Annotated in this window: 58 protein-coding genes and 2 riboswitches (1 of these 60 only partly in view); of the genes, 22 read left to right on the top strand and 36 right to left on the bottom strand. The window is 70.7% G+C overall.

The window, feature by feature from the left end:
• The 4 genes from AC4D2O_RS09130 to AC4D2O_RS09115 form a co-directional block, all read left to right on the top strand.
• A protein-coding gene (locus tag AC4D2O_RS09130) for an ABC transporter ATP-binding protein (RefSeq protein ID WP_490906590.1) crosses the window boundary here: on the top strand, positions 1-232 show its end. The gene continues 1,154 nt to the left of window position 1, outside the view; 232 of the gene's 1,386 nt are visible here — the last part of the coding sequence; its start codon lies beyond the left edge, outside the window; the stop codon is at positions 230-232.
• Positions 233-323: 91 nt separating this feature from the next.
• Positions 324-1,994: a helicase HerA-like domain-containing protein gene (locus AC4D2O_RS09125; RefSeq protein WP_490906589.1), complete on the top strand. Its 1,671-nt coding sequence runs from the start codon at positions 324-326 to the stop codon at positions 1,992-1,994.
• Positions 1,985-2,419, top strand: a complete 435-nt coding sequence (locus tag AC4D2O_RS09120; protein ID WP_490906587.1) for a hypothetical protein — start codon at positions 1,985-1,987, stop codon at positions 2,417-2,419. Before AC4D2O_RS09125 ends, AC4D2O_RS09120 begins: the two co-directional genes overlap by 10 nt.
• Before the next feature lie 26 nt (positions 2,420-2,445).
• Entirely contained in the window at positions 2,446-3,429 is a 984-nt protein-coding gene (locus AC4D2O_RS09115) for a hypothetical protein (protein WP_490906586.1), read from the top strand.
• 28 nt (positions 3,430-3,457) lie between these two features.
• Here the strand turns inward: AC4D2O_RS09115 and AC4D2O_RS09110 are convergent, their stop codons facing one another.
• The 11 genes from AC4D2O_RS09110 to AC4D2O_RS09060 form a co-directional block, all read right to left on the bottom strand.
• The gene (locus AC4D2O_RS09110; RefSeq protein WP_490906585.1) at positions 3,458-4,549 is read right to left on the bottom strand and encodes an SDR family oxidoreductase; all 1,092 of its coding nucleotides are present in this window, start codon (positions 4,547-4,549) and stop codon (positions 3,458-3,460) included.
• 67 nt (positions 4,550-4,616) lie between these two features.
• Complete coding sequence (locus AC4D2O_RS09105; protein ID WP_490906584.1) at positions 4,617-6,599, bottom strand: NHL domain-containing thioredoxin family protein; 1,983 nt, start codon at positions 6,597-6,599, stop codon at positions 4,617-4,619.
• Positions 6,596-8,749 (bottom strand): bifunctional copper resistance protein CopD/cytochrome c oxidase assembly protein, encoded by a 2,154-nt coding sequence (locus AC4D2O_RS09100; protein ID WP_490906583.1) that lies wholly within the window; start codon positions 8,747-8,749, stop codon positions 6,596-6,598. The genes AC4D2O_RS09105 and AC4D2O_RS09100 overlap by 4 nt, the downstream gene beginning before the upstream one ends.
• A 119-nt stretch (positions 8,750-8,868) precedes the next feature.
• Complete coding sequence (locus AC4D2O_RS09095; protein ID WP_104051767.1) at positions 8,869-9,147, bottom strand: HU family DNA-binding protein; 279 nt, start codon at positions 9,145-9,147, stop codon at positions 8,869-8,871.
• Between the two features lie 247 nt (positions 9,148-9,394).
• Positions 9,395-9,700, bottom strand: a complete 306-nt coding sequence (gene rpsN, locus AC4D2O_RS09090; protein WP_026545363.1) for a 30S ribosomal protein S14 — start codon at positions 9,698-9,700, stop codon at positions 9,395-9,397.
• Between the two features lie 3 nt (positions 9,701-9,703).
• The gene (gene rpmG, locus AC4D2O_RS09085; protein WP_019481734.1) at positions 9,704-9,871 is read right to left on the bottom strand and encodes a 50S ribosomal protein L33; all 168 of its coding nucleotides are present in this window, start codon (positions 9,869-9,871) and stop codon (positions 9,704-9,706) included.
• Positions 9,871-10,107: a 50S ribosomal protein L28 gene (rpmB, locus tag AC4D2O_RS09080; RefSeq protein ID WP_490906582.1), complete on the bottom strand. Its 237-nt coding sequence runs from the start codon at positions 10,105-10,107 to the stop codon at positions 9,871-9,873. The genes rpmG and rpmB overlap by 1 nt, the downstream gene beginning before the upstream one ends.
• Positions 10,108-10,411: 304 nt before the next feature.
• Complete coding sequence (locus AC4D2O_RS09075; RefSeq protein ID WP_490906581.1) at positions 10,412-11,554, bottom strand: glucose-1-phosphate adenylyltransferase family protein; 1,143 nt, start codon at positions 11,552-11,554, stop codon at positions 10,412-10,414.
• Positions 11,555-11,656: 102 nt separating this feature from the next.
• Positions 11,657-12,169 (bottom strand): MarR family winged helix-turn-helix transcriptional regulator, encoded by a 513-nt coding sequence (locus AC4D2O_RS09070; protein ID WP_490906580.1) that lies wholly within the window; start codon positions 12,167-12,169, stop codon positions 11,657-11,659.
• A 173-nt stretch (positions 12,170-12,342) separates the two neighbouring features.
• Positions 12,343-12,960: a M23 family metallopeptidase gene (locus tag AC4D2O_RS09065; protein ID WP_490906579.1), complete on the bottom strand. Its 618-nt coding sequence runs from the start codon at positions 12,958-12,960 to the stop codon at positions 12,343-12,345.
• Positions 12,961-13,002: 42 nt separating this feature from the next.
• A complete protein-coding gene (locus AC4D2O_RS09060) occupies positions 13,003-13,785 on the bottom strand; it encodes an SGNH/GDSL hydrolase family protein (protein ID WP_490906578.1) in 783 nt (260 codons plus the stop codon).
• Between the two features lie 83 nt (positions 13,786-13,868).
• Here AC4D2O_RS09060 and AC4D2O_RS09055 point away from each other — a divergent pair, with 83 nt between their 5' ends.
• Positions 13,869-14,873: a diacylglycerol/lipid kinase family protein gene (locus AC4D2O_RS09055; RefSeq protein WP_490906576.1), complete on the top strand. Its 1,005-nt coding sequence runs from the start codon at positions 13,869-13,871 to the stop codon at positions 14,871-14,873.
• Between the two features lie 46 nt (positions 14,874-14,919).
• Here AC4D2O_RS09055 and AC4D2O_RS09050 read toward each other — a convergent pair whose 3' ends face one another.
• The 7 genes from AC4D2O_RS09050 to AC4D2O_RS09020 all read right to left on the bottom strand — a co-directional run bounded on the left by AC4D2O_RS09050 (position 14,920) and on the right by AC4D2O_RS09020 (position 22,987).
• Positions 14,920-16,119: a M23 family metallopeptidase gene (locus tag AC4D2O_RS09050; protein ID WP_490906574.1), complete on the bottom strand. Its 1,200-nt coding sequence runs from the start codon at positions 16,117-16,119 to the stop codon at positions 14,920-14,922.
• A 3-nt stretch (positions 16,120-16,122) separates the two neighbouring features.
• Positions 16,123-16,348: riboswitch (cyclic di-AMP (ydaO/yuaA leader) on the bottom strand.
• A gap of 163 nt (positions 16,349-16,511) precedes the next feature.
• The gene (locus tag AC4D2O_RS09045; RefSeq protein ID WP_490906573.1) at positions 16,512-17,564 is read right to left on the bottom strand and encodes a siderophore-interacting protein; all 1,053 of its coding nucleotides are present in this window, start codon (positions 17,562-17,564) and stop codon (positions 16,512-16,514) included.
• Positions 17,561-18,517, bottom strand: coding sequence for an ABC transporter ATP-binding protein (locus AC4D2O_RS09040; RefSeq protein WP_490907486.1), 957 nt, complete (start codon positions 18,515-18,517; stop codon positions 17,561-17,563). Before AC4D2O_RS09040 ends, AC4D2O_RS09045 begins: the two co-directional genes overlap by 4 nt.
• A gap of 20 nt (positions 18,518-18,537) precedes the next feature.
• Positions 18,538-19,509, bottom strand: coding sequence for a FecCD family ABC transporter permease (locus AC4D2O_RS09035; protein WP_490907485.1), 972 nt, complete (start codon positions 19,507-19,509; stop codon positions 18,538-18,540).
• Between the two features lie 98 nt (positions 19,510-19,607).
• Complete coding sequence (locus AC4D2O_RS09030) at positions 19,608-20,669, bottom strand: FecCD family ABC transporter permease (protein WP_490906571.1); 1,062 nt, start codon at positions 20,667-20,669, stop codon at positions 19,608-19,610.
• Between the two features lie 133 nt (positions 20,670-20,802).
• On the bottom strand, positions 20,803-21,813 hold the full coding sequence (locus AC4D2O_RS09025) for a glutathione S-transferase family protein (protein ID WP_490906569.1): 1,011 nt from the start codon (positions 21,811-21,813) through the stop codon (positions 20,803-20,805).
• A gap of 82 nt (positions 21,814-21,895) precedes the next feature.
• Positions 21,896-22,987 (bottom strand): YihY/virulence factor BrkB family protein, encoded by a 1,092-nt coding sequence (locus tag AC4D2O_RS09020; protein WP_490906566.1) that lies wholly within the window; start codon positions 22,985-22,987, stop codon positions 21,896-21,898.
• 139 nt (positions 22,988-23,126) lie between these two features.
• On the opposite strand from AC4D2O_RS09020, the gene AC4D2O_RS09015 reads away from it, so the two are divergent.
• Positions 23,127-24,209, top strand: a complete 1,083-nt coding sequence (locus tag AC4D2O_RS09015; RefSeq protein ID WP_490906564.1) for an NAD-dependent epimerase/dehydratase family protein — start codon at positions 23,127-23,129, stop codon at positions 24,207-24,209.
• A 34-nt stretch (positions 24,210-24,243) separates the two neighbouring features.
• Here the strand turns inward: AC4D2O_RS09015 and AC4D2O_RS09010 are convergent, their stop codons facing one another.
• The 3 genes from AC4D2O_RS09010 to AC4D2O_RS09000 all read right to left on the bottom strand — a co-directional run bounded on the left by AC4D2O_RS09010 (position 24,244) and on the right by AC4D2O_RS09000 (position 28,408).
• Entirely contained in the window at positions 24,244-26,313 is a 2,070-nt protein-coding gene (locus AC4D2O_RS09010; RefSeq protein ID WP_490906562.1) for a sensor histidine kinase, read from the bottom strand.
• A gap of 188 nt (positions 26,314-26,501) precedes the next feature.
• Complete coding sequence (locus AC4D2O_RS09005; protein WP_490906561.1) at positions 26,502-27,545, bottom strand: NAD(P)-dependent alcohol dehydrogenase; 1,044 nt, start codon at positions 27,543-27,545, stop codon at positions 26,502-26,504.
• Between the two features lie 98 nt (positions 27,546-27,643).
• On the bottom strand, positions 27,644-28,408 hold the full coding sequence (locus tag AC4D2O_RS09000; protein ID WP_490906560.1) for a DUF7793 family protein: 765 nt from the start codon (positions 28,406-28,408) through the stop codon (positions 27,644-27,646).
• Positions 28,409-28,557: 149 nt separating this feature from the next.
• Here AC4D2O_RS09000 and AC4D2O_RS08995 point away from each other — a divergent pair, with 149 nt between their 5' ends.
• From AC4D2O_RS08995 to AC4D2O_RS08985, 3 genes are all read left to right on the top strand, one after another.
• A complete protein-coding gene (locus AC4D2O_RS08995; RefSeq protein WP_490906558.1) occupies positions 28,558-29,928 on the top strand; it encodes a dihydrolipoyl dehydrogenase family protein in 1,371 nt (456 codons plus the stop codon).
• Between the two features lie 156 nt (positions 29,929-30,084).
• Complete coding sequence (locus AC4D2O_RS08990; RefSeq protein ID WP_490906556.1) at positions 30,085-30,441, top strand: hypothetical protein; 357 nt, start codon at positions 30,085-30,087, stop codon at positions 30,439-30,441.
• A 99-nt stretch (positions 30,442-30,540) separates the two neighbouring features.
• Positions 30,541-30,804: a DUF6480 family protein gene (locus AC4D2O_RS08985; RefSeq protein WP_490906555.1), complete on the top strand. Its 264-nt coding sequence runs from the start codon at positions 30,541-30,543 to the stop codon at positions 30,802-30,804.
• An 86-nt stretch (positions 30,805-30,890) separates the two neighbouring features.
• Here the strand turns inward: AC4D2O_RS08985 and AC4D2O_RS08980 are convergent, their stop codons facing one another.
• The 4 genes from AC4D2O_RS08980 to AC4D2O_RS08965 form a co-directional block, all read right to left on the bottom strand.
• The gene (locus tag AC4D2O_RS08980) at positions 30,891-31,217 is read right to left on the bottom strand and encodes a PRC-barrel domain-containing protein (protein WP_490906554.1); all 327 of its coding nucleotides are present in this window, start codon (positions 31,215-31,217) and stop codon (positions 30,891-30,893) included.
• 77 nt (positions 31,218-31,294) lie between these two features.
• A complete protein-coding gene (locus AC4D2O_RS08975; RefSeq protein WP_490906553.1) occupies positions 31,295-32,344 on the bottom strand; it encodes an iron-siderophore ABC transporter substrate-binding protein in 1,050 nt (349 codons plus the stop codon).
• Between the two features lie 128 nt (positions 32,345-32,472).
• Complete coding sequence (locus AC4D2O_RS08970; RefSeq protein ID WP_490906551.1) at positions 32,473-32,898, bottom strand: ChaB family protein; 426 nt, start codon at positions 32,896-32,898, stop codon at positions 32,473-32,475.
• A 128-nt stretch (positions 32,899-33,026) separates the two neighbouring features.
• A complete protein-coding gene (locus AC4D2O_RS08965) occupies positions 33,027-34,010 on the bottom strand; it encodes an ATP-grasp domain-containing protein (RefSeq protein WP_490906549.1) in 984 nt (327 codons plus the stop codon).
• Between the two features lie 187 nt (positions 34,011-34,197).
• On the opposite strand from AC4D2O_RS08965, the gene AC4D2O_RS08960 reads away from it, so the two are divergent.
• The 4 genes from AC4D2O_RS08960 to AC4D2O_RS08945 all read left to right on the top strand — a co-directional run bounded on the left by AC4D2O_RS08960 (position 34,198) and on the right by AC4D2O_RS08945 (position 37,336).
• Positions 34,198-34,758: a dihydrofolate reductase family protein gene (locus tag AC4D2O_RS08960; RefSeq protein WP_490906548.1), complete on the top strand. Its 561-nt coding sequence runs from the start codon at positions 34,198-34,200 to the stop codon at positions 34,756-34,758.
• Between the two features lie 110 nt (positions 34,759-34,868).
• A complete protein-coding gene (locus tag AC4D2O_RS08955; protein ID WP_490906547.1) occupies positions 34,869-35,087 on the top strand; it encodes a hypothetical protein in 219 nt (72 codons plus the stop codon).
• Positions 35,088-35,235: 148 nt separating this feature from the next.
• On the top strand, positions 35,236-36,873 hold the full coding sequence (locus tag AC4D2O_RS08950) for an ABC-F family ATP-binding cassette domain-containing protein (protein ID WP_490906546.1): 1,638 nt from the start codon (positions 35,236-35,238) through the stop codon (positions 36,871-36,873).
• A gap of 70 nt (positions 36,874-36,943) precedes the next feature.
• A riboswitch (guanidine-III (ykkC-III) riboswitch) is annotated at positions 36,944-37,012 on the top strand.
• 9 nt (positions 37,013-37,021) lie between these two features.
• Positions 37,022-37,336, top strand: coding sequence for a DMT family transporter (locus AC4D2O_RS08945; protein ID WP_490906544.1), 315 nt, complete (start codon positions 37,022-37,024; stop codon positions 37,334-37,336).
• Between the two features lie 51 nt (positions 37,337-37,387).
• Here AC4D2O_RS08945 and AC4D2O_RS08940 read toward each other — a convergent pair whose 3' ends face one another.
• Complete coding sequence (locus tag AC4D2O_RS08940; RefSeq protein WP_490906543.1) at positions 37,388-38,224, bottom strand: hypothetical protein; 837 nt, start codon at positions 38,222-38,224, stop codon at positions 37,388-37,390.
• Positions 38,225-38,389: 165 nt separating this feature from the next.
• Here AC4D2O_RS08940 and AC4D2O_RS08935 point away from each other — a divergent pair, with 165 nt between their 5' ends.
• Positions 38,390-38,887, top strand: a complete 498-nt coding sequence (locus AC4D2O_RS08935) for a hypothetical protein (protein WP_490906541.1) — start codon at positions 38,390-38,392, stop codon at positions 38,885-38,887.
• 2 nt (positions 38,888-38,889) lie between these two features.
• Here AC4D2O_RS08935 and AC4D2O_RS08930 read toward each other — a convergent pair whose 3' ends face one another.
• Positions 38,890-40,086: a TerC family protein gene (locus AC4D2O_RS08930; RefSeq protein WP_490906539.1), complete on the bottom strand. Its 1,197-nt coding sequence runs from the start codon at positions 40,084-40,086 to the stop codon at positions 38,890-38,892.
• Between the two features lie 137 nt (positions 40,087-40,223).
• On the opposite strand from AC4D2O_RS08930, the gene AC4D2O_RS08925 reads away from it, so the two are divergent.
• Together AC4D2O_RS08925 and AC4D2O_RS08920 are read left to right on the top strand one after the other, a co-directional pair.
• Positions 40,224-41,369: an alcohol dehydrogenase catalytic domain-containing protein gene (locus AC4D2O_RS08925; RefSeq protein ID WP_490907484.1), complete on the top strand. Its 1,146-nt coding sequence runs from the start codon at positions 40,224-40,226 to the stop codon at positions 41,367-41,369.
• A 53-nt stretch (positions 41,370-41,422) separates the two neighbouring features.
• Positions 41,423-42,286, top strand: a complete 864-nt coding sequence (locus AC4D2O_RS08920) for an aldo/keto reductase (RefSeq protein WP_490906538.1) — start codon at positions 41,423-41,425, stop codon at positions 42,284-42,286.
• 83 nt (positions 42,287-42,369) lie between these two features.
• Here AC4D2O_RS08920 and AC4D2O_RS08915 read toward each other — a convergent pair whose 3' ends face one another.
• Genes AC4D2O_RS08915 through AC4D2O_RS08905 form a run of 3 tightly spaced genes read right to left on the bottom strand, consistent with a single transcriptional unit; the run spans position 42,370 to position 44,841 of the window.
• Entirely contained in the window at positions 42,370-43,023 is a 654-nt protein-coding gene (locus tag AC4D2O_RS08915; protein WP_490906537.1) for a cyclase family protein, read from the bottom strand.
• A complete protein-coding gene (locus tag AC4D2O_RS08910; protein ID WP_490906536.1) occupies positions 43,010-44,422 on the bottom strand; it encodes a purine-cytosine permease family protein in 1,413 nt (470 codons plus the stop codon). Before AC4D2O_RS08910 ends, AC4D2O_RS08915 begins: the two co-directional genes overlap by 14 nt.
• Positions 44,419-44,841: a nuclear transport factor 2 family protein gene (locus tag AC4D2O_RS08905; protein WP_490906534.1), complete on the bottom strand. Its 423-nt coding sequence runs from the start codon at positions 44,839-44,841 to the stop codon at positions 44,419-44,421. The genes AC4D2O_RS08910 and AC4D2O_RS08905 overlap by 4 nt, the downstream gene beginning before the upstream one ends.
• Before the next feature lie 194 nt (positions 44,842-45,035).
• Between AC4D2O_RS08905 and AC4D2O_RS08900 the strand changes: the two genes are divergently transcribed.
• The gene (locus AC4D2O_RS08900) at positions 45,036-45,734 is read left to right on the top strand and encodes an SDR family oxidoreductase (protein WP_490906532.1); all 699 of its coding nucleotides are present in this window, start codon (positions 45,036-45,038) and stop codon (positions 45,732-45,734) included.
• A gap of 126 nt (positions 45,735-45,860) precedes the next feature.
• Here the strand turns inward: AC4D2O_RS08900 and AC4D2O_RS08895 are convergent, their stop codons facing one another.
• Both AC4D2O_RS08895 and AC4D2O_RS08890 read right to left on the bottom strand, forming a co-directional pair.
• Positions 45,861-46,607, bottom strand: coding sequence for a YqjF family protein (locus tag AC4D2O_RS08895; protein WP_490906530.1), 747 nt, complete (start codon positions 46,605-46,607; stop codon positions 45,861-45,863).
• Between the two features lie 49 nt (positions 46,608-46,656).
• Positions 46,657-47,724, bottom strand: a complete 1,068-nt coding sequence (locus AC4D2O_RS08890) for a spore photoproduct lyase family protein (RefSeq protein WP_490906529.1) — start codon at positions 47,722-47,724, stop codon at positions 46,657-46,659.
• A 123-nt stretch (positions 47,725-47,847) separates the two neighbouring features.
• Here AC4D2O_RS08890 and AC4D2O_RS08885 point away from each other — a divergent pair, with 123 nt between their 5' ends.
• The 5 genes from AC4D2O_RS08885 (at position 47,848) to AC4D2O_RS08865 (ending at position 50,394) form a co-directional block, all read left to right on the top strand.
• Complete coding sequence (locus AC4D2O_RS08885) at positions 47,848-48,264, top strand: DUF1801 domain-containing protein (protein ID WP_490906528.1); 417 nt, start codon at positions 47,848-47,850, stop codon at positions 48,262-48,264.
• Between the two features lie 4 nt (positions 48,265-48,268).
• Positions 48,269-48,967 carry a hypothetical protein gene (locus AC4D2O_RS08880; protein ID WP_490906527.1) on the top strand — a complete coding sequence of 233 codons (699 nt, stop codon included), beginning with the start codon at positions 48,269-48,271 and terminating at the stop codon, positions 48,965-48,967.
• A 197-nt stretch (positions 48,968-49,164) separates the two neighbouring features.
• On the top strand, positions 49,165-49,668 hold the full coding sequence (locus AC4D2O_RS08875; RefSeq protein ID WP_490906526.1) for a MarR family winged helix-turn-helix transcriptional regulator: 504 nt from the start codon (positions 49,165-49,167) through the stop codon (positions 49,666-49,668).
• Complete coding sequence (locus AC4D2O_RS08870; RefSeq protein WP_490906525.1) at positions 49,665-49,877, top strand: hypothetical protein; 213 nt, start codon at positions 49,665-49,667, stop codon at positions 49,875-49,877. Before AC4D2O_RS08875 ends, AC4D2O_RS08870 begins: the two co-directional genes overlap by 4 nt.
• Before the next feature lie 187 nt (positions 49,878-50,064).
• Positions 50,065-50,394, top strand: coding sequence for a hypothetical protein (locus AC4D2O_RS08865; RefSeq protein WP_490906524.1), 330 nt, complete (start codon positions 50,065-50,067; stop codon positions 50,392-50,394).
• Positions 50,395-50,471: 77 nt separating this feature from the next.
• Here the strand turns inward: AC4D2O_RS08865 and AC4D2O_RS08860 are convergent, their stop codons facing one another.
• From AC4D2O_RS08860 to AC4D2O_RS08845, 4 genes are all read right to left on the bottom strand, one after another.
• On the bottom strand, positions 50,472-51,104 hold the full coding sequence (locus AC4D2O_RS08860; protein WP_334211094.1) for a uracil-DNA glycosylase family protein: 633 nt from the start codon (positions 51,102-51,104) through the stop codon (positions 50,472-50,474).
• 108 nt (positions 51,105-51,212) lie between these two features.
• Positions 51,213-52,442 (bottom strand): D-mannonate dehydratase ManD, encoded by a 1,230-nt coding sequence (gene manD / locus AC4D2O_RS08855; RefSeq protein WP_490906523.1) that lies wholly within the window; start codon positions 52,440-52,442, stop codon positions 51,213-51,215.
• Positions 52,439-53,377 (bottom strand): TolB family protein, encoded by a 939-nt coding sequence (locus AC4D2O_RS08850; RefSeq protein ID WP_490906522.1) that lies wholly within the window; start codon positions 53,375-53,377, stop codon positions 52,439-52,441. The genes manD and AC4D2O_RS08850 overlap by 4 nt, the downstream gene beginning before the upstream one ends.
• A gap of 91 nt (positions 53,378-53,468) precedes the next feature.
• Positions 53,469-54,027 (bottom strand): aldo/keto reductase (locus AC4D2O_RS08845; RefSeq protein WP_490906520.1); only part of this gene is annotated, 559 nt, incomplete at its 5' end.

The following is a 54,027-nucleotide window of genomic DNA, read 5'->3' as shown; positions in this document are numbered from 1 at the left end:
GACGCGTGATGCCGAGGCGGGTGCCGCGCTGACGCTCGAGGCCGCCGAGGACCGCGCGGAGGAGATCGCGACCGCTCAGCAGGCGGACCGTGACGGGAGCGCCTTCGGCAACGGGGCCTCCGGCAACGGCACGTCAGGCAACGTAACGTCGGCCGCGGGGAACGCCACGGTGGATGCCGGCGCCCGTTCGGGCGGCTCGTCAGCAGCCGGGGGCAAGCACGCGGCAGGCTGACCGGCCCCGGGCGGTCAGCCGTCCCGGAGGGCACCTACACGGCAGGACCGGCACCCGCGAGGGCACCGGTCCTGCTGTGTAGTGTGGCCCTATGGTCGAACACGACGGCGCCGCCCAGGTCGCCGACATCACCGCCGGGTACGTCTTCGAAGGACCGACCCTGCACCTCGGGGCGGCGCTGGTGGGCGGCACGGTGCACGCCGACGCGCAGGTGCGCCTGCCGCTCGCCATGATGAACCGGCACGGCCTGATCGCGGGCGCCACGGGCACCGGCAAGACCGTGACCCTCCAGGTCCTGGCGGAGCAGCTCTCCGCACAGGGCGTCCCCGTGTACCTGTCCGACATCAAGGGCGACCTCACCGGGCTCGCCGCGCCGGGAACGGCGTCGGACCGGCTGACGAAGCGCACGGCGAGCGTGGGACAGGACTGGACCCCCACCGGCTTCCCCGTCGAGTTCCTCACCCTCGGCACCGGGGACGGCGTCCCCGTCCGCGCCACCATCTCCTCCTTCGGCCCCCTGCTCCTCAGCCGTGTCCTCGACCTCAACGAGACGCAGGAATCCAGCCTGCAACTCGTCTTCCACTACGCGGACCGGAACGGCCTAGAGCTGTACGACCTCGCCGACCTCCGCGCCGTCATCGTCTTCCTCACCTCCGACGAGGGCAGGGACGCCCTGAGCTCCCTCGGCGGCCTGTCGCGCGCCACGGCCGGCGTCATCCTGCGCGGCCTCGTGACGCTGGAAGCACAGGGCATGGACGCGTTCTTCGGTGAACCGGAGTTCGACACCGCCGACCTCCTCCGGACCGCACCGGACGGCCGCGGGATCATCACAGCGCTGGAACTCGTCAGCGTGCACCAGAAACCGCGGCTGTTCTCCACGTTCCTGATGTGGCTGCTGGCCGACCTCTTCGCCGAACTGCCCGAGGTCGGTGACACGGACAAGCCGCGCCTGGTGTTCTTCCTCGACGAGGCGCACCTGCTCTTCACCGGTTCCTCGAAGGCCTTCCGCGAGTCCATCCAGGCCACGGTGCGGCTGATCCGGTCCAAGGGTGTGGGTATCTTCTTCGTCACGCAGACACCGAAGGATGTGCCCGCGGAGGTCCTCGGGCAGCTCGCCAACCGCATCCAGCACGCGCTGCGGGCCTTCACCCCCGACGACGCCAAGGCCCTCCGCGCCACGGTGTCCACCTTCCCCATGAGCGACTACGACCTCGAGGAGGTCCTGACCTCGGCCGGGATCGGCGAGGCCGTGGTCACCGTGATGAACGAGCGCGGTGCGCCCACGCCGGTCGCGTGGACGCGGCTCCGCTCCCCCGAATCAGTTCTGGGCCGCGGACCCGAGGGGACGGTGTCCGCCGCCGTCGCCGCATCCCCCCTCCTCCCCCGGTACAGCCGGGCCGTCGACAGGCATTCCGCGTACGAGAAGCTGACCGGACCCTCCCACGGCGTCCCGGCCGGCGCACCGGTTCCGCGTCCCGACCCGCCGGCGCACCATACCGGGCCCACCGGGCCCACCGGGCCGTCGCGCGAGGCGCGCGACGAGGAGGCACACCGCATCGAGGAGGAGATCCTCGGCCCGCCCCTGCGCCGGATACCCGAGCACGCGGAGCGCCGCCCGTCCCGGGACGAGCGGACGACGGCGGGCCGCGGCCCTGACCGGGACGAGCTGGCGGATCTGGCCCTGAAGGCGGCCGGGGTCATCGGCAAGGAACTGGCACGCGGCCTGTTCGCCACGAAACGCCGCAAGCGCCCGTGGTCCTGAGCCTGCGGGCACCGGGGGCGGTGTCCGAGGAGACACGTGCTGCGGTGGTGATCGAGTTCGTGTCGGCGGGCCTGACGGCGCTGGGACTCGGACTGCTGATCGCAGCACTCGTCATCCGGCTGATCTACGGCTCGTGGACCCGTACGCAGGCCATCACCTTCGACCACGAGGGACACCCGTACCTCCGCTGGCACGATCACCGGTACCGGATCGTGGAGGCGCTGTGGTCCGGCGGTATCCGGCGACGGCGGCAGGGTGCCGCCCCGTCACCGCTGCCGCCCGGTGAGGACGTCACCATCTTCTACCAGGCGAGGAACCCCGCGCAGTGGACCCTCGAGGAGCCGTACCGGGGCACCCGTGTGGTCGCCGGCGTCGGGCTCGTGTGCGCCGTACTCGGGGCATTCCTGGGATTCCTGCCCGGCTGAACCGGACCAGCCGGTACCGTTGAGGGGTGCAAACCACTCCTGTCGTGAAGGTGCTCGCGGGCTGGCTGCTGGCACTCATGCTGGTCGGCACGGGCTTCCTCGCGACCGTCTCCCTCCTCAACGGGCAGCTGTACGGCCCCGAGCACCAGGTCCGCCTGTACCTCGACGCGCTGCGCGACGGCGACGGCGGCAGGGCGCTGGGCCTGCTCAACGCCTCGGTGCCGGAGGGCTCCAACCCGGTCCTGCTGGACGGCGAGATCCTCGAGCGGGCGAGCGCGTCCCTCGAGGACGTGACGGTGGGTGATGCACGCGAGGCGGGCGCGGACCGCGTGGAGGTCCCCGTCACCTATACGCTCGACGGAGCGCAGACGACCACCGCCTTCCCCCTCCAGCGCATCGGCACCGAATGGGGTCTGTTCACCGTGTGGCGGTTCGAGCAGAGCGTCCTGCCGACGGTCGAGGTGTCCGCCGTGAACAGCGTCCGGGCCACGGTGAACGGCGTGGACGTCGGGCTCCCCGACGGGAAGGCATCCCTCGCGTCCTTCTACCCCGCAGCCGTCACGGCGCAGTACGAGGGCAGGTACTTCTCGGCGCCGGAGCTCCACGCGACGGTCACCGGCCGGGACGCTCCGCCGCCCCTGGCGCTCGCGACCGAGGCCAAGCCCGAACTGACCCGGGCGGTCGACGACCAGCTGCGTGCCTTCCTGGACGACTGCGCCCGCCAGACCGTCTTCCAGCCCACGAACTGCCCGTTCAACTACATCACCAATGAGCGGCTGGCCGGGGACATCACCTGGTCCATCGAGGACTACCCCCAGGTGTCCATCACGGCCAGCGACGGCGGGTGGCTCCTGGCGCCTTTGCGCGGGTCCGCCCGCATCGAGACCCAGCTCCGGGACTTCTTCTCGGGCGACGTCCGGGACGTGGTCGAGTCCGTGCCCTTCGAGTTCGGCGCCGACCTCGCGGTGACCGGGGACGCCATCACCGTCACGCCCGTGGTCCGCTACTAGGCGCTGCCGCTACCCGGCACGGCCGGCATCACGGGATGAGGCGTTCGGCGCGGTAGCGGTCGAACAGCGCGGTGAACGCGTCCGGGGTCCGCCGGTACCCGGTGAACCCCGCCACCCGGCTCTTGCCCATGTCGGTGACCACCTCGATGTCCCGCCCGAGGTCGCCGTCGGTGTGCCACCAGGAAGCCATCCGATCCAGCCGGGGCTCCGCGAGGCCGTGGCGCTCGGCGATCCCCGCCCACTGGGCGTCGCGGCCGGCCATGGCCTGCTCGAGCGGGCGCGGCGCGCCGCTGTACCCCTCCCACTCCACGCCGAAGTAGGCGGCGAGCTGCGGCCATAGCCAACGCCACCGGAAGACGTCGCCGTTGACGATGTTGAACGCCTGGTCGGCGGCCGAGGGAGCCGTCGAGGCCCACAGCATGTGCTCGGCGAGGAGCCCGGCGTCGGTCATGTCGGTGAGCCCGTTCCACTGCGTCTCCGACCCGGGGAACACGAACGGTTCGCCCGCCTCGCGGCAGAGGGTGGCCTGCGTGGCGAGCGTCAACCCCATGTTCATGGCGTTACCGACCGCATGGCCGATCACGGTGTGCGCCCGGTGGACCGACCACGTGAAGCCCTGCTCCGCCGCCGCGGCGAACAGCTCGTCCTCCTGCGCATAGTAGAAGTTCCGGACCGGCAGGCGCGGCTCCTCCTCGTGGAACGGTGTATCGGCCATCTGCCCGGCAGCATAGGCCTCGAAGGGCCCGAGGTAGTGCTTCAGCCCGGTCATGAGGGCCACATGCGCCACGTCCTTGCCGCGGAGGGCGAGCAGCAGGTCCCGCAGCATGCCCGCGTTGACCTCGATGTTCGCCGCCTCGGTGTCCTGCCGCGACCAGGCGGTGAAGAACACGTGCGTGGGCCGCTCCGGGGCGAGGGCGGCCGCCACGGCGTCGGCGGAGGTGAGGTCCGCGGACAGCCAGCGGACGCCGTCCTGCCCGGCACCGGGCCTGCGGGAGAGCGCCAGGACCGCCCAGCCCTCCGCGGTGAGCCGCTCCACGAGCGCTGATCCGGCGATACCCGTGGCTCCCACCACGAGAGCCGTGCGCCGTGTCGGTGCTGCGGGTCCGCTGTCGGTGGTCATGGTGGACTCCTCGTCGTGGTGCTGGGTGTGCGGTCTGCGTCGGTGGGTCGGCGGTGGCGCGGCGGGGTCAGTCCAGGCCGCGCAGGTCCAGCGTCAGGGCGGTGTCGCCGTCGGCCGTGACCGACACCGGGATACCCCAGTCCTGCTGGTACAGATGGCAGGCGGCGTGGTCGGGGATCTCCCCGCCCGGCTCGCCGTCGCAGGACGCCGCCCGCGCGGTGATGTGCAGGACGCCGTCGCCCGCATCCGGGGACAGCACGAGTTCCCGCGTCAGTCCCGTGGACGTACCTCCGCCGGATACCAGCAGGGACTCCGGGGAGGCGCTGATCTTCAGCTGCGTGGGGTCGCCCCAGCGGTCGTCGAGCTTCTGTCCCGTGGGCGCGGAGAAGCGCACGGTCAGGGCCACGGGCCCGGCGGACATCGGCGTCTTGGGCCGCTGCGTCCGGGACGCTCCCTCGTCGACGGCGAGCGCCTCCTTGGGCAGCGGCACGCGGACGAGCTGGTGCCGGTTCGCCTCGACGACGATCAGCAGCGGGTCCCCGCCGTCGGCGACGGGGGTCATGTCGACCAGCACGTCGGACGGCTCGGACAGGCCGCGCAGCAGCGTGGAGACCTGGCGCGTGGCCGGGTCGTAGCGGCGCACGGCTCCGTTGTAGGTGTCGGCGATGGCGATGGAGCCGTCGGGCAGGGCGGTGACGCCGAGCGGGTGCTGCAGGCGCGCCTGGTCGGCCTCGCCGTCCCGGAAGCCGAAGTCGAACAGGCCGGTCCCGATGGCCGTCTGCACCTGCACGCGCCTGCGCCCGTCGACCTCGGGGAAGGACAGGATCCGCACCGAGGACGTCTCGGAGTCGGCGATCCAGATGGTTCCGTTGGCGTCCTCCGCGAGACCCGAGGACTGGGCGAACCAGGCGGCGGAGGCGTCGCCGTCGAGCAGTCCCTCGAGGCCGGTACCGGCGAGGACCTCGACGGCGTTGGTGCGGGGGTCGTAGGTGAAGATCTGGTGCGTGCCGGCCATGGCGACGACCACGCGGTCCAGGACCGTCGAGTAGAGCACGTCCCAGGGGGAGGACAGCGAGATGTTCAGGGCGTCGGTGCCCAGCTGCGTCTCCGTGAGGCGCGGTGTCTCGCTCTCCGCGCCGACCTCGTGCGCGTTCTCCTGTCGGCCCGTCTTGGTGTGGTTGCCGGCGTCGAGCAGGCGCTGCGTACCGTTCCCGGCGAGCGTGCGCACCTCGCCCGTGGCGAGGTCCACCCCGCGGAGGCGGTGGTTCACGGAGTCGGCGACGACGACGTCGTATCCGACCTCCGCCGCGAGCCCTGCCGGGAGGAGGGCGACGCCCTGGGGCTCGTTGAACTGGGCCTCGCCGGCTGCGCCGTCGCGGAAGCCCTTGGTGCCGGAGCCGATGGTGCGGCGCACGGTGACGAGGTCCGCCTCGAGCTCCACGAGCCGGTGGTGGCCCGTGTCGCCGGCCAGGAAGGTGCCGGTGGCGGGCAGGGCGAGGAGCTTGCCCGGGAACTTCAGCTCCCCGGCCGTGCTCTCGGCCGGCACGTAGGGCCCGTCCCCGCGGTGCAGCGTGCCCTTGGCCTCGTGCTCGGCCACGAGCTCCTCCACGAGGGAGGTGAGCCCTGCGGCGTGGCCCTCACCGGAGAGGTGCGCCACGATGTAGCCCTCGGGGTCGATGACCACGAGCGTCGGCCAGGCGCGCGCCGTGTAGGCCTGCCAGGTGGTCAGTTCCGGGTCGTCCAGCACCGGGTGGTGGATGTCGTAGCGCTCGACGGCGGCGGCGAGCGCCACCGGGTCGGCCTCGTGCTCGAACTTCGGGGAGTGCACGCCCACCGTGACGAGGACGTCCGAGTACTGCTCCTCGAGGGGGCGCAGCTCGTCGAGGACGTGGAGGCAGTTGATGCAGCAGAAGGTCCAGAAGTCGAGGATGACGATCTTCCCGCGCAGGTCCTCGAGCTGCAGTTGCTTCCCGCCGGTGTTCAGCCAGTTGCGGCCGGTCAGCGCTGAACCGCGCACGCGGTAGCCGGTGCGCACGGTGGTCTCGGTCATTCGGTCTCCCCTGCAGAGTCTCCTGGTGTGGTGGCCCGCGCGGGGGGCTGCTGCCCTGGCCTGCGGGTTCCGGCGTCGCGCTTGGCGAGGTCGGCGAACATGCTGTTGTAAGCCGCCAGGTCGGCGTCGTTATTCCTGTCCGCCGCGCGGTCGGTGCGCTTCGTCTCCCGGGCATCCGATCGGGACCACATGATCGCGACGCCGATCGCGAGCAGCAGCGTCGGGATCTCGCCGACGCCCCACGTCACGGCACCGCCCACCTGCTGGTCGGCGAGCGCCGAGACACCCCATTCGCGGCCCATGTTGCCGAACCAGGACGCCTCGAGCAGGGAGGTGGAACCCATGAGGGTCACACCGAAGAAGGCGTGGAAGGCCATGGTGGCGAACAGGAGCACGATCCGCAGCGGGTAGGGGGCACGGAACGGGACCGGATCGGAGCCGATCATCGAGAGCACGAAGATGTACCCGGTGATGAGGAAGTGCGTGATCATGAGCTCGTGGCCCACGTGCTCGCGGAGCGCGAACCCGAACAGCGGCGAGTAGTAGAAGACGATGATCGAGGCCACGAAGTTGCCGGCCGCGAAGAGCGGGTGCGTGATGATCCGTGACGGCCAGGAGTGCACGATCACGAGGATCCATTCGCGGATGCCGCGCGTGCCGTCGCGTCGCGCGTCGAGGGCCCTGAGTGCCAGCGTGACGGGCGCTCCGAGGACGAGGAACAGCGGCACCACCATGGTCAGCGCCATGTGGTCGATCATGTGGGCGCTGAACAGCACCATGCCGTAGATGGCGGGGGCGCCGGACGTGAAATAGGTGAGCAGCAGCAGACCCACGATCCAGCTGACGAGCTTCAGCGGGGACCAGGAGTCACCGCGGCGGTGGAGCTTCACCGTGCCGAGGATGTAGGCGACACCGAGGGTCAGGGCGACGGTGATCCACAGCCAGTCGGGCCGCCACTCGCTGAGCCAGCGCATCGGGGTGGGCTCGGGCGGGAGGTCGTACCCCGTCAGGACGCGGGCTGGCCCTGCCGCGGTGGGCAGTTCCTCGGCGCGGGGAGGCGCGGTGCGGCCGAGGGCCCCTGCCACGCCGGAGACCGCGGCCATGATCACGAGTTCCACCGTGATGAGCTGCCACAGCACCCGTCGCGCGGACAGCTTCGACGCGGCCGTCCCGGCGGAGGCTTCCAGCTGCGGGATGATCCACTGCCGGTGCATCCAGCCGATCCCGCCCAGCAGCAGCGTGGCGATGGTCTTGAAGGTGACCAGCAGACCCCACTGCGAGCTGAGCTGCGAGAGGTCCGTGATGCGGAGGCTCGCGTTCACCACGCCCGAGGCCACCACGAGCAGGAACGCGAACCCGGCCAGGGCCGAGAAGCGCTTGAGGACGGGCAGCGTCTGCTCGCCCAGCTTGCCGCCGACGACGGCGAGGGAGATGATCCCGCCCACCCACAGGCACACCCCGACGAGGTGGAGGGCGATCGAGTTGACGGCCGCGTTGTGGTCGTCGCCGCTGGCGGAGTGGCCGATCAGCGCCATGGGCAGCAGGTTCAGGAGCGCCAGCACCAGGGCCAGCGCCAGCCCGATCTGGGACCGCACCCCGAACAGGACCGTGGCGAGGACGGCGGACACGATGGATGTCACGAGCCAGGCGCGCCCCGTGGAGAAGTCGGTGAGGAACGCCGCGAGGCCCTGCGTGTAGGTGGGGTCGGAGCTGAGCGGGAGGCCCGCCGCGTCCGAGTAGGTGAAGACCATGACGCCCAGCGCGCCGAGCGTCCAGGCGACAGCGGAGGCGGAGGCGAGGAGCAGCACGCGGGAGAAGGCCGGATGCTCGCCGGCATCCTCCCGGGGCTTCCGCCCCTTCGAGCCGACCTGCCGCGGCAGCATGACGACGGCGAAGACGAGGGCACCGATGGTGGCGGCGGCCGCGGTGTTGTTGAGGACCTTGGCCATGGGAAGGCCCCACCGCGTCAGGGCACCGGGGTCGCCGAGCTGGCGGGCAGCCGCCGCGCCGGAGAAGAACAGGGCGACCACGAGTGCGGCGAGGACCGCGACGCCGGCGAGGACCAGCCAGAAGGTCCCGATGGCGCGCTCCGGGGAGGTGCTGGCGAGCGTCTCGCGCGGGTGCTTGGCAGTAGTGGACACATACACCATTCTCTACCCGCAGTAGAAATAGGGCGAATTCCCCGCGGCCCCCACGCTTCGGGCGGATCCGTGCAGGAACGACGGAGGGCCGCTGCCATGATGGCAGCGGCCCTCCGGTGGAACGCGGACTACTTGGCGGAAGCCTTCAGCTTCGAGCCGGCGGTCAGCTTGACGCTGTGGCCGGCCGCGATCTGGATGGTCTCGCCGGTCTGGGGGTTGCGGCCCGTGCGCGCTGCGCGGCTGGTGCGCTCGACGGCGAGCCATCCGGGGATGGTGATCTTCTCGTCCTTGGCGATGGACTCGGCGAAGACGTCGAACAGCGCGTCGAGGACGCTGTTGACTGCAGCCTGGCTGGTGTCAGCCTTCGCTGCTACCTCGGAGACAAGTTCACTACGGTTCTTAGCCAATTTAGGTCCTCCTGGACGTACTCTTCGGAACGAGCTTTTCGCGGTATTCGAAAAGCCTCTGTTCGAAAACCTATCAGCTTGCACGCGGTGTTCCGCGTGTTTACGCGGCTTTTCGGCTCGATCGGGGCCGGATTGACCCAGTTCCGGCCTCTTTCGCGGGCTTCGGGCGGGAAACGGCAGAAGCCGGCAACCCGCGGGTTGCCGGCTTCTGAGGTGCCGTGCGGAGGGCGTCACGCCCCGGTGGCTGTTACCAGCTCGACTTGGTCACGCCGGGCAGCTCGCCCCGGTGCGCCATGTCACGGAAGCGGACACGCGAGATGCCGAACTTCTGGAGCGTGCCGCGGGGGCGGCCGTCGATCTGGTCGCGGTTACGCAGGCGTACCGGCGAGGCGTTCCGGGGAAGCTTCTGCAGGCCGAGGCGTGCTGCTTCGCGGGCTTCGTCGGTGGCGTTCTCGTCGACGAGGGTCTTCTTGAGCTCGAGGCGCTTGGCCGCGTAGCGCTCGACGATGACCTTGCGCTGCTCGTTGCGAGCAATCTTTGACTTCTTGGCCATGGTTTAGCGCTCCTCTCGGAATTCGACGTGCTTGCGGATCTTGGGGTCGTACTTCATCAGGACCATGCGGTCCGGATCGTTACGACGGTTCTTCCGCGTCACGTAGGTGTAGCCCGTCCCTGCGGTGGACTTCAGCTTGATGATCGGACGTACGTCCTTGTCCTTTGCCATTAGAGCTTCACTCCCCTCGCGAGGATCGCCGCGACGACAGCGTCGATACCGCGGACGTCGATCGTCTTGATGCCGCGGGCCGAGACCTGCAGCGTCACGTTGCGGCGCAGGGAAGGCACGTAGTAGCGCTTCTTCTGAATGTTGGGGTCGAACCGGCGCTTGTTGCGGCGGTGCGAGTGCGAAATGCTGTGTCCAAAGCCGGGCTCGGCTCCGGTCACTTGGCAGTGGGCTGCCATAACTCTCCTCCAGATTAGATGAACGTGACGGAATCACTTGTTGAGCGTCCCGCCACCAGTAATGACACCGCTATTACTGCAGCTTTCCGGAGGTTGGCCTGGCAGGGTGAGAACCTGCCGAAGCGCCTCGCCGCGGGGAAGACGGTGAAGATCGGGCGTCGCGCAGCCTCGCGGCGCACAGCCCGACATTTCAGGTAGTCGCGGGTAGCCGGGCGGACTCCGTCCCGCCCATGGACGGATCGGCGTCAGCCACAGCCAAACGCCCTACCATACTACCGACAGGGTTCGGCTTGACCAAAACGGGTCAGTCGCCCATCCGCCCATCCCGGTCGACGACGACGGGCTCGTCCGGTCCTGCCCCCGCGCAGTCCCCGGACACGACCGCGCCGGAGTCGACGATCGCGTACCGGACGCGGCCGCCCGCGGTGATCCGCACGCGGTTGAGCAGCACCGAGTCCTCCACGACGGCGCCGGCCTCCACCGTGGCACCCGAGCCGATGACGCTCCTGCGGACGGTACCGTGCACCGTGGCTCCGGGGGCGATCAGCGCGTCGGCGACCACGGCGCCCTCGCCGATGCGCGCCGGGACCAGCTGCGGGGGCTCGGTGAGGATCGGCCACTGCGGGTCCGCAAGGTCCAGCCCCCGGCCGTCGACGAGGTCGAGGTGGGCGCGGAGGTAGTTGACCGGCGTCCCGAGGTCCCGCCAGTACCCTTCGAGCCGGTGCTCCACCACGGCGCCGCGTCGCACCAGGTGGGGAACCAGGTGGTGTCCGTAGTCCCCGAGCCCGTCCTCGGTGTCCTGCAGGCCGTCGAGCGTGTCGAGCAGGGCGGCCGCGGTGTAGAGGAAGATCTCGGCTGCCACGATGCTCGTGGGAGGGCTCTCGGGCTTGTAGGCGAAGTCGGTGACCCGGCCGGCGTCGTCGACGGTGGCCACGCCGTGGTTGGAGGCGTCGCCGTCGAAGTCGACAGTGACCATGGTGAGGTCCGCGCCGGTGCGGAGGTGCGTGTCGACGACGTCGCGGTAGTCGAGGCGGTAGAGGTGGTCGGAGCTGAGCACCAGGACGAGGTCCGGCGCGAAGTCCCGGATGAAGGCGGCCTGGCGGAGCAGGCCGTCCGCGTTGCCGTCGGCGAAGCCCTCACCTTCCCTGCCGCTGAAGGGCGGCAGGACCAGCAGGCCGCCGCGCGTGCGGTCGAGGTCCCAGGGCCGGCCGTTGCGGAGGTGGTCGTTGATGGTCTTCGGCTGGTACTGCTCCATGATCCAGACGTCGGAGATGCCGCTGTGCTGCAGGTTCGACAGTGCGATGTCGATGAGCCGGAAGCTGCCGCCGAGGGGCATGGCCGGCTTGGCGCGATGGTCGGTGAGGGCGCCGAGGCGGCCGCCCGCCCCGCCGGCGAGGACGATCGCGAGGACGCGGGGTTGGTGCCGGAACTGTCCGTGCGGGGCCATCTGACGTCCTCTCCCCGGTCCACGCCGGGTGCTGTCGGGTCCTCGGGACGGGGTGCGCGGCCGAGGGGAATCGGGGGAATCGGCTCGACGCCGATACCGGGCCTAAGGCGACCGGGGCGAGGCGCTCGCCCCGACCTCCTCGCCGTCGGCCAGGATCCAGTGGGCGCTGTCCATGCCGCGGAGGATCTTGCGGCCGACCCGCTCGAGGTCGGCGACGTCCTGCCCGTCGAGGGCGTCGAAGACCGTGGCGCGGACCTGTGCGACGTGCGCGACCGCGAGTTCGGTCAGCATCTCGAGTCCGGCGGGCGTCAGGGAGGCCGTCGTCACCCGGCCGTCGGAGTGGGACGGGAGGCGGGACACCCAGCCGCGCCCTTCCAGCTTCTTCACCACGTGGCTGAGACGCGAGAGCGACGCCGTCGAGCGTGCAGCCAGTTCGCTCATGGGCAGGCACCTGCCCTCGGACTCGGAGAGCATCGCGAGGACCGTGTAGTCGAACAGGGTGATGCGTGCCTCGCGGAACAGGTGCGCGTCGAGGCTCGCGGGGACCAGGGACGTCAGCGCATACAGTGCCAGCCAGGCGCGCCGCTCGTCGGATGTGAGCCATTGCGCCGCCATCCGCTCATTCTGGCACACCGGTTCCGGGGCGCCGAAGGGCTGCGCGCGGAGCGGCGCAGCCTTGCGGGCCGCCACCGGGGGTGCTTGTCGGAGACCGTCCGGTGTCGGGGCGGACCGGTCCCCTCCCCGGGCGCCGGGTCCGGCGCGTGGCCCGTCCTCCCGGCCGGCGGTCCTCACGCCCGGACGATCTGCGACTCGCGTGGCACCTCGGTGCCCGTGGCGGTCCGGAAGGCGAGGGGCAGGCCACGGGCGGCTCCCCAGTCGATGCTGTCGGTGACCTGCAGGTGCACGTGCGGCTGGGTGCTGTTGCCGGAGTTCCCGCACTCGGCCAGCAGTCCCCCGGCGAGGATCCGGTCCCCCACCCGGACCCGGAGCGATCCCCGGCGCAGATGGGCGACCAGCACGAAAGGCCCGCCCCGCTCGAGGGCGACGACGACGTGGTTGCCGGCTATCGCCGCCGGCCCGTCGTGGATCCGGCGGGACTGGCCCGCCGTGTAGGCCAGCAGCGCAGGCTGTGACCTCCGCGCTGCATGGTCCTCCTCGCCGTCGTGGGCGATCACGACGGTGCCGGCGGCCGGCGCCAGGACCGGGGCGCCGAAACCGACGAACGCCTCGGGCGGTTCGGTGGCCAGCAGGGTGCGCCACCCGCGCGCGGCCACCCTGCCGTGCCCGTCGACGGGGACGAGGTCGATGGCGTAGGTGGTGCCCATCAGGTGGGTGCCGTGGCTCGGTACGCGGCGGGCAGGGCTGTTGCGGGCTCGGAAGGACCCACGGAGGGGATACTGCAGCACGACCGGCTCACGAGAGGGCGGCAGCACGTCGGGCCGGAGGCCTCAGGCCGGAACGGTCGCCCGGTCGGGCTGGACCGGCGTCGGGTACTTGGCTGTCAGTTCGTCGCCCGAGGAGACGCCGCGAAGGCGTCGTCCCACCCACGGCTTCAGGTACTCCCGTGCCCACTGCGCGTCCGCCTTGAGCTGCTCGGCCCGCCGGAGGACCGGGCGCGCCTCCAGCTCCGGCAGGTCGATCCGGTGGGAGGCCTTCAGCGCCTCGAGGACGCGCGCGGCCATCAGCGTGTGTCCGGCGGCGGACATGTGCATGCGGTCGACGTCCCAGTAGCCCCAGTCCTGGAACTCGCGCAGCCGCCAGTAGTCGACGATCGTCGCGTCGCGCTTGTCCGCGATCTCGCGGACCCACTCGTTGTAGACGGCCGTACGCCCGCGGGTCTTCCCGAACACGGCGGAACCAGCCGCGTCGAAGCCCGTGAACAGCACGACGGCGGTGCCGGCGTCGCGGAGCCGCCCGACGCCGTCGTCGTAGTGCGCCATGAGGGCGTCGATGTCGATGCGGGGCCGCAGGATGTCGTTGGCGCCCGCGTAGAGGGTCACGAGCGTCGGCTGCAGCGCCAGGGCGGCGTCGATCTGCTCGTCGAGGATCTGGCGCATCTTCTTCCCGCGGATCGCGAGATTCGCGTAGCCCCAGGAGGGGTCGGCGAGGATGAGCTGCTCGGCGACGCGGTCGGCCCAGCCGCGCACGCCGTTGGGGGACGCCGGATCCCAGTCGCCCACCCCTTCGGTAAAGGAGTCGCCGAGGGCCACATAGCGCTGGGGAAAGTTCACGTCCCAAAGATTACCCTCGGCGCCGGGGACGGCCGGGATAAGCTCGACGGAGCCATCCGTTGACACCCCGCACGAAGGACACCATGCCCACCGACGTTTCACCCGCGCCGACCACCGACACCGTCGCGGATGCCGGATCGGGCGGCCGTCGAGCCGCGCTGATCGTCAACCCGATCAAGGCCACCACCGCCGACGTCGAGGGCGCCGTCCGGCGCATCTCCGCCGAGGACGGCTGGGAGGAACCGCTCGTGATCGAGACGACCGCCGATGATCCGGGGCACGGCCAGGCCCGGGAGGCGCTCGAGGCCGGGGTGGACCTCGTCATCGCGGCCGGCGGGGACGGCACCGTCCGGTGCGTCGCCGAGGAACTCGCCGGCACCGGGACCATGATGGCCCTCGTGCCGCTGGGTACCGGGAACCTGCTCGCCCGGAACCTCGACATCGCCGTCGACGATCCGGATGCCGCCGTCGAGTCCGCTTTCCGCGGGACGGAGCGGACCATCGACGTCGTGCACGTCACCGTCGACCGCGCCCAGGACGCCCACGTGTTCCTGGTCATGGCGGGGATCGGCTACGACGCCGCCATCATGTCCGACACGCGGGATGATCTGAAGGACAAGGTCGGCTGGCTCGCCTATGTGGACGCCGGGATCAGGAACCTGCCCGGCAGGCCCTCGCGCACCACCATCTCCGTGAACGGGGGCAAGCCCTTCGAGCGCCGCCTGCGCAGCGTCATGGGCGGCAACTGCGGGAAGATCATGGGCGGCCTGGAGATCTTCCCCGGCGCCAGGATCGACGACGGCCTCATGGACCTCATGACCGTGGCACCCAAGGGCAGGCTCGGGTGGCTGGCCGTCGTGGGCAAGCTGGTCGCGCGCGGCAAGGGCAGGAGCAAGGACCCGTCGCTGGAGTACTTCCAGTGCCGCACCGCCGAGATCACGCTGCGTGAGCCGCTCGAGGTGCAACTCGACGGCGACGCCCTCGGCAAGGCGACGCACATGGCCTTCGAGGTCAGGCCGGACTCGCTCCGCCTGCGGATGCCGCTCGGTTACAAGGATCCCGCCGTCGTGAGCGAACCGCTGCCCTGACGGGGCCTCCGGCAGCTGCGGCCCACGCGCCGCCGGCTGCCCCCGGTCACAGCCAGGGCTGCGGGTCGACCTTCTCGTCGTGGACCAGAACCTCGAAGTGGAGGTGGCACCCCGTGGAGTTGCCGGTGCTGCCGACGGCGCCGAGGGGGTCACCGCGCTTCACAGTGGTGCCGGCGGGCGCCTCGAGGGCGCTCATGTGGTTGTAGGTGGTCTTCAGCCCGTCGCCGTGGTCGATCACGATGCGCTGTCCTCCGCCGTAGGCGTGCCAGCCCGAGTCGACGACCGTCCCGGCGTCCACGGCCTTCACCGGGGTGCCGCAGGCGCTGGCGTAGTCGACGCCCGTGTGGAGCTCCGTCCCGAAACCGCCCATGGGGTTGACCCTGTACCCGAAGGTCGAGGCGACCGTCGGGGACTCCACCGGGGCGCTGAAGGCCTTGCGTTCCTTCGCTGCCGGTGCGAGGGAGGCCGAGAGCGCCCGCGCACTCGCGATGCTCGGGGCGATGCCTTCGGCGGCGGGCCCCGCAGCCTCGAGGCCGAAGGTCACCGTGGCTCCCACGGGCGCGGTGACGGCCTGCGATACGCCGGATGCGGGGGCAGCGTCCGCACCGTCGGCAGGAGCCGAGGTGGCCGACGGCGCGACGGCGCCCATCAGCAGGCCGGCCGAGGCCAGGACGATGCCGGCGGTGGCGGCGCTGTCCCGGAGGCGGGTGAGCGACGCAGGGACAGTGCCGCCCCGGGATGCCGTCCGGCGGGTCGCCGGGGGACGCGCGTCCATCCGTCGCTGAACCGGCGACGGCGTGCGTCCGCTGCTGCGGACGCTGCGGCGCGACGGCAGGGACACGGTGGCATTGTCGGCCTCGGCGGCGTCGTCGACGGCGTCGATGGCGTCGACGGCGTCATCGACAGGGATGTCGCGCGCGGCCCGCTCCCGGGCCCGGAGTTCGCGGCGGGTCAGCGGTGCGGAAGTGCTGGGACGCGGCGCATCCCCGGAAGGAGTCGGGACTGCGGCGGGCGCGGACGCATCGGGTCCCGGCTCCACGGGCGCGACGCCTCGGGTCGGCGCGAGAATGGACGGTGCAGCCGGCGAGGAGGCCGCGAAGAAGGGGCTGTGCACCGGGTGGGGCTGCGCACGCAGCGAGCGGCGGTTCGGCGGAGGGGTGTGCGCGGGAAGCTGCGGCGTCGCGTGGTGCTGGTCCGGGCGGGCGCCGGACGCGCGACGGCGCCCGGACATGAGCGTCTGGGTCAACTGCATACCTCTCTCACACGCCCGCGAAGTTAGCTGTCGGATTCGAGCAAGAGTTGACTCGGCCCCCTCGGCGCGGTCCTCGGTGCGGCAGAAGCGCAGGAAGGACCGTGCTGTCGACTATGCGTGAGGGCTTCACCCCGAGGCGGCTCGTGCCGCCGGAATGTGGGTCCTCCACCCCTGTCACAGGTTGTCCAGGCGGTCCGCTGACAGGGTTAGGCGTGCGGACCTGAATTCCACGATGGAGCTTTGACTGCTCAAACATTAGGCGAGGAAAGGCGGAGTTACAATTCCGTTATCCAACCTGTGGACAATTCATGCCATACTTCATCCCGCCATCAGGAATCCTGAGGAAATGTGCGGCAGAACCTGAGTTTCGGCCGCGGAAAGCACTGTCAGGACAGCTCGGCCCGCCCCTTGCGCCAATACCCCATGAAGGCAACCTGTTTCCGGTCCACCCCGACGTCACGCACGAGGTAGCGGCGCAGGCCCCGGACCACGGCGGCCTCGCCCGCGATCCAGGCGTAGAAGGGCTGGGTCCCTGGAGGCCGTTCCGGGTTGACGGTCGATTGCACGATTGCCGCCTCGAGCAGCTGCGGTGTCTCCCAGAGGATGGTCCTGTCGATGTCCACGTCCTCCGGCTCGCTGCCGCCGCTGGCGGTGACCTCTCCGGAGAGGGAGACCCACCCCGGCAGCCGCACCGCGTTCCGGACGGCGGTCTCGAGCAGCTCCCCGTGGGTGCGCCGGCCGCGGGCGAGCCAGGTGATGGAGACCGAGGAGCGCGTGTCGATGTTCTGGAAGTCCGCGCCGTCCGGCACCTCGAGGAACGCATGGCCGCTGATGTCCTCGGGGAGCGACTCGAGGATGGCGCTGATCGCGGGCACTGCGGTCTCGTCGCCGGCGAGGAGCACGTGCTGGGCGAGGCCCGGGCTCCACTCGATGCCCCCGTAGGCACCCGCTGTCGCGCACTGTGCGGCGGCGGAGTTGGGTCCGATGACGCACACCCGGTCCCCGGGCCTTGCCGCTGCAGCCCATTCGGAGGCGGGACCGCCGCGGCCGTCCTCGTCGAGGTGCATCACGAAGTCCACGTCGATCTCCGGCTGCGGGCCCGTGCAGCGCGAGGCGCGCACGGTGTAGGTGCGCATGGAGCCGCGCTCCTCCGCGTCCATGCCGAGCCACAGCTGGTACCAGCTGGACGCAGCCCCGCCGCGCATCATCCCCGCGATGTCCGGGCACGCGCGTCCCGCGGACGGGATGACGATCTTGATCCGGAGGTCGAGGGAGTCCCCGGCGACGCCGAACGACTCCAGGCAGGCGCCGCCGAAGGTGATGCGGCGGAAGTTCGCGGTGAGGTCCTGCACGGCCGTGACGACGACGTCGAACGCCAGCACCATGGGCTCGGTGTCCGCCGCGGTGCGCCGGGCAGTCCTCTGTGTCACATCGGTCATGATGCCTCCATGCGTGCCGGAACGATGTCCTGCGGATTGGATCGGTAGCCGCGTCCCGGCTCACGGCCGGAAGCGGGGTTTCTGGTGGGAACGGCTGCGGGGGCGCCGGCCGGCTCGGCTGCGGGGGCGCCGGCCGGCTCGGCTGCGGGGGCGCCGTGGTGCCTGCCGACGGGCACCACCATCGGCGTACCGGACACGGGGTCCTCGATGATCCGGCAGTCGAGGTGGAACACACCCCGCACCGTCTCCTCGGTGACGACAGCGGACGGCGCGCCCTCGGCGACTATCCGGCCCTCCCGCATGGCGATCAGGTGGTCCGCGTAGCGCGCAGCCAGGTTGAGGTCGTGCAGCACCATGACCACGGTGGTCCCGGAGCGCCGGTTGAGGTCGGTGATGAGGTCCAGCACCTCGATCTGGTGGGTGACGTCGAGGAAGGTGGTGGGCTCGTCGAGCAGGAGGATCCCCGTCTGCTGGGCGAGCGCCATCGCGATCCAGACGCGCTGGCGCTGCCCGCCGCTCAGCTCGTCCACGGTGCGGTCCGCGAGGGACAGCGTGTCCGTGGCCTCGAGCGCGCCCGCCACGGCGGCGTCGTCCTCCGGGGTCCACTGGCGGAACCAGCCCTGGTGCGGGTAGCGCCCGCGGCCTACGAGATCGGCGACGGTGATGCCGTCCGGGGCCACCGGGGTCTGCGGCAGGAGACCGAGCAGGCGGGCAACGGCCTTCGTGGACTGCGTGGCGATGTCCGCGCCGTTGAGCAGCACGGTGCCCTCGACGGGCTTGAGCAGGCGTGCGAGCCCCCGCAGCAGCGTCGACTTGCCGCACGCGTTGGCGCCGACGATCACCGTGACCTTCCCGGCGGGCAGCGAGACGGAGAGCCCGTCGACGACGGTCCGCTCGCCGTAGGCGAGCGTGATCCCGGCGGCGGACAGCGTGGCCGCCGCTCCCGGATCCATCGGTGGGCGTGGAGCCATGGTCAGCCTCCCTGGCCGGAACGGTTGGCGGTGGCGAGCAGCCACAGCAGGAACGGCGCACCGAGGGCGCCCGTGACGATGCCGACCGGCAGTGACGTCCCGGGCACGAGGTTCGCGGCGACGAAGTCCGCGCCCAGCACGATGACCGCGCCGACGAGGGCCGCCATGGCCAGCGACGGCCGGTTGCCGAGCAGGCGGCGGGCGATCGGCCCGGACAGGAACGCGACGGAGGCGACAGGGCCGGCGGCGGCGGTCGCGACGGCAGCGAGGGCCACGGCGGTGGCCATCAGCCCCAGACGGGACGCCTCGACGCGGATCCCGAGTCCCGCGGCGGCGTCGTCGCCCAGTTCCAGGCCGCGGAGGTTGCGCGCGAGGATCGCGGCTGCCGGCAGCAGCACCACGAGCGCGCCGACCAGCACGGTGGCACGGTCCCAGGTGCTCGAGTTGAGCGAGCCGCCGAGCCACAGCACGGCCTCGCTCGCCGTGCGCAGGTCCGTGCGGGTGATGAGGAAGCTCACGACAGCGTGCAGCACCGCGGCGAACCCGATGCCCACGAGGATGAGCCGGTAACCGGCCACTCCCCCGCGCCGCGAGACGAGGTAGATCGCGGCCGCGACCATCAGCGCGCCGAGCAGTGCCGAGACGGACACGGCGGCTCCCGCGGCACCGAACAGCACGATCGCCGTCACCGCGGCCGCGCTCGCGCCGTAGCTGATGCCGATGATGTCGGGGCTCGCCAACGGGTTGCGCAGCATCGTCTGGAAGACCGACCCTGCGATGCCGAAGGCCACACCGATCAGGAGCCCGATCACGGCCCGCGGCAGCTTGTTCTCCAGGACGATGAAGCTCGCCCCCGGGATGTCCGCACCGCCGAGGATCCGGAAGAAGTCGGGGATGGTCACGGTGTAGGAGCCGAGGAGGACGTCCACGGCGAAGAGCACCACGACGACGACGGCCACCGTGGCCAGCCGCAGCCCCGTGCTCCTTTGGCGACGGGCACGGGCGGCGACGAGGTGCGCGGTGGGATGCAGCGGGCGTGCGGTTCCGACGGCAGCGTGCTCGAGCGACGCGCTCACAGCTGGGCCATCCGCCGACGCCGCACGAGCCAGATGAAGAAGGGCGCTCCCACGACGGCGGTCATGATGCCCACCTGCACCTCACCGGGCGGCAGGACGACGCGGCCGAGGACGTCCGCGCCGAGCAGCAGCACCGGCCCGAGGAGCGCGGAGAAGGGCAGGATCCAGCGGTAGTCGGCACCTACGACGAGCCGGACCGCGTGCGGGATGACGAGGCCCACGAACGCGATCGGTCCGGCCGCGGCCGTGGCGGCACCGCACAGGACCACGACCCCGAGGGCCGTGACGCCGCGTGCCAGGTTCACGTTCTGCCCGAGTCCGCGGGCCACGTCGTCGCCGAGTGCCAGGCTGTTGAGGACCTTGCCCGTGGCGAGCGTCAGGACGAGGCCACCGAGGAGGAAGGGTGCGACGGCGCCGATCACGTCCCAGCCGCGCCCGGACAGCGTGCCGACCTGCCAGAAGCGGAACGCGTCGAGCGTCTCCTGGCTCGAGACGAGGACGGCGTTGGTGAGGCTCCCGAGGCCCGCGGCGAGGGCCGCGCCCGCCAGGGCGAGCTTGACCGGCGTCGCACCCTCCCGTCCGAGGCTCGCGACGGCATAGACCAGCAGCGCCGCCGCGCCGGCTCCGGCGAACGCGCACCAGATGTACCCGGAGGCGCTGCTGAGGCCGAGGACATAGATGCCCAGGACGACGGCGAGGGACGCGCCCGCGTTGATGCCGAGGATGCCCGGGTCCGCCAGCGGGTTGCGGGCCACGCCCTGCAGCGCGGCGCCGGCGGTCGCGAGTGCGGCGCCGACGAGCAGTCCGACGACGGTGCGCGGCATGCGGGAGAGCACCACGGCGTGATCGCCGTTGGAGGGGTCGAACGCCGTGACGGCGTCCAGCATGGTGCCCACACCCACCGAGCGTGCCCCGATGGTGAGCGAGGCGAGGCAGGCCGCGACCAGCACCAGCGCCGTGAGGACGAGCTTCGCGAGGGTCCTGGAGGTCGACGCCCGGCGACGGGCGGGGCCGTCACCGGCAGGACCAGGGCGCAGGGAGGTGGCCTGGACTGCCATGGTGCCTCCCTCAGACGGTCAATCGGTCTGAGGTAAGGCTAGCCTATGCTCCGAGCAATTAAGAAACGAGTTCGTTGCCTAATCCGGCGAGGGGGACGGTCGGCCGGGAGGGCTCGCCGGCCTGTCCGGCGCCCTAGACGGCAACCGGCGGGGTGCCGTTCCCGAAGGGCCGACCGCCCAGCGCCTCCCTGCCGTGCGCCGTCGTCCACCCCGCGAGGTCCGGACCCTTGGGCACGATGCCCGTGGGATTGATGTCCTCGTGGACGATGTAGTAGTGCTGCTTGATCTGCTCGAAGTCGATCGTGTCGCCGAAACCGGGCGTCTGGAACAGGTCGCGGGCATATGCCCACAACGCCGGCATCTCCGTCAGCTTGTTCCTGTTGCACTTGAAATGGCCGTGGTAGACCGGATCGAACCGGACCAGCGTGGTGAAGAGGCGCACATCGGCCTCGGTGATGGTGTCCCCCACCAGGAACCGCTGTGAGCCCAGGCGCTCCTCGAGCCAGTCCAACGCCGTGAAGAGGCGATCGTAGGCGGCCTCGTACGCCTCCTGCGAGCCCGCGAAGCCGCACCGGTACACGCCGTTGTTGACCTCCGTGAAGACGCGCCGGTTCACGGTGTCGATCTCCTCGCGGAGCGGCTCCGGGTAGAGGTCGGGAGCGCCCTCGCGATGGAAGTCCTTCCACTCGCTCGAGAAGTCGAGGGTGATCTGCGGGAAGTTGTTGGTGACCACGGCGCCGGTGGTCGTGTCCACGATCGCCGGCACGGTGATGCCGCGGGAGTAGTCCGGGTCCCGCTTGAAGAAGGCTTCCTGGAGACGCTCGATACCGAGCACGGGATCACGACCGTCGGGGTCGAGGTCGAACGTCCAGGAGCGGCTGTCATGGGTGGGGCCGGGAGTGCCGAGGGAGATCGCGTCCTCGAGTCCGAGGAGTCGCCGGACGATGATGGTCCGGTTCGCCCAGGGGCAGGCCCGGGCGGCGATGAGCCGGTACCGTCCGGCCTCGACGGGGAAGCCGTCGACGGCGTCGCGCGTGATCCGGGTCTCGATGTACTGCGTGTCCCGCGTGAACTCCTTGCCACCGGTGACGTAGGACCCCTTGGTGCTGTGCTCGGACGTGTCGGCCTGCTCGGTGTCGGTCATGCTGCCAGTCTAGGCCGCGGGCATGCAGGAGGCCCGGCCGAAGAGCGTGGCCGGGCCTCATGACGGGAGTGGATCCGCAGAGCTACCGCTGTGCGGACTCCCGCCCGTACTTCTCGCGGAGCTCGCGCCCTTCCCGGACGAGCTTGAGGTGCTTCTCGGCCTTCTTCTCGGCGGCCTTGGAGTCGCGCGGCGGGAGCTGGATGCTCTCCTCCGCCTCGATACCACCCTGCAGCTGGCGCCCACGCTCCATCTCGGCGTCGAACTCGACACCGAACAGCAGCGAGATGTTCGCGAGCCAGATCCACAGGAGCAGGACGATCACGCCGGCGATGGCACCGTAGGTCCTGTCGTAGCTGCCGAAGTTGGCCACGTAGAGGGAGAACGCCGCCGTGGTGATCGCCAGGACGATCAGGGCGATGAAGCCGCCCAGGCTCATCCAGCGGAACTTGGGCTGCTTGACGTTGGGGGCGCCGTAGTACAGCACGGCGATCATCAGGACGGCGAAGAGGAGCATGACGGGCCACTTGGCGATGTTCCAGATGACCAGGGCGGTGCCGCCCAGGCCGATGGTGTTGCCGACGGCCTCGGCGACGGGGCCGGACAGCACGAGCATCAGGCCCATCGCCACGATGAGGACGAGGACGATGACCGTGATGAGCAGCATCTGGGGGCGCAGCTTGATGAAGCCCCGGCCCTCCTCCACCTCGTAGACGCGGTTCATGGCGCGGGAGAACGCGTTGACGTACCCCGAGGCCGACCAGATGGCGCCGACGAGGCCGATGACGAAGGTCAGGCCGGCGGCCTGGTTCGAGGCGAGCCCTTCGATCGTGGGCCTGATCGTCTCGAGCGTCTCCGGCGGAGCGAACTGGCCGATGATCTCCAGGACCTGGTTCGTGGTGTTCTGCGCCTGCCCGAAGAGCCCCAGGAGGGACAGCAGGGCGAGGATGCCGGGGAAGATCGCGAGGACGGCGTAGTAGGTCAGCGCGGCTGCGAGGTCGGTGCACTGGTCCTTGCCGAACTCGTTGACGGCGCGCTTGAACACGTATTTCCAGGCCGGCTTCTTGACGTCGTTCGGATCGTCCGGCTTGCGGGGATCGTTCGGGTCGGGCGCGGTCCGGGCTTTCTTCGCCGCGTCGCTCTGCGGCTCGCTGCCCACCCTGCTGTTGCTGCTCACGGATACCTCCGGATCTGGCCCCGGGAAGGGGCGTTCGTGCTGCTGTACGTCTGCTTCAACTGCACCATAAGCTTGCTTACTAGTCCAGTCCGGATCGGCACACCCGCCGACCGGCACCATTCGGCCCAGGAGAGTACACATGCGTATCGCAGTCATCGGCGCCACCGGCAATGTCGGCACGGCGGTCCTCTCCCGGCTCCAGCGCGCCGCCGGCGACCGGGAGGCGATCCAGCGTTCCGGCTACGACACCTCCGCGGACACCGGTGGCATCACGGTCACCGCGGTCGCCCGTACGATGCCGGACACGTCCCGACCTCCGTACGACGGCGTGGACTGGCACGCGATCGACATCGGCACGGACGAGGGCCGGGAGGCGCTGACCCTCGCCCTCGCCGGCGTCGACGCCGTCATCCACCTCGCGTGGGCCATCCAGCCGAACCGCGACGAAGCGGCCATGCACAGGACCAATGTCACAGGCACGGCCAATGCCCTGGCCGCGGCGGGCGCCGCCGGCGTCCGCCAGTTCGTCTGCGCCTCCTCGGTCGGTGCCTACTCCGCCGCGGACAAGGCCACGCGGAAGGACGAGTCCTGGCCTACCGGAGGTATCGACTCCTCGCACTACAGCCGCCACAAGGCCGAACAGGAGCGGCTGCTCGACGCGTTCGAGCGCGACCACCCCGAGATCCCGGTGGCGCGACTCCGGCCCGGGCTGATCTTCCAGGGCCGGGCCGGCAGCGAGATAGGCCGCTACTTCCTGGGTCCGCTCGTGCCCAAGGTGCTCCTCGGCGGGCTGCCGTTGCCCCTCCTGCCCATCCCGGCGTCGTTCGTCTTCCAGGCGGTGCACGCCGACGACGTCGCGGAGGCCTACTGGCGCGTCGTCGCTCGCCGCGCCTCGGGCGCCTTCAACATCGCCGCTGAGCCCGAGCTCACTCCGGAGCGTGTCGCCGACCTGCTGAACGCGCGTCGCGTCATCGGTTTCCCGGTGCGCCTGCTGCGGTGGATCGTCGGCGCGAGCTGGGCCCTGGGCCTCCAGCGGACGGATCCGGGCTGGATCGACATGGCGTCGCAGAGCCCGGTCATGGACACCTCGAGGGCGCGGGACGTCCTCGGCTGGGAGGCCCGGCACTCCTCGCGGGAGGCCATGGCGCAGGTCCTGGCGGATCTGCGCGCGGGCAGGGGCCAGGGCGGCTCGCCGAAGCTGTATCCGCGCTCGGACGCATAGCCGCCCGGTCGTACAGTCCGCCTGGTCGTCCGCGTCAGGGCGCCGGGACGCGGGGGGTGTGCTCGGCGCTCACCAGCGGGATGCCCTCCGGCAGCTGGTCCGGTGCCCCCGGCAGGCTGACCGTGAACTGCGCGCCGCCCTCCTCGAGGTTCCGGACGCTGATGGATCCGCCGTGGGCCTCGGCGATGCGGCGGCAGATGGCGAGCCCCAGACCGGTGCCCGTGGCCTGCCCGAGCCCGTTCTCGGAGCGGTGGAACTCCTCGAAGACCCGCTCGAGATCGCCCTCGGGGACCCCGATCCCGTTGTCCCGCACGTGAACCAGAGTCTGCCCGGTCGAGGCGTCCGGATTCGTCGCCACGGTCACCTCGCCCGTGCCGTCCGTCCTCCCGTACTTCATGGCGTTGCCCACGAGGTTCTCCATGAGCTGCAGGAACAGCCGCTCATCGGCGTAGACGGGATCGGGCGCGTCCACGGTGAAGGCGACGTCGGGGAGCTGTGTCCCCGGCAGCGCGGTGCGGAGGTCGATGATGCCCTCCACCAGCCGGCCGACGTCGATCCTGGACGCGGTGAGCCGCTCCTCCTTGGCGAGGCTGTACGCGAGCAGGTTGCGGATGAGGGTCCTCATGCGCAGGCTCGCCTGCTGGAGCCGTTCGATGCTGGCCTGCCTCTCGGCGGGCGGGAGATCGGGATCCTCGAGCAGCTCGAGCCACCCGTCGAACACCGTGAGCGGCGTCAGGAGATCGTGTGCGACAACGGACGCGAACCGCCCGAGATCGCGCTGGTACAGGCGATCCCCGGTCACGTTGCGCATGACGAGCACCGCACCGCGTCCGCCAGGAAGGGGGACGGCGTCGACCGAGAGGTGCGTGACCTCGCCCGTGCGATGCGTGAGGTCGAGGTCCATGCGCTCGGTGACGGTTCCCTGCAGCGCGAGGGTCAGGGGGTTGTCCTCGTCGGTCACGGGCTCCCCGCGCACGGTGGTGACCTCGTAGTCCCGCCGCCATACCTCCCCGGGCCGCGCGGTGCCCGGCCCCAGCCAGCGCTCGCTCGCCCCGTTCTGGAAGATCAGGCGCCGGTCCGGGCCGGCGACGAGGACGCCGTCGTTCATCCTGCCGATCACGAGGTCCCGGAGCTCCGCGGCCGCACTGGCCTCCTCCGTGGCACGGTACAGGCTGGCGATCAGCCGGCGCCGCTCGTCCATGCTGAGGGCGAGGACCGCCGAGAGCGAGAAGGCGATGAACATGAAGGACTGCGCCACGTACGCCGCGGTTCCCGGTCCGAGTTCCTGGAACGGCCCGAGGCCCGCGAGGGTGAAGAAGACGAGGAAGGCCCCGCTCAGGAGGCCGTGCAGCATGGCCCACCCCGCGCGGAGCCGGAGCCCGGCCCACATATGGGCGGGGATGGTGATGTAGGCGATCGGCAGGGCCGCGGCGGTCCCGAAGGTCGCGGTGTACAGGATCACCGAGACGAGGACGAGGAGTGCGTACTCGGCGCGGCGCGCTGCGGAGAGCGGCGGAGGCACCTCGCCGTCGGCCCGGGCCCTGAGGTTCGAGGCCAGGACGATGCCGAGGGACCCGAGCGCTGTCAGGGACACGGCGTGGCGGACGAGCCAGGGGATGAAGGCCGCCATCGGCTCGGCCATACCGTCGAGGGCACTGCCGGCGACGATGAACAGCGCGCCCACCGAGCAGGCGGCGACGGCCACCCCGCCGAGCCGGAGGTAGTCCCCCACGGACCGGATGGCGAGGCCCGGCACGAGTCGCCGGAAGAGGGCGGCGGCCACGGCCGTCTGCACCATGCTCCCGAAAGCGACCGCGAGCGCGAGCGCCGGGCTGAGGCCGGTGGCCAGGTTGACCACGGCCAGGAGGGGCAGGGTCGCCATGAGGGCCACGGCGAGGTCGCGGCGGGTCCGGGAAGCCCAGAGACCCCAGAGGAAGTTGATGCCCGCGGCGGGCCAGACCAGGGCGAGGCCCGAGGACTCGAGATTGGTGTGGCGGCCGAAGATCGCGGCCGCGGCGAGCAGCACGGCGAACAGTGCATGGAGGGACACGGGAGGAAGCGATACCAGCGTCCGCGCGACGACCTGCATGCGCCTGTCACCCATCCTGCCTATCCGCCGGGCACCCGTGTCCAGCCTCGATGGACCGGGAGCGCGGCCGGGACCGGCCGCCGATGGCCAGCATACTTGCTGCTTCCCCCGGCCCGGGGCGCTTCGGCACCGGCGGGGCGGGCATCCGTTGGTGCCCGCCCCGCCCGGCGTCCTGCTGTCCTGCTGTCCTGCTGTCCTGCCGGCTACCCGAGGGTTGCGGTGTCGATGACGAAGCGGTAGCGCACGTCGGAGGACAGCACGCGCTCGTAGGCCTCGTTGATGGCATCGGCGGAGACGAGCTCGATCTCGGGAGCGATGCCGTGCTCGGCGCAGAAGTCGAGCATCTCCTGCGTCTCGCGGATGCCACCGATGCCGGAGCCGGCGAACGAGCGCCGCTGGTTGAACAGGGTGAACACGTGCAGGGGCAGCGCGTCCGCGGGAGCACCCACGTTGACCATGGTGCCGTCGAGGCGGAGCAGCGAGAGATAGGCGTCCAGGTCGATCTTCGCGCTCACGGTGTTGATGATGAGGTCGAAGCTGCTCGCGAGCTGCTTGAACGTGTCGGGGTCGCTGGTGGCGTAGTAGTGCTCGGCACCGAAGCGCTTGCCGTCGTCCTGCTTGCTCAGGGTCTGCGACAGCACCGTGACCTCGGCACCCATGGCGTGCGCGATCTTGACGGCCATGTGACCGAGACCGCCGAGTCCGACGACGGCGACCTTCCTGCCGGGGCCCGCGTTCCAGTGGGCGAGCGGCGAGTAGGTCGTGATGCCGGCACAGAGCAGCGGCGCGGCGGCCTCGTAGGGGATGCTCTCCGGGACGGACAGCACGAAGTCCTCGACGACCACGATGTGCGTCGAGTAGCCGCCCTGGGTGATCGTCCCGTCGCGGTCCACGCCGGCGTAGGTGCCGACGTTCCCATTGAGGCAGTACTGCTCCTCGCCCTGCAGGCAGTTGGCGCACTCACGGCACGAGTCGACCATGCATCCGACGCCCACGCGGTCGCCGACCTTGTGCCGGGTCACCTCGGTGCCGGCCTCCTCGACGATCCCGACGATCTCGTGGCCGACGGTCAGCGGGTACTGCTGCGGCCCCCATTCGCCGCGGACCGTATGGATGTCGGAGTGGCAGATCCCGGCGTAGGCGATCTTGATCAGCACGTCGTGCGGGCCGACGTCGCGGCGCTCGATGGTCGTGGGGACGAGCGGGTCCGTGGCGGATGGGGCTGCGTAGGCCTTGACGGTTCTCATGCGGTTCCTCCTGAAGACTGGGTACTCACCGTCTCCACGGTAGGCCGGATCAACCTACGCCGGGGAATCCCGTCGGTCGTCCGCGCCCGACGGACGCGTCACGCGGATCCTCCCCGAGACGTGTCCATCCGGGTCAGCCAGTGCAGGGCGGCGGCCGTGGAGGCGAAGAACCTCGTGGGATAGGGAGGCGCGTGGAGCTGCTTGTAGTACCTGGCGATCGTCCTGTCACCCTCCGCTCCGACGATGGCGAGCGCGCAGACGCCCAGCCGCTTCGCGAACACGTCGAGCGCCTCGCGCGTGAGGGACGCCATGTCGTTGTTGAGCGCGAGCATCGGCGGACGCCGGAGGGGGTTCAGGGCTGCCGCTGCTGCGACCAGCGATTCCGCCGCGTCGGCGGTCACGCTCGTGCCCCGGTCCCACTCGACCATCAGGATGCCGTCCTCCATCCGGGCCCGGAACGGGTGGGGATCGGCGGCCTCCCGGCTGGTGGTCTCTCCGCCCTCGGCCCTCCCGGTCAGCCACGCGATCGCCTCGGCCTCGGCGGTGAAGTACCTGCTCGGCGTCGCCGACCGGTAGTTGAAGGCCGTGAGCACCTTGCCCACCTCGTCCACGCCCACCACCCCCGTGCGCAGCGAGCAGGTGTCCTCGACCAGGAGTCGCCGGGCATCCCGGGTGATCGCGTCGACCAGTCCGATGTTCACCAGGAGTGGGCGCCTGCCGGCGGGAGACGCCGCCGTCACGGCGGCCGTCGTCGAGCGGACGTCGTCCGCCTCGATGACGACCCCCGCGGCCCAGCGCAGGCGCAGGAAATCGCCGTCATCCGTCAGCGTGTAGCGTGACCGCTCCCCAGCGTGCCCAGGCATCTGCATCCGTTCGAATCGAGTGAGCTTCGATCCTAGGCGCAGGGGACGCCGGCGGCAGCACGTGGCGTCCGCGGCGGCGGCGCATTGTGGCCCGGGCTGCAGCCGTGCAGGATGGGACGAGCCCCCGGAAGAGACCGAAGGAGTGTTCCATGGACTACACGTTCGACGTCCTCGTGATCGGCGGCGGACCCGCCGGCATGGCAGCGGCCACGCGCGCCGCCGAACTGGGGGCGCGCACCGCCGTCGTGGAGCGCTCGGCCCTGGGCGGCACCTGCGTGAACTCCGGCTGCGTGCCCACCCGTGTGCTCGCCAAGACGGCACGCCTGTTCCGCGAGGTCCGGACGGCGTACGACTACGGGATCGTGGTGGACGCGCCGTCCGTCGACTGGGACAAGACCGTGCAGCGCGTCCACGCGACCGTGGCCCGCGTGCTCGACGCGAAAGGGTACGGGCCCACCATGGAGCGCCTCGGCATCGAGCTGATCGAGGGCGACGCCGAGCTGACGGGTGAGCACACGGTCGTCGTGGGCGATCGCGAGGTGACCGCCGCGTCGATCATCCTGTGCATCGGCGGGAGCGGCCGGCGCCTGCCCATCGAGGGCGCCGAGCTCGCGGTGCTGCCGCACGAGGTGCTGGGCCTCGAGAGTCTCCCGGGCACGGTGGCGATCATCGGCGGCGGGCACACCGGCGCCCAGATGACCACCATCTTCGACGCCCTGGGCTCCGAGGTCCTCCTGCTGGACCTGGCGCCGCGCATCCTCATGACGGAGGACGACGACGTCGCGGCCGCGGTCACGGCCGCCTTCACCGGCAAGGGCGTGCAGGTGGAGACGGGCATCGGCGGGGTGGACAGCATCCGCACGGACGGCGCGGCCCTGGACCTCACCTGGCAGCAGGACGGCGCGCCGCGCTCCCGGTCCGTGGACGCGGTCATCATGGCCGCGGGCTGGCCCGCGAACCTGCCAGGGCTGGGCCTCGAGGCGGCCGGCGTCGTGACCTCCCGCTCCTTCATCCCGGTGGACGAGTACCTGCGGTCCAACGTGCCGCACATCTTCGTCGCGGGCGATGCCAACGGCAGCAGCATGCTCGTGCAGGCGGCCGTCTTCGAAGGCGAGACGGCGGCCGAGAACGCCGTACTGGGTGCCACGCGCACCACCCCGCACCACCTCCTGCCCGAGGGGGGCTTCACCGACCCCGACTACGCGGGCGTAGGACTCACCGAGGCCAGGGCCAGGGAGCGCGACGCCGAGTGCCACGCCGTCACCGTGCCCTACGCCGCCGTCGAGCGCCCCATCATCGACGACCGCGAGCAGGGATTCCTCAAGCTCGTGGTCGACCGGCGACGGGAGCTGATCCTCGGGGCGCACGCGGTCGGGGAGAACGCGGTGGAGGTCATCACCGCGGTGGCGTCCGCAATGGCCGCCGGCACGGACCTCGCGACGCTCGCCCGGGTGAAGTTCGCCTACCCCACGTACAGCGCCGTCATCGGGCACGCGGCACGGGCGGGCCTGCGCAGCTAGTGCCCTGCGGCGGAGGAACCGGGCGGAGCTCGGGCACCGATCCACGCCGAGCGGTACCCGGCAGCAGCCTGTTCTGCCCCGGAACCGCGCTGCTACAGTGGCTGTCACCCCAAGGGCAGGTCTCATTCCTCACACCACGGCAGGAAGACGACGGCGATGACCGACAGGAAATTCAGCGCAACGGAAGAATCGACGAGCAAGCACCCCCAGGACTGGGGGCGCGCCATGGCGGTGGCCATCTGCCGTCTCGCGGAGATGGCCAGGGAGGCCGGAGACCCGGTGCACCACGAGGCACTGATCGGCGAGGACCTCCGGCTCTACGTGGAGGACACGGAGCACGGCGTGAAGATCACGATGTCCTGGACACCCCGCGAGCAGGGCGCATCACCGCCGGCGACGATCGCGCTACCACCGGCCAACGGCGGCGCGGATGACGACGCGGAGACCCCGCACAGCGCTTCGGGCCAGCGATTCGATCCGACCGGCGGCAGTACGGCAGGGGTGGGGCAGTAACTCCGCAACCCGCGTCCGGCCCCTCCGGTTGCTAAGCGTGCTGATGATATGCGGGGTAGGGTGAAACAGAATCACCCGGCCAACCACGCGGAGGACAGCATGAGTGAACGCCCGGATCCCTCGAACGCGGGGAACCCCGATCCCATGGAGAACAACATCACGGGGCTGGAGCCCGGAGGCGGTGTCCCGCCCGGCGAGACGCCCCCCGGAGAGGCCAGCACCACCTGGCAGCAGGGCCACGCCGACGAGGAGACCCCCTCGAAGGGCCGCCAGGCGCTCTGGGTCACCATCATCGGGATCGTCGTGCTTCTGGCACTGCTGTACTTCGTCGGCTACATCGTGGGGATCATCGACCTCTTCTAGAGCCCCCGCCCCTGCGTGAAGCACGAAGCCCCCGTCCGCGAGCGGACGGGGGCTTCGTGCGTTCCGTGGAGCGGAGCCGGCCGGGCCTACGAGGCGTCGGCACCGTCGCGGAGCCTGTAGTAGTCGATCAGGGCCGACTCCTCCTCCGGCGAGAGCTGGATGCTGCTGGCCGCGCCCGGCGCGTCGGAGATCGTGCTCTTCGTCCAGGCGAGATGGAGGGCGTCGCCCTCGAAGCGGGAGTTGGCGAGGGGCACGTAGTGCTTGCGCGAGTTGAGCAGTCCGAGGGAGACGGTGATCCACGCAGGGATGCCGGATTCCTTCTCGAGGTGCACGTCGTTCACGGCACCGAGCTTCTTGCCGTTGCTGTCCCAGGCGGTTGCCGCCTGGAGTTTGTTGATTTCCGACTGGGCCATCGGTTTCCCTTCGTAGGACGAGCTGTCGATCCGCTCCCATTCCAGCCCAGATACGGCCGGAGGGCAATCGGCCGGCGTCAGGCCTTGTCCGCGGCCTCGCCGAGCATCGGCAGGAAGCGATCCAGGGCCCAGACGAGGCTCAGCGGGTTGGCGGCCGAGATGGAGAGCGTGAGGGTGTTGTCGCTGTCCGCCACGAGCGCTCCGCGTTCGACGGCGGGGATCTGGCCGAGGAGCGGGTCGCCGGCGATGGCGTCCTTGGTGGCGGCGTCGGGCACCCAGGTGACGAAGACGTCCGAGTCGAGTTCGTCGGCGCGCTCCGCGGACCACGGGATGAAGAACTCCTCCGAATCCTTGGTGTTCTCGGTGACGACCTCCGCCTGTACCATGCCGAGCTCGGTCAGGAAGCGCGGGCGGTTGTCGTTGGCGGTGTAGACGTTCACGCCCTCGGCGCTGGCCGGCTCCAGGTTGCCGTAGATGAAGGTCTTGCCCTCCAGCTGCGGGTACTCGGCGGCGGCGTCGGCGATGGCCTGCTCCGTCTCGGCCACGAGCTGCTCGGCGTCGTCGGACAGGCCGAGCGCCTCGCCGATGATGCGGGTCGAGTCCTGCCACGCCGTGCCGTAGGCGACCTCCGGGTACGCGACGACCGGCGCGATCTTGCTGAGGGTGTCGTAGTCCTCCTGCGAGAGGCCGGAGTAGGCGGCGAGGATGACGTCCGGGTCCGTGGCGGCGATGTCGTCGAAGGCGATGCCGTCCGTCTCGGAGTACTGCGCCGGGGCGTTCTCCGTGCCGATGGCGGCCCCGAGCTTTTCGAGCGCGGTGTCCTTCCACGGGGTGGACTGGTTCTCGTTGCCGCCGTAGGTATCCGCCGGCATGCCGACGGGCACGACGCCGAGGGCGAGGGACACGTCCGCGTTGACCCAGGAGACGGTGGCCACGCGCTCGGGCTTCTCGGTGAGGGTGGTCTCCCCGAAGGCGTGCTCGATCGTGACGGGGAAGGCGTCGGCGTCGGCCGTGGCGCTGCTGCCGCCGGTGGCCGCGGTGCCGCCGTCGGCGGGGCCGGTGGAGCAGGCGGACAGCGTGAGGACGACGGCGGCGGCGGCGATCAGGCCGCGCAGGCGGGGGGCCATGGGGCTCCTTGACTTCTAGGACGAGCGGGGCCTCGCTCGAGACCTCCGGGGAACTAGAAGTAAGGCTAGCCTAAGGAGTCGGCGATTACGAAATGTTTTTGTTGCGTAATGGGCACACGAGCCGTCGCCTACCGTGCCTCGCGTGCCCTGCGCGTCTCCCGGTCGTTGGCCTTCTGCAGCGCCACCACGAGTTCGTCCTTGGACATGCGTGAACGGCCCGGCACGTCGAGTTCCTTCGCGAGATCGTAGAGGTGCTTCTTCGAGGCGTTGGCGTCCACACCCCCCGCCGTAGGTCGCGCCTCGGCACCGCCACCGGCCGCCTGCTGGTCCGAGGGCCCCTTCTGCTCCTTCGGCTCCCAGTGGTCCCCTACCTTCTCGAAGCCGTGCTTCAGGGAGGCGAACGCCGTGCGGCGCGCCCGCTCGCCGTCGCCGTACTGCTCCTCGGCGGCGTCGAGGGTCGCCGCGAACGTGTCCTGGGCCTTCTCGTCGGACCGCTGCAGCGTACTCGGGAGGGTCTCGGTCTTGACCTTGCCGTCCTTCGTGAAACGGGACATCGGCAGCATCCTTCCATCGGCACTCCCCGCGGGACAGCCGCGGGCCGTAGGAGCACGCTACCGCAGGCGGCCGCCCCTCGGGCGAGGTCCGCACCGGGCGCCGGGCCGGTACCCGGCCGGTGCGGCCGTCAGGCGAGCGTCCTGAGGTACCGCGCGAGCTCCCGTGGCGCGGACTTCGGGGCCACCGCCTCGACGGCCGCGTTGTAGTTGGTGTTCGTGTTGACGTCGTACGTCAGCACGCGCCCGTCCGCCGTCTCGATGAACTCGATGCCGCACACCTCGAGGCGGTTGCGCCGCGCGAACTCCTCGAACTGCGCGATCACGGGGTGGCTGAATCCCTCGCGGAGGCTGAAGAGCTGCTGGCCCGGTTCGGGGGCGATCGTGGCACCGGGCGGCATGATCGGCCTGCCGGTGTCCGGGTCGATCGCGCAGGCATCGGCGGGGCACAGCTGGAAGCCGCCGCGCGCGGTGTCCGCCGTGATGGCGTAGACGAACGTCCCGCCCACGATCTCCGCGCGGGTGATGAAGGGCTCGGCGGCCTGGATGTACTCCTGCACGAGGGTGATGCCGTCCTGAGGCTCCTCGAAGTCCGGCGAGCCCACGTAGGCGGCCAGGTCCTCGTGCGAATCGAACTTCCGCACGCCCAGGCCCTTGCCGCCCTGGTTGTGCTTGACGATGAAGGGGGTCGCGAAGCCCTCGGCGGCCTCGAGGATGCGCTCCCGGCCGATGGCGGCCACCGTCCGCGGGGTCTCGATGCCGGCCGCCCTCAGCGCGGTCAGCTGGTCCACCTTGCTCATCTCGAGCTCGAGGACGCGCCGCCCGTTCACGGTGCGGCGCCCGTGGGCCTCGAGCCACGACAGGACGGACCGGGCGTAGTCCTTGGACAGGGCGTGGTCCCGCGTGTGTGCCGAGGCACTGATGCGGGACCAGAAGATACCCTCCGGCGGTGTCGAATCGAGGTCCAGCACTCCGTCCGTGAGCAGCCACTCGACCACCTCGACGCCCTCGGCCTCGAAGGCGCGGGCGAACGGCGGGAACCACTCCGGGTTCTCGTGCAGTGCGTAGACCGTGGTCACAGGGGTCCTTCCGTCGACGAGGGGATCTGCCGGCATAACCTGTGCGTTCGGGCACCTATTCCGGACGGTACGGCCGGCGGGCGACCTGCGGTCCGGCGGCGCTCCGCAGGCGCGCCGATGAGTTCCGGACGTACCGCCCGTCTACAGTTCGATCTGACGCACCGGCTCGCCGTCCTGCCGCGCCGGTGGGGCCGGACGATCCGCCACCATGGAGAGGAACACCATGCGCACACTCATCGTCACCGAATTCATATCGCTCGACGGCGTCATCGACTCGCCCGGCGGCGGCGAGCACCCGCACGCCGGCTGGACCTTCAAGGACATCGAGTTCGACGAGGCGGCATACGAGATCAAGGACCGCGAGCAGGAGCAGGCCACCGCGCTGCTGCTGGGCCGCGTCAGCTACGACGAGTTCGCGCCCGTCTGGCCCACCATGGACGAGTTCGCCGAGTACAACGCCATGCCGAAGTACGTCGTGTCCAGCACACTGACCGCCCCGACCTGGAACAACACCACCGTGCTGCGGTCCCTGGACGACGTCGCCCGGCTGAAGCAGGAGGACGGCGGAGCCATCCTGGTACACGGCAGCGGCACCCTCGCGAAGAGCCTCGCGGCCGCGGGCCTCGTGGACCGGTACCACCTGCTCGTCTTCCCGGTGCTGCTCGGCTTCGGCAAGCGACTGTTCGACGACGCGCCGCAGGCGACCACGACGGCGCTCTCCCTCGTGGAGCACGCCGTCTACCCGAACGGCATCGCGCTGGCCGTGTACGACGTCGTCCGCTGACTCGTCCGCAGAAGATAACCTTCGCGAAACACCCCGGCAACACCGCTCCCGAATCATGGAAGTGGCCCGCAGTCTCGACGGGCCACTTCCAGGATCACCAAGGAGCACCGATGACCGCCATCGCCACCACCACCGCCCGCGTCCTCGACCTCGCAGACCTGGGCGCGGGGACGCTCATCGAGGCGCGCCGCCGTGACGAGGTCCACTACCGCGGATGGGTCGAGGACACGGCGGCGGCCCTCGGCGTCGTCTGGATCCGCGACGACGCCACCGGCCACCGCGCGATCCTCCACGTCGAGGAGTACAGCATCCGGCGCCTCGCCGCCTGACCGGCCTCCGGCCCCGTGTCCCTGCCCGCCGCCCGGGCTGATCGGGTGGGTGTCCGCAGCGCTGCCGTCCTCCCGCTCCCTGCCGGGGCCGTACCGTCGGGCCGGTGCGGCGCCTCCCGGACCGGGCGGCGCCTCCTAGACTGGACGGATGACTGCAACCCTCGTGGCGAAGGACCTGTCCGGGGGCCACGCCCACCGCACCCTCTTCTCGAAGCTCGACCTCACGGTCGCGCCGGGTGACGTCGTCGGCGTGGTGGGCGCGAACGGCGCGGGCAAGACGACGCTCCTGCGCCTGCTCGCCGGCGCCGACACCCCGCTCGCGGGCACCGTGCGGACCACGCCCCCGAACGCCTTCGTGGGATGGCTCCCGCAGGAGCACGAACGGCTCGGCGGCGAGACGGTCGCCGCGTACATCGGCCGACGGACCGGCACGACGGCGGCGACCACCGCCATGGAGGACGCCGCCGCGGCCCTGGGCAGCGGCGCGAAGGGCGCCGACGACGCCTACGCCGCCGCGCTCGACCACTGGATGGCGTCCGGTGCCGTGGACCTCGAGGACCGCATGCCGGGCGTGCTGGCGGACGTCGCCGGCGGCATCGACCCCGCGTCCCTCACCGCGGCCCTCTCCGGCGGGCAGCTCGCCCGCGTCGCGCTCGCGGCGCTCCTCCTCAGCCGCTTCGACATCGTGCTGCTCGACGAGCCCACCAACGACCTCGACCTCGCCGGCCTCGAACGCCTCGAGGCGTTCATCCAGAACCTGCGCGGCGGCGTCGTCCTCGTCTCCCACGACCGCGAGTTCCTCGCCCGGTGCGTCACCACCGTCGTCGAACTCGACCTCGCGCAGAACAGGGTGGCCGTGTACGACGGCGGTTACGACGCCTTCCTCGAGGAACGCGCCGTGGCGCGGCGGCACGCCCGCGAGGCGTACGAGGAGTACTCCGAGAAGAAGCAGGACCTCGTGGGACGCGCCCGGACGCAGCGGGAGTGGAGCTCGCAGGGTGTGCGCAACGCGATGAAGAAGAACCCCGACAACGACAAGATCCGCCGCAAGGCGAGCGCGGAGTCCTCCGAGAAGCAGGCGCAGAAGGTGCGGCAGATGGAGTCGCGCATCGCCCGCCTGGAGGAGGTCGAGGAGCCGCGCAAGGAGTGGCAGCTGCAGTTCACCATCGGCGCGGCGCCGCGCTCCAGCGCCGTCGTCGCGACCCTGAACAACGCCTCCGTCACGCAGGGCGGCTTCACCCTCGGACCGGTCTCGCTGCAGGTCGACGCCGGCGAGCGCATCGGGATCACGGGCCCCAACGGCGCCGGCAAGTCGACGCTGCTGCGCCTCCTGCTCGGTCATCAGCAGCCCGACGACGGCGCCGCCGCCCTGGGCGCGAGCGTCGCCGTGGGTGAGATCGACCAGGCGCGCGGGCAGCTCGACGACGCCCTCCCCCTCGGCGCCGCGTTCGAGGCACTCGTGCCGGACCTCTCGCAGGGCGAGGTGCGGACCCTGCTCGCGAAGTTCGGGCTGAAGGCCGATCAGGTGCGCGCCGTCGTCGGCTCCCTCTCCCCCGGCGAGCGGACACGCGCCGGACTGGCCCTGCTGCAGGCCCGCGGCGTGAACCTCCTCGTCCTCGACGAACCGACCAACCACCTCGACCTGCCGGCGATCGAGCAGCTCGAGGACGCCCTCGAGTCCTACACGGGCGCCCTGCTGCTCGTCACCCACGATCGCCGGCTGCTGGAGAACGTCCGCCTCGACGGGCGCTGGAGCGTGGAGCAGGGCCGGGTCACGGTCGCCTGACCCCCGGGTCCGGTGTGCAGGATCACCGTTCCCGGCCGTGCGGCCCGCTCGGAGGCGTGCCACCATGGAAGGTGGGGCGGTCACGAGCCGCCTCCCGGACGATGGGTGCCGTACCCGGTGTGCGACAAGACGGCCCAGGGAGAGAATCATGGCCTGGATCGTCCTCGTGATCTCCGGAGTCCTCGAAGCCGTCTGGGCCACCGCCCTCGGCAGGTCCGACGGCTTCAGCAGACTCGCCCCCACCGTCGTGTTCGGCGTCGCCATCGTCGCGAGCATGGCCGGCCTGGCCTATGCCATGCGGACCCTGCCCGTCGGCACGGCCTACGCCGTCTGGGTGGGGATCGGTGCGTCCCTCACCGTCGTCTACGCGATGGCCACGGGCACCGAACCGGCGTCGCTGCTGAAGATCGTGTTCCTCCTCATGATCGTCGGCGGCGTGATCGGGCTCAAGCTCGTCCACTGACGGGACGCGGCCCGAGAGGGCCCGGCGCCGCTCGATGCCGGCCGGCCGCCGCTAGACGCCGATGAGGCCCTGCACGGATGCCGCGAGGATCCGCAGGGACCGTGCGTCCGCCAGGGAGAATCCCCGGGGCTGGTCCGCGACGACGCAGAGGGAGCCGATGCGCCAGCCCCCAGGCCCGAGCACGGGGTAGCCCGCGTAGAACCGGAGGTGGGGTTCCCCGACCACGAGGGGGTCCGAGGACACCCGGGGGTCGTGGAGGGCGTCGGTGACGATGAACGGCCCCGGACCGTCGATGGTGCGGCGGCAGAAGAAGGCTTCCCTCGCGTCGGCCGGCCCGATGCTGCCGGCCGCGGACGCGACGACGTGGTGCCTCCTCGTGGCGAGGGCGAGCGAGGACGCGCAGCCGGGGAAGCGCCGGGCAGCCTCCCCGGTCACGGCGTCGAGTTGCCTCTGCCCGGCGCCCTGCAGGAGCCCTGCGCGGTCGAGCGACTCCAGGCGCAGGGCTTCCGCGACGGACGCGCCGACCAGGGGGCTGATCAGGTCCGCCGGGACCACATTGTAGTCCTGGTAGGAACCGAAGGTCTCCGCACCCTGCCAAAGCGGATCACCGCGCAGGGGTGCGCGCCCGCCGGAATCGAGCCGTTCCTCGGCGAGGACGTTGACGGCACGGGCGATCAGGTCGCGGTCGGCGCGCGGGGCGGGCAGCAGACCGCTCAGGTAGCCGTCCACGAGGAGGCCCTCGCCCGTACCGCCGAGGCCGACGTAGACGACCCACACCTCGAAGGGATCCACGCCCGCCTCGGCGAGGACCTGCCGGGTCAACCACTGCTGGGGAACTGCCTTCACGGGGAACCCGCCCTCATCGGCGCCGACACTGATGATCGGCATTCGGTGCGGCCCCGCGCCCGGATGTGTCGGTCCCGCGTGTTTTCTCCGGGCTGGCTTGAGGTACGGCGGGCGGGTTGCGGCAAAACTGAGCCCGGCCACCCGGTTGAGTTGAGCTGCACCCGGAAGGATCGGAGATACGAGCGGCCAGAACGAGGAGTTGATGACATGCAGAACGACGACACCCTGTCGGCGATGGACTTCGCCGGGCTGTCCGCGTACGAGACCTGGATGCACTACTGCGCCATGGGCGGGCCCACCGACTACTTCGAGTTCGACGCGTACCTGCACGGCTTGGCCCCGCTCGACGGCGACGACGCCGACCTCGTCTCCCAGGCCGTCAACGAACTGATCGACGACGTGCTCCCCGAGGAGGAGGCGACCCTCTGCCGCGCACCCTACTCGTGGCGCCCGGTGGTCGGGACGGCCCTCCTGCACCTGCAGGAGGATGACGGGTTCGAGGACGCCGTCCCGCTCCCGATGGCGGCACTCGCTGCCCCGCACACGGCGGCGACCTTCGGCTCGCTCTTCCTGGCCGGGCTCGACGCCGGTGCCCTGTCCGGCCGGCCCGGCGTCCCCCTCCCCCCGGGTGCGCCCATCGAACTCCTCGGCGAGATCCTCGACAGCGCGGTGGTGAGCCGCGCCGTCTCACGACCGCGGCAGTAGCCTCACCGGCCGGGCTCCCGCTCGAGGGCGGCGTCGTGCTCGGCATGCGCCCTGCGGATCATCTCCATGAACGCCGTCTCGTTGCGGATGAGGCGCTTGTACTTCTCGGGCAGCTTGCGGAGGTCCTGCTCCTCGGCGCACAGCCTGTCGTAGATCTTCTCGCGCTCGGTGATGTCCGTCTCGTAGTTGAGGTCGAGGTACTCGGCGGCATGGCGCTTGGCACCGGAGATCGCGTTCTTCGCCCGGCCCTTCGGGCTGAGGACGGAGGCCAGGACGGTCACGATCAGCACGCCCAGGATGACGCTGAGGGATAGCCCTGTACTGATCTCGACGACCTCGACGTGCTCCCCGTTGTTGATGAACGGCAGGTTGTTCTCGTGCAGGGCGTGAAGGATGAGCTTCACGCCGATGAATCCGAGGATCACGGCGAGACCGTAGGACAGGTAGATCAGGCGGTCCAGCAGTCCGTCGATGAGGAAGAACAGCTGGCGCAGGCCCATGAGGGAGAAGGCCGTCGCGGTGAACACGATGAACGTGTTCTGCGTCAGGCCGAAGATCGCCGGGATGGAGTCGAGGGCGAAGAGGATGTCGGTGCCGCCGATCGCCACCATGACCAGCAGCATCGGCGTCAGGACGCGCTTGCCGTCCTCGATGGTGAACAGCTTGTCGCCGTCGTAGTGCTCGGAGGCCGGCAGGAAACGCTTGGCGAGCCGGATGATGAGGCTCTCGCCCTCGTCGTCGTGCCCGTCGGGCTTGAGCAGGTTGCCGGCGGTGATCAGCAGGATCAGCCCGAAGATGTAGAACACCCAGGCGAAGGTGTTGATCAACGCGGCGCCTAGGAAGATGAAGCCGGTCCGGGCGATGAGCGCGAAGACGATGCCGAACAGCAGTACCTTCTGCTGGTCCGCCCGCGGCACCTTGAAGCTCGACATGATGATGAGGAACACGAAGAGGTTGTCGACGGACAGCGCCTTCTCCGTGACGTAGCCCGCGAAGTACTCGGTGCCCATGGTGGGGCCGCCGAAGACGAGCACACCGACGCCGAACAGCAGCGCGATGCCCACGTAGATCGAGGACCAGATGGCGGACTCGCGGAGCGTCGGCGTGTGCGCCTTCCGGACGTGGAAGAAGAAGTCGAACAGGAGCAGTCCCACGATGCCGATGATCGTGGCAGTCCAGACGTAGATCGGTACTTCCATGCTGCAGGTCTCCTCGGGGGTCGTATGCCGGCCTCGGTCCTTGGTGCGCGCTTGATCCATTGTGCCTGTACCTGCCCTCCCGCCCTAGACTGGCGCCATCCGTAGGACCATGACGAAGGGATGCCATGAGCCCGATGATGCGCGCCGCGGTGCTTCGCACTGCCGCACTGCCCGCTCCCTACGCGGGGAGCAACCCCCTCTCGCTCGAAGCCGTCCCCGTCCCGGAGCCCCGGCCGGGCGAGCTGCTGGTGCGGATCGCCCGGGCCAGCCTCTGCCACTCGGACCTGTCCGTCATCAACGGCTCCCGGATCCGCCCTCTGCCCATGGCCCTCGGCCACGAGGCCGCCGGCGTCGTGGAGCGCGTGGGCGACGGTGTGGAGGACGTACGCACGGGCGACCGCGTGGTCCTCGTGTTCGTCCCGTCGTGCGGCTCCTGCCGGGCGTGCTCCGCGGGGCGCCCCGCGCTCTGCTACCGCGGCGCGGACGCGAACGGCACCGGTGACCTGCTGCACGGTCCCGCCGTCCTGAGGACCGCGGACGGCGAGCGCATCAACCACCACCTCGGCGTGTCCGCCTTCGCCGACTACGCGGTCGTGGCCCGGGAGTCGGTGGTGGTGATCGACGACGACGTGCCGTTCGACATCGCCGCCATGTTCGGCTGCGCGGCCCTGACGGGCATCGGGGCCGTACTGAACACCGCCGCGGTGCAGGAGGGCCAGTCCGTCGTCGTGTTCGGCCTGGGCGCGGTGGGGCTGATGGCGGTGATGGCCGCGGCGCAGGTCCCCGGGACCACGGTGGTCGCCGTGGACCCCCTCGCGTCGAAGCAGGATCTCGGCCTGCGCTGCGGCGCCCGGCAGGCGTGCGCGCCGGAGGACGCCGCCGCACTCGTCCAGGAGGCGACCGACGGCGGGGCCGACGTCGTGATCGAGGCCGTGGGCAGCGCGCGGGTCCTGGACGCCGGCCTGCAACTGCTCGCCCGCGGCGGCGCGCTCGTGTCCGTGGGACTGCCGCACCCGGACCAGCAGCTCACCACGCAGGCCCTGCAGTTCGCCGGTCTGGGGCACCGCCTGCTCGGCTCCTACATGGGTGACGCCGTCCCCGAGCGCGACATCCCGGCGTACCTCGACCTCTGGCGGCAGGGGCGCCTGCCCGTCGAGCTGCTCCACACCGACACGCGACCGCTGGCCGATCTCAACGAGAGCCTCGACGCGCTCGCCGAGGGCCGCGTGGTCCGGAGGCTCTTCATTCCGGACCAGGAGGGCCCGAGTTCCGCTCGCGGATAGATCGAAAGCATGCTTACCATGTCGGCGGCACGTCTATCCGAAGGAGAACGACAATGCAGCAGCGCACACTCGGCGGAACCCCGGTCAGCGCCCTCGGTCTGGGCGGCATGCCCATGTCCATCGAGGGACGCCCCGACGAGGACCGCTCCATCCGCACCATCCACGCGGCGGTGGACGCCGGCATCACCCTGATCGACACGGCGGACGCCTACCACCGGGACGCCGACGAGGTGGGGCACAACGAATTGCTCATCGCGAAGGCCCTGGCCACCTACGGCTCGGACAGCTCCGGAGTGCTCGTCGCCACCAAGGGCGGGCACCTGCGCCCCGGCGACGGCTCGTGGACGCTGAACGGCCACCCCGACTACCTCAAGGAGGCGGCCAAGGCCTCCCTCAAGCGCCTCGGCGGGGACGCGATCGACCTCTACCAGTACCACCGCCCGGATCCCGAGGTCCCCTACGAGGACTCCGTCGGGGCCCTCAAGGACCTGCTCGACGAGGGCGTGATCCGCATGGCGGGCATCTCCAACGCCACCGTGGACCAGATCCGGCAGGCGAACGAGATCCTCGGTGGACGGCTCGTCTCCGTGCAGAACCAGTTCTCCCCGGCCTTCCGCTCGAGCGAGGACGAACTGCGGTACTGCGGCGAGAACGGCATCGCCTTCCTGCCGTGGAGCCCGCTCGGCGGCATCAAGAAGGCCGGCGGGCTCGGGGAGCACTTCGCGCCGTTCCAGGAGATCGCCGACCGGCACGGCGTCAGCCCGCAGCAGGTGTGCCTGGCCTGGGAACTGGCGCTCGCCCCGACGGTCATCCCCATCCCGGGCGCCTCGCGCCCCGAGAGCATCCAGGACTCGGCACGGGCCCCCGGGCTCGAGCTCACGGCCGAGGAGATGGCCACGCTCTCCAGCACCGACTGATCCCCGCCCCGGACGCCCGCCTCCCTCGGAGGCCGGGCGTCCGGGCCGGCTCCCGTCGACCGCGCAGGGCGTGGCCGCCCGGGCTATGCGCCGATCGGCTCCAGGGCGACGGCCCGGACGGGTGCGCCGTCCGCTCCGGCGAGGGCCAGCGGGAGCACCGAGACCAGCGGGCGGTCCCAGTCCACGGCGCCAAGGTTCGTGAGGTTTTCGACGATCACCCCGCCCGCCCCGAGGAACACGGTGTGGAACGGCAGGACGCCGTCGTTCCGCAGCGTGGAGTCCGGGTTGAGCGTGTCGACGCCGACCACCGTGATGCCCGCCGCCAGCAACCCCTCGGCCACCTCGACCGCGAGCACGGGATGCTCGAGGTAGCGCGGCGAGCCGAAGTGCTCGGACCAGCCGGTGCGGAACAGCACCATCGCGATCCCGTCGAGGTCCTGCAGCTGATCGGCGACCGACGACCACCTGATGACCTCGTGCGGAACGGGCGACCCGCACTGCACGATGCGCGCCGGACCGACGAGCCGCCCGAGGTCGATGCCGTCCACCGGCTCGCCGCCGAGGATCGAATGGAGGGGTGCGTCGAGGTGGGTCCCGGTGTGCGATCCGGCGTGGAGGGACGCCACCTGGTACCCGTCCTGCGCGACGGTCGCCACCGTGGTAACGGTGACCTCCGGGTCCCCGGGGTACACCTGCATCCCCGTACGGATGGGCTGGGAGAGATCAGTGATCCGCATGCGTGGACCGCGACTCGGGCAGGTGGAGGAGGTGGACGTGCGGGCGTCGCGTCCGGTCGATCCGCCGGGTCGCCGCCGCCCAGCCGAAGTAGAGCAGCGCGGAGAGCACGAAGGTGGGGATGGTGGCGCCGATCGGGCTCGGCACCACATAGGTCAGCAGCAGGGAGGCGCCTGCTCCGGTGAGCCACACCAGGACGGCCGCCACGTTGACGCCGCCGGTGTACCAGTACTCCCCGCCCCGGGCCTGCAGGATGTCCCGGCCGTAGTGGCGTGACCGCACCAGGTAGTAGTCCACGATCATGATGGCGAACACCGGGATGAACAGCGCCCCGATGACAGTGAGGAACGACGTGAACCGGTCGAGGAGTGCGAGCCACGTGGATCCGAGGATCGAGACCGCGCCGAGGACGATCGCCGTCGGCAGGAACGTGATCCTGCGTGAGGGCGTCATGTTCACCACGGAGGCCACCATGCCGTAGACCACCATGGTGTTCGTGGCCATCACGGACAGGAAGATCACGACGGCCACCGGCGCACCGAAGGCGGCGACGAGCACGGTCGGATCGAACGGCACTGCCTCGCCGCCCTCGAGCACCACATAGCCGATGGCGGTGGCCCCCAGGGTCATGGCGAGCACGGTGGAGAGTGTGTACCCGATGCCGGAACCGATGATCCCCGCGGCCTGCGTCCGAGCGAGGCGGTTGAACTCTGCGGACAGGACGGTCCAGGAGATCGCGGTCGCGATGACGACGTCGAGCGCTGCGACGGGTGTCCAGCCGGCCGCGGCGTCCTGGGGGATGGCGGAGAACTCGGCCGGGCTGTGCGCGAGGAACGCGACGGTGAAGACGTACGCCATGAACGCGAGGATCACGAGGGCGAGCCACGGTTCGACGCGCGCGATGCCGGTATGGCCGAAGACCGCCAGGCACACCACGAGCAGCTGGCACAGGACCGAGAACAGGACAGGGCTCGAGAAACCGGTGGCCTGCTCGACGAGGAAGTTCACAGTGACCCCGGCGAGCATCGCCTGCACCCAGCTCCAGCCCATGAGGGTCACCACGTTCGCGGCGACGGGCAGGAAGGACCCGCGGAGGCCGAAGGACCCCTTGGTGAGGGACATCGTGGGCAGGCCGGTCCGGGTGCCCATGTTGCCGACCAGCACGAGGACCGAGCCGCCGATCAGCGTGCCCAGGACGATCATGCCCACTGCGACACCCCAGCTGATGCCGGGGACGAACAGCGTTCCCGTCAGCAGGGTCGTGACGACGAGGTTCGCCGCCAGCCAGATCATCCCCATGCGCACGGGTCCGAGGGTGCCGCGGAGGGGCCCGTAGCCGTCCGAGTTCTTGTCGAGGTGGTTCGACAGGCGCCGGTAGGCCGAGCCGGTGGTGTCGGTCATGGTGCGCTCTCCTCAGGGGCATCGGCGGGAACGGGGCTCAGGTGCTCGTGGACGGCATGGAGGGCGGTCCCGGAGCGGCGGAACACGATCGTCTCGCGTTCCCGGGTGGTGTCGGAGACACCGTCGACGGCGGTGGTGGTCCTGACGTCGTGGGTGAACACGGCCGTGTCGCCGAGGAGCTGCACCCGCGGGTTGCTGCTGATGCACCCGGTCACGCGCCAGCCGTCGGCGAGCCATCCGGCCCAGAGCTGCTCGTAGGCCGCCCTGCTGTCCAGCCGGCGAGGTTCCGTGTGGAACACGAACGTCGCCTCCTCCGCGAAGGACCCGAAGTAGGCGCGGGTGTCGGTGGCCCGGAAGGCATCCACCAGGGCGGTCGCCGCAGCGAGGACGTCCTCGTCGGTCAGGTTCTCGTTCGGCATGCGGCCCTCTTCTGTCCTCTTGTTGTCCCCCAGTGAACATTTGTTGTCCGGTGATCATGGGTGACGCGCACCACGAATGTCAATGAGGAGTCGTCCCGCACGGCGACAGCAGGGAACGACGGCGGGACGGAGCGCCCCGGAGCCCCTGCGGCCCGCCAGGCGCGCCCGCAGGTCGGCGTTGCTAGGGTTGCAGCATGTCCTCGAACCCCGTCGCCCTCATCACCGGTGCGTCCCGCGGCATCGGCCGCGCCATCGCCGACGAGCTCGCCTCCAGCCATCACCTGCTGCTCGGCGGACGCGATCTGACCGCCCTCGCGGACCTGTCGTCGTCGTTCCCGTCCGCCGAGCCGTTCGCGGCAGAGCTGCGCGACGCCGGCCAGGTGGCTGCCGCCGTGGCCGGCATCCCCCGGATCGACGTGCTCGTCCACTCGGCAGGCGTGCTGCGCATGGGCTCCGTGGCGGAGCTGTCCGACGACGCCTGGCGCGAGAGCTTCGAGGTCAACGTCTTCGCGGTCGCCGCACTCACCCGGGCGCTGCTGCCGGCCCTGCGCGCGGCATGCGGCCAGGTGATCACCATCAACAGCGGCTCGGGGTACAGCTCGGGAGCGGGTTCGGCGGCGTACAGCGGCACGAAGTTCGCGCTGCGAGCGTTCACGGACGCCCTCCGGGAGGAGGAGCGTCCGCACGGCGTGCGGGTGAGCTCCATCCACCCCGGGCGGGTCGCCACCGACATGCAGGAGGAACTGCACGCCTGGGAAGGCAAGGACTACCGGCCCGCGGCGTGGATCCAGCCGGACCAGGTGGCCAAGGCCGTCCGGCTCGCGGTCGATGCCACGCCGGAATCGACGATCGAGTCCCTCAGCATCCGCCCGTCTGGCATCGCGCTCGGCTGACGCCACGACAGCGCGCCACGACAGGGCGCCACGACAGGGGACCGCTGACGCAGACCCGGACGGAGTCAGCTGACGCAGAGGCAGAACGGGCGCCGGGGTCCGGAGGGGACGGGACCGCGGCGGCCGTCAGGACCGGTGGACCACGCGGGGCTTCCCGAACTGCGTCTGCACACCCGGTGAGAACAGGACCGATTCGGGCGCTCCCTCGACGTGGATCCCCGCGGCGGCCAGCAGCCCGTCATCGAGCTCCGTCAGCGTGGCGGGATGGATCGGCCACGGGGTGTGCGTGTTCGGGATGTAGAGGGTGCGGCGGCCGAAGGTGCTGTGCAGGCCGAAGCGTGCCGTGAGTTCCAGCGACAGCGCGTCCGCCGCCGTCGCCCCCTGGTCCGGACGCGCAGCGAACCGGGATGCGGCCTGGTGTCCGTACCGCGCGACGTCGTACCCGTACTCCCGCTGCCCGCCGTCACCGCGCGTCGACGGCGCGCACCTCGACCAGACATAGGGGATGCCGCCGGCCCGTGCGGCGAGCACGACGGCGAGGCGTGAGGCGTCGAGGGTCACGAACACGACGCCGCGGGTGCCGTCCGCCCCCCGCGAGTAGAGGCGCACGTTGATCTCGGTGAAGGACCCGAAGTAGGGCACGGGCAGGCCCTTGCCGAGCCCGGCGCCGACCATCCGGAAGCCGATCAGGCCGACCCACGAGGAACCGTCCACCTCATCGGGCACGACGCCGGCCGGCATGTAGCGCGCGACAGCACCGGCGTCGATGCGCCAGTGCAGGAACACCGCGTCGGCCCAGAACTGGTCCATGATGACGGGGCGCGGCAGGTCGGGGGCGAGATGCCACGCCGGGTCCTGGTGGTCCGTCCTCATGCGCTTCCCAGTCGCACCGGGCGAGGATCCCGGCGGCACAGCGCCCCGGTCAGAACGCATAGCGGATCCGGCAGTAGGGCAGCTCGGCCGCGGCGAGGCGGAGGAACTCGTCGAGGTAGCCGCGCTTCTCGTAGGCGATGTAGCGCACGTTCGTGAAGCCGTTCTGCGACTGCTTGGTCTCCTGGAGGTCCGGCCTCCACAGGATCTCCTCGGCCTGCGGGTGCCAGCCCAGGTTGACCTCGTGCAGCTGCTGGTTGTGCGTGAGGAAGATGACCTCGGCCGCGAGCTGCTGCTTCGCGGCCTGCGACAGCGCTGCGTCGAGCTGCCGGAAGAGCTCGCGCCAGTCCGCCTGCCAGCCGGGCGTGATGATCACCGGCGAGAAGTTGACGTGCACCTCATAGCCCGCCTCGACGAAATCGTTGATGGCCGCGATCCGCTCGCTGACGGGGGTGGTCCGCACGTCCACGGTCTTCGCGAGCCGCTCGGGCATGAGCGAGAAGCGTACCCGCGTGCGTACCTGCGGGTCCCATGCGAGCATGTCGCGGTTCACGTACTTCGTGGCGAAGGAGAGCTTCGCGGTCGGCAGGTCCCGGTACAGGTTCACGAGGTCCTGGACGTTGTCGCTGACGAGCGCGTCCACGGAGCAGTCGCTGTTCTCCCCGATGTCGTACACCCATGCGTGCTCGTCGCACTGATTGGGCTCCAGCTTGATGCCCTGGCGGGCCACGTGGCGCTCGAGGTACCCGCTGATCTGATCGATATTGGCGAACACCGTGATGGGGTTGCTGTAGCCCTTGTGGCGGGGCACGTAGCAGTAGGCGCACGCCATGGCACAGCCGTTCGCCGTGGACGGAGCGATGAAGTCCGCGGACCGGCCGTTGGGCTTGGCCGTGAGGCTCTTCTTGACGCCGATGATCAGCGCCTCGGTCTTGATGCGCACCCAGCGCCGAACGTTCGCCTCGTCGCCGCTGAGCTCGGGGATCCGCCAGTGGCTGGCGACCTCGACGACGTCCGCGTCGGGCCACCGCGCGATGATCTCCTTGCCGCGCGGGAGCTCGGCGGCGGCCGGTTCCACGTAGATCCGGCTGATCTGGAGCAACTTGCTGGCCTGGAGCATACGACCTCTCGACGGTGCGGCTTTGCCCTGAGGATATCGGTCCGCACCGACACTTCTGGGCCGGCGGATTCGGTCCTACAGTGGGGTACGGAGGCGCACGTGCCCCGGGAGAGGTGGTCGGTGATGGCTGAACTCCGCACGCAGCCGACGGCGCAGGACCCCCGAGCCTTCATCAGCACGGTGACGCATCCGACGCGCCGCAGGGACGCCGGGGAGCTGCTCGAGCTGATGGGCCGGGTCACGGGTGAGACGGCCGTGATGTGGGGGCCGTCGATGATCGGCTTCGGCCAGTACCACTACCGGTACGCGTCGGGCCACGAGGGTGACGCCCTGGCCGTCGGCTTCTCCCCGCGCGCGTCGGCCCAGGCCCTGTACGGCCTGCTCTCCGCGCCGGAGGCGGAGCTCCTTCTGCCGCGCCTCGGCCGGCACCGGCGGGGCGCCGGGTGCCTGTACCTCACCTCTCTCGCCTCGGTGGATGCCGGGGTCCTCGAGGAGCTCGTGGGCACCGGTTACCGGTTCACCACGGGGAAGTCCGCGTGACCGGATGAGACCGGGCCAGGACCCGGACCGGGCCCCCAGGAAGCCGGGGAAGCCCGGGTCCCCCGGACGCGGCACGGGCGACCAGCCGCCGGTCGTCGTCGTCGACCTCGGGGACCACGAAGCGTCCGAGGTCACGCCCGCCCCCGGCGGCCGGCGGGGAACCGCGTCCACCGGGATGCCCGCCGCCCTCGGCGGCCCCTCGACGGACGCCGCCCCCGTCGCGGAGGAGGCGCGTGCGCGCCGCCGTCGTACCGCCTACCTCGCTGCCGGTGTCGCGGCGCTGCTGGTCGTCGCCGCGAACATGGTGCCCCGCGGCGACGCGCCGCCACCGCTCGGGAAGGGCGCCGAGGTGCAGGACCGCCCGCTCGGCGTCTGTGAGGCCGTGGCCTTCGCGAACCAGACCGGCGGACTGCCGTCGAAGCCCACCGTGCTGCCCGACCGGTCCAGCGGCTACTACGCCTACACCGATCCGGCGACCCGCACTGCGGTGGTCGTGGGCCTGACCTACCAGGACGGCACCGTGTCGCTCTGCCGGCCGGTCCGCGAGGCCGGGACGGGCAGTCCGCAGCCCCGGCAGCGCGAGCTCCCCCTGCTCGGCAGGGGCGACACCTATGCCTATGAGATCCGGTCCGGTGGTCTCACGCTCGTCGGGGAACGCTCGGCCGACGGCACCATCACGCGCGACGGCGAACTCACGTCCTAGCCGTCGACCCTGCAGCAGTCCCGCCGCGGCGTCGTGGCGACCCCTTGCCCGGTGGACGCGGGATCGAGGGCCCCGCCGATCCCGGCCGTCGTCGCACGCGTCATCCGGACATCACCGCCCGCGTCGGCCGGACGATCGAACGCGCAATCAGGAGTACACTAACTATTAGCGTACTGACCATTGGAGGTGGAAGAACCATGGAGACGACCCTCGACGACGACCTCCTGCTCGAACGCCAGCTGTGCTTCGCCCTGTCCGTGGCATCGCGGAGCGTGGTGGGTGCCTACCGGCCCGTGCTCGAGCGACTCGACCTGACCCACCCGCAGTATCTCGTGATGCTCGCCCTGTGGGAGGAGAGCCCGCGCACGGTCCGGAACGTCGGCCGGGCGCTCGCCATGGAATCGGCAACCCTCTCCCCCATGCTGAAGCGACTCGAATCCCAGGGGCTCCTCACCCGCACCAGGGTGCCGGGCAACGAGCGGGCCCTCGCCGTGGACCTCACGCCGGCGGGCCGCGACCTCCGCGCCGCGGCGCGCGAGGTGCCCGTCACCATGATGGAGCGGCTCGGGCTCACGCGCGAGCAGGTGGAGACCCTGAACGGCGCCATGCACGACATCATCCGCGCCACGGGAACCGAGCTCCCGGGCTCGCCCCGCAGTACGGACGCCGCCCGCACGACACCAGGAGAGACCTCGCGATGAGCAAGAAGGAACCGCTGTCCGCGCGCTTCATGACCGCTACGGGGAAGCTGCGCATGTTCTTCGGCCCCGCTGCCCGGGGCACCACCGCGGGCCCCATCGTGTACCGCGACGACGAGGCGCACCGTAGGCGGCAGGAGGAACTGCAGCAGTGGACGGTGGTGCGGAACCCGGACGGCTCCACCTACCTCACCACCAGGCGGGAGCCGTAGCGGACTGACGGCCGGGAGCCTCCCGGAGTCCCGATGACGCGCCCGCGATCCGTCGATGCAGGCGGGTTTCGGAAATCTTGCGTCGGATCTGGCGTGGGCGGGCCGCCGCAAGTGGCAGACTATCCTTGACAATGTCGTGTGCCCGTGGCAACTACTGGGCGCTTTCCTGACCGAGCAAAGGTCCCCCATGAGTACACAGTGCCCGTCTGCGCCCGCGTCCTTCGACGCCGCAGACCTTCCCCGGACCATGCTCCTCGTGGCCGGCGCCCGCGCCGCACAGGACGCCGGGGCCGACGCCGATCGGCTCGCCGCCGAAGCGGCCGAACTCCTCGACACCCTCGAGCAGACCATCGAACGCCTCGCCCTTGCTCATCGCGGGTGCATCCCCGCCGCCGAGGACCGGCAGGCCGACGACGAGGCCTTCGAGTGGGTACAGCAGTCCCTCGAGGACATCTCCGCGACGCTCCGCGGGCTGGCGCTCGGCCGCGCAGGATCCTTGGCTACCAAGGCCCAGTAGCCCCCGTCACCGGGCGGCAGGGCCGCGGCTCCAGGAGCGGGCGGACCACTGGCCTGCAGCCGCGGCGAGCCGGACGGTCAGATGGACTGGCGGGCCCGGATACCTGCGCGGCCCATCGCGTCCGTGTAGGCCGACTGGATGTCCTTCAGCCACTGCTCCTGGTTGGCGGGCGTCCCCTTGAAGGCGCGCTCACCCGGGGACCGGACCTCGTAGATCTTGAAGCCGCGCTTCGCGATGGCCCGGTTCTCCAGCTTCATGAGCCGCCGTGCGGCCTTGTGAGCGTCGGCTCCGTGGGCCACGAGGGCGGACGCGCGGGGCACCTGCTGCAGGAACGTGAGCAGCGGCTTCACGCCGTCGGCGATCTGCTCCATGGTCAGTGCCCGCTCCTTGCCTTCCGGCAGGTACCACGGGTAGGCGTTCCACGGCATGACCGCATCCGGTCGCAGGCCCACGGCCTCATAGATCCCCGCCATGCGGATGGAGCTCGGGTCGTCGTTCTCGAACGAAACGAAGCCCGAGGGCAACGATGCTCCCGGGCTTGAGAAGAGACTGACGATCTTGCAACCGTCCACGTCGTGCACCGGGTCGATGTAGGGGACCGCCGATCCGGGCTTCGACTCGGCCAGCGTGTCGCACAGCCGGTTCACGTCCTCGATCCGCGGATCGTAGCGTAGTTCCCACTGCTGGTCCCGATAGGTGGGGTCTGACATGCGCTGTACCAATTCTGCCTCCTCGCGGACGGCGCCAGAGGTGACGCGAACGTGTCCGCAGGATTCCAGCCTACGCCAGTGTGGCACCGACGCCGGGAGCACGGGCCCTCACCAGTCGTGGACGGTGCCGTCGGTGAGGCGGTTGTAGGGCAGGTAGGCCTGCTGGTAGGGGAACGACGCCGCCGCTTCCTCGTTGAGTTCCACGCCGAGTCCGGGCTTGTCCCCCGGGTGGAGGTACCCGTCGGCGAAGGTCATGGACTGCTCGAACACCGTGTTGGTCTTCTCGCTGTGCTCCATGTACTCCTGGATCCCGAAGTTGTGGATCGCCAGGCCCACGTGGGACTGGGCGGCCAGCCCGACGGGCGAGACGTCCGTGGGCCCGTGGAACCCGGACCTGATCTGGTACTGGGCGGCGTAGTCCATGACCTTCTTCAGCGGGCTGATCCCCCCGAAGTGCGTGGACGCCGCCCGCACATAGTCGATGAGCTGCTCACGGATGAGGGTCTGGAAGTCGAAGACCGTGTTGAAGACCTCGCCCACCGCCAGCGGCGTGGTGGTGTGCTGGCGGATGAGCCGGAACGCCTCCTGGTTCTCCGCCGGCGTCACGTCCTCGAGCCAGAACAGGTCGTAGGGCTCCAGGGACTTCCCGAGCTTCGCGGCCTGGATCGGTGTCATGCGGTGGTGGCCGTCGTGCAGCAGCGGCAGCTCGGGGCCGAACTCGTTCCGGACGGCCTCGAACATGGTGGGGATGTGCCGCAGGTACGCTCGGGTGTCCCAGTCCTCCTCGGTCGGCTGCGCCCCGCGGCCGGCGGGTTCGAAGTCGTACCGCTCGCCGGTGGCCTGGGCCTGCGCGGCGACCCCGTACAGGGAGGTGATGCCCGGCACGGAGGTCTGCACGCGGATGGACTTGTAGCCCTCCTCGAGGTGCTGCCGGATGGAATCGAACAGTTCCGGCAGGTCCCGGCCCGAGGCGTGCCCGTAGGTGCGCAGCGCCGTCCGCGACGCACCCCCCAGCAGCTGGTACACGGGCATCCCGGCGGCCTTGCCCTTGATGTCCCACAGGGCCATGTCGACGGCGGCGATCGCGGCCATGGTGACCGGCCCCCGCCGCCAGTACGCGCCGCGGTACAGGAACTGCCAGGTGTCCTCTATGCGGTGCGGATCCCGGCCGATCAGCAGTTGCGTCACGTGCTCCGTGAGATACGACACCACGGCCAGCTCACGGCCGTTCAGCGTCGCATCGCCGAGGCCCGTGAGCCCTTCGTCCGTGGTGATCTTCAGCGTCACGAAGTTCCGGGACGGACTCGTGACGATGACGTCCGCGGCGATGATCTTCATGCGTCCTCCATGGGGTAGTCGACGTACGCGAACCGCCTGCTGTCGGGTGCCCAGCTGTTGACGTTCAGGGTTCCCTGGCCGCCGAACAGCGCGACGGCGTCCCACGCGTCCCGCCCCTCCGGGTCGGCCACGCGGAGCAGCACGGGCTCGTTGGCCGGGTGGCCCTGCACGCCCGGCGGGTAGCTGAGGTAGACGAGGCTCGCGCCGTCGGGCGCGGGGTGCGGGAACCAGTTGACGCGCTCGTCGGTGGTCAGCTGCTCCAGGCCGGAGCCGTCGGTCCGCATGCGGAAAAGCTGCGAGTGCCCGGGCAGCTCGGAGCCGCGCTCCGAGTTGAAGTAGAGCCACTGCCCGTCCGGGCTGTACTCGACGCCGTCGTGCGGGCTCTCCGAGTCGGTGAGCTGGCGCGTGGCGCCGTCCTCGACGCCCACGGCGTAGATGTTGAAGCGCATGCCGTCCGGCCGGCGGCGGCCACCGATGTGCACGAGGGTGCCGCCGTCGGGCGAGATGCCGTGCAGGTAGCGTGCGTCGAGCCCGTCGTCGGGCCGGGTGACGCGCTGTGCCTCTCCTCCCCCGAGCGGCACCTGGTAGAGGTGCCCGTCCTGGGAGGACAGGTAGAGGAAGCGCCCGTCGGTGGAGACCACGTGGTCGTTGTTGGAGTCGCTCACGGCACCGGTGAACACCACGCGCGGCTGGCTGTCCTCCTGCGGTGCCGTACGGTACAGCAGGCCGTCGCAGTTGAAGACGAGCCCTTCGCCGTCGGGCGTCCAGTTGGGCGCCTCGATGATGAAGTCCTCGGTCTCGAAGACGCAGGTCGAGGACCGCGTGGCGATGTCGAACACCATGAGCCGGGAGCGCTGTCCGGGCAGGAGCTGTCGCCACGGGCTCGCCACCGCCCTGCCCTGCCGGTCGTTCCTCGTGCTGCTGCTCCGGTCCACGGTCGTCCTTCCGTGCATCGCCCTGGTCTGTGCCGCACGTGCCCGCTCCGGGCGGGCCACGTACGGCGGTGGAGTGGTCACCGCTCCGCGGTCAGGCCTTGAGGGCGTTGGCCCAGAGGTTGATGTCGGAGTCCACGGCGTATTCGTCGATGGCGAGCAGTTCCTCGGCGGTGAAGTCCAGGTTCGCGACCGCGGCCAGGCTGTCCTCGAGCTGCTTCACGCTGGATGCTCCGATCAGCGCCGAGGTCACCGGGGTGCCCTTGGTCTGATCGCGCAGCACCCAGGCGATCGCCAGCTGCGCCAGCGACTGCCCGCGGCCCTCGGCGATCCGGTTCAGACCCCGGATCCGGTCGAGGTTCTCGGCACTGAGCTGCCCCTGGTCCAACGACTTGTTGGCCGCGGCCCGCGAATCCTCGGGCACGCCGTCCAGGTACCGGCTCGTGAGCAGTCCCTGCGCCAGCGGCGAGAACGCGATCGACCCCGCACCCACCTGCTCCAGGGCCTGGAACAGGTTCGGGGACCCGTTCTCCGTCCACCGGTTGAGCATCGAGTACGAGGGCTGGTGGATCAGCAACGGGGTCCCCAGCTCCGCCAGGATCGCCGCGGCCTGCACCGTGCGCTCCGGCGAGTACGAGGAGATCCCCGCATAC

Source organism: Arthrobacter sp. TJ-238, assembly GCF_058269215.1.
The sequence above is the reverse complement of the archived record's forward strand: the minus strand, read 5'-3'. Positions and strand labels throughout refer to the sequence as shown.

Bases quoted from the DNA above. Each gene is read 5' to 3' on its own strand.
- AC4D2O_RS09075 (WP_490906581.1), bottom strand. From the start codon at position 11,554: ATGGCCCCGCACGGACAGTTCCGGCACCAACCCCGCGTCCTCGCGATC.
- AC4D2O_RS08910 (WP_490906536.1), bottom strand. From the start codon at position 44,422: ATGACCGACACCACCGGCTCGGCCTACCGGCGCCTGTCGAACCACCTC.
- AC4D2O_RS08985 (WP_490906555.1), top strand. From the start codon at position 30,541: ATGAGTGAACGCCCGGATCCCTCGAACGCGGGGAACCCCGATCCCATG.
- AC4D2O_RS08920 (WP_490906538.1), top strand. From the start codon at position 41,423: ATGCAGCAGCGCACACTCGGCGGAACCCCGGTCAGCGCCCTCGGTCTG.
- AC4D2O_RS09010 (WP_490906562.1), bottom strand. From the start codon at position 26,313: ATGGGTGACAGGCGCATGCAGGTCGTCGCGCGGACGCTGGTATCGCTT.
- AC4D2O_RS09070 (WP_490906580.1), bottom strand. From the start codon at position 12,169: ATGGCGGCGCAATGGCTCACATCCGACGAGCGGCGCGCCTGGCTGGCA.
- AC4D2O_RS08925 (WP_490907484.1), top strand. From the start codon at position 40,224: ATGCGCGCCGCGGTGCTTCGCACTGCCGCACTGCCCGCTCCCTACGCG.
- AC4D2O_RS09110 (WP_490906585.1), bottom strand. From the start codon at position 4,549: ATGACCACCGACAGCGGACCCGCAGCACCGACACGGCGCACGGCTCTC.
- AC4D2O_RS08880 (WP_490906527.1), top strand. From the start codon at position 48,269: ATGAGACCGGGCCAGGACCCGGACCGGGCCCCCAGGAAGCCGGGGAAG.
- AC4D2O_RS08915 (WP_490906537.1), bottom strand. From the start codon at position 43,023: ATGCGGATCACTGATCTCTCCCAGCCCATCCGTACGGGGATGCAGGTG.
- AC4D2O_RS09105 (WP_490906584.1), bottom strand. From the start codon at position 6,599: ATGACCGAGACCACCGTGCGCACCGGCTACCGCGTGCGCGGTTCAGCG.
- AC4D2O_RS09055 (WP_490906576.1), top strand. From the start codon at position 13,869: ATGCCCACCGACGTTTCACCCGCGCCGACCACCGACACCGTCGCGGAT.
- AC4D2O_RS08980 (WP_490906554.1), bottom strand. From the start codon at position 31,217: ATGGCCCAGTCGGAAATCAACAAACTCCAGGCGGCAACCGCCTGGGAC.
- AC4D2O_RS09100 (WP_490906583.1), bottom strand. From the start codon at position 8,749: ATGGTGTATGTGTCCACTACTGCCAAGCACCCGCGCGAGACGCTCGCC.
- AC4D2O_RS09125 (WP_490906589.1), top strand. From the start codon at position 324: ATGGTCGAACACGACGGCGCCGCCCAGGTCGCCGACATCACCGCCGGG.
- AC4D2O_RS09030 (WP_490906571.1), bottom strand. From the start codon at position 20,669: ATGGCAGTCCAGGCCACCTCCCTGCGCCCTGGTCCTGCCGGTGACGGC.
- rpmG (WP_019481734.1), bottom strand. From the start codon at position 9,871: ATGGCAAAGGACAAGGACGTACGTCCGATCATCAAGCTGAAGTCCACC.
- AC4D2O_RS08905 (WP_490906534.1), bottom strand. From the start codon at position 44,841: ATGCCGAACGAGAACCTGACCGACGAGGACGTCCTCGCTGCGGCGACC.
- AC4D2O_RS08895 (WP_490906530.1), bottom strand. From the start codon at position 46,607: ATGAGGACGGACCACCAGGACCCGGCGTGGCATCTCGCCCCCGACCTG.
- AC4D2O_RS08860 (WP_334211094.1), bottom strand. From the start codon at position 51,104: ATGTCAGACCCCACCTATCGGGACCAGCAGTGGGAACTACGCTACGAT.
- AC4D2O_RS08865 (WP_490906524.1), top strand. From the start codon at position 50,065: ATGAGTACACAGTGCCCGTCTGCGCCCGCGTCCTTCGACGCCGCAGAC.
- AC4D2O_RS08955 (WP_490906547.1), top strand. From the start codon at position 34,869: ATGACCGCCATCGCCACCACCACCGCCCGCGTCCTCGACCTCGCAGAC.
- AC4D2O_RS08930 (WP_490906539.1), bottom strand. From the start codon at position 40,086: ATGGAAGTACCGATCTACGTCTGGACTGCCACGATCATCGGCATCGTG.
- AC4D2O_RS09040 (WP_490907486.1), bottom strand. From the start codon at position 18,517: ATGGATCCGGGAGCGGCGGCCACGCTGTCCGCCGCCGGGATCACGCTC.
- AC4D2O_RS09045 (WP_490906573.1), bottom strand. From the start codon at position 17,564: ATGACCGATGTGACACAGAGGACTGCCCGGCGCACCGCGGCGGACACC.
- rpsN (WP_026545363.1), bottom strand. From the start codon at position 9,700: ATGGCCAAGAAGTCAAAGATTGCTCGCAACGAGCAGCGCAAGGTCATC.
- manD (WP_490906523.1), bottom strand. From the start codon at position 52,442: ATGAAGATCATCGCCGCGGACGTCATCGTCACGAGTCCGTCCCGGAAC.
- AC4D2O_RS08940 (WP_490906543.1), bottom strand. From the start codon at position 38,224: ATGCCGATCATCAGTGTCGGCGCCGATGAGGGCGGGTTCCCCGTGAAG.
- AC4D2O_RS08970 (WP_490906551.1), bottom strand. From the start codon at position 32,898: ATGTCCCGTTTCACGAAGGACGGCAAGGTCAAGACCGAGACCCTCCCG.
- AC4D2O_RS08885 (WP_490906528.1), top strand. From the start codon at position 47,848: ATGGCTGAACTCCGCACGCAGCCGACGGCGCAGGACCCCCGAGCCTTC.
- AC4D2O_RS08945 (WP_490906544.1), top strand. From the start codon at position 37,022: ATGGCCTGGATCGTCCTCGTGATCTCCGGAGTCCTCGAAGCCGTCTGG.
- AC4D2O_RS08960 (WP_490906548.1), top strand. From the start codon at position 34,198: ATGCGCACACTCATCGTCACCGAATTCATATCGCTCGACGGCGTCATC.
- AC4D2O_RS08995 (WP_490906558.1), top strand. From the start codon at position 28,558: ATGGACTACACGTTCGACGTCCTCGTGATCGGCGGCGGACCCGCCGGC.
- AC4D2O_RS08965 (WP_490906549.1), bottom strand. From the start codon at position 34,010: ATGCCGGCAGATCCCCTCGTCGACGGAAGGACCCCTGTGACCACGGTC.
- AC4D2O_RS09005 (WP_490906561.1), bottom strand. From the start codon at position 27,545: ATGAGAACCGTCAAGGCCTACGCAGCCCCATCCGCCACGGACCCGCTC.
- AC4D2O_RS09000 (WP_490906560.1), bottom strand. From the start codon at position 28,408: ATGCCTGGGCACGCTGGGGAGCGGTCACGCTACACGCTGACGGATGAC.
- AC4D2O_RS09015 (WP_490906564.1), top strand. From the start codon at position 23,127: ATGCGTATCGCAGTCATCGGCGCCACCGGCAATGTCGGCACGGCGGTC.
- AC4D2O_RS09025 (WP_490906569.1), bottom strand. From the start codon at position 21,813: ATGACCGACACCGAGCAGGCCGACACGTCCGAGCACAGCACCAAGGGG.
- AC4D2O_RS08875 (WP_490906526.1), top strand. From the start codon at position 49,165: ATGGAGACGACCCTCGACGACGACCTCCTGCTCGAACGCCAGCTGTGC.
- AC4D2O_RS08990 (WP_490906556.1), top strand. From the start codon at position 30,085: ATGACCGACAGGAAATTCAGCGCAACGGAAGAATCGACGAGCAAGCAC.
- rpmB (WP_490906582.1), bottom strand. From the start codon at position 10,107: ATGGCAGCCCACTGCCAAGTGACCGGAGCCGAGCCCGGCTTTGGACAC.
- AC4D2O_RS08975 (WP_490906553.1), bottom strand. From the start codon at position 32,344: ATGGCCCCCCGCCTGCGCGGCCTGATCGCCGCCGCCGCCGTCGTCCTC.
- AC4D2O_RS08935 (WP_490906541.1), top strand. From the start codon at position 38,390: ATGCAGAACGACGACACCCTGTCGGCGATGGACTTCGCCGGGCTGTCC.
- AC4D2O_RS08950 (WP_490906546.1), top strand. From the start codon at position 35,236: ATGACTGCAACCCTCGTGGCGAAGGACCTGTCCGGGGGCCACGCCCAC.
- AC4D2O_RS08870 (WP_490906525.1), top strand. From the start codon at position 49,665: ATGAGCAAGAAGGAACCGCTGTCCGCGCGCTTCATGACCGCTACGGGG.
- AC4D2O_RS08900 (WP_490906532.1), top strand. From the start codon at position 45,036: ATGTCCTCGAACCCCGTCGCCCTCATCACCGGTGCGTCCCGCGGCATC.
- AC4D2O_RS08890 (WP_490906529.1), bottom strand. From the start codon at position 47,724: ATGCTCCAGGCCAGCAAGTTGCTCCAGATCAGCCGGATCTACGTGGAA.